49 protein-coding genes (1 of these 49 cut by a window edge) are annotated in these 57671 nt (G+C 64.9%); 15 read left to right on the top strand and 34 right to left on the bottom strand.

Annotation, left to right across the window (positions count from 1 at the left end; translation table 11 throughout):
* Nucleotides 1-174: 174 nt before the first annotated feature.
* Complete coding sequence (locus AWB79_RS24030; RefSeq protein ID WP_061169929.1) at nucleotides 175-552, top strand: DUF2917 domain-containing protein; 378 nt, start codon at nucleotides 175-177, stop codon at nucleotides 550-552.
* A gap of 40 nt (nucleotides 553-592) precedes the next feature.
* Here the strand turns inward: AWB79_RS24030 and AWB79_RS24025 are convergent, their stop codons facing one another.
* Together AWB79_RS24025 and AWB79_RS24020 are read right to left on the bottom strand one after the other, a co-directional pair.
* Nucleotides 593-2251 (bottom strand): tannase/feruloyl esterase family alpha/beta hydrolase, encoded by a 1659-nt coding sequence (locus tag AWB79_RS24025; RefSeq protein WP_061169928.1) that lies wholly within the window; start codon nucleotides 2249-2251, stop codon nucleotides 593-595.
* A 126-nt stretch (nucleotides 2252-2377) separates the two neighbouring features.
* On the bottom strand, nucleotides 2378-3238 hold the full coding sequence (locus AWB79_RS24020) for a LysR family transcriptional regulator (RefSeq protein ID WP_061169927.1): 861 nt from the start codon (nucleotides 3236-3238) through the stop codon (nucleotides 2378-2380).
* Nucleotides 3239-3322: 84 nt separating this feature from the next.
* On the opposite strand from AWB79_RS24020, the gene AWB79_RS24015 reads away from it, so the two are divergent.
* Nucleotides 3323-4777, top strand: a complete 1455-nt coding sequence (locus AWB79_RS24015) for a DHA2 family efflux MFS transporter permease subunit (RefSeq protein WP_374728562.1) — start codon at nucleotides 3323-3325, stop codon at nucleotides 4775-4777.
* Between the two features lie 54 nt (nucleotides 4778-4831).
* A complete protein-coding gene (locus tag AWB79_RS24010) occupies nucleotides 4832-5827 on the top strand; it encodes an aldo/keto reductase (RefSeq protein ID WP_061169925.1) in 996 nt (331 codons plus the stop codon).
* A gap of 22 nt (nucleotides 5828-5849) precedes the next feature.
* Here AWB79_RS24010 and rarD read toward each other — a convergent pair whose 3' ends face one another.
* A complete protein-coding gene (gene rarD, locus AWB79_RS24005; protein WP_061169924.1) occupies nucleotides 5850-6725 on the bottom strand; it encodes an EamA family transporter RarD in 876 nt (291 codons plus the stop codon).
* Between the two features lie 288 nt (nucleotides 6726-7013).
* Here rarD and AWB79_RS24000 point away from each other — a divergent pair, with 288 nt between their 5' ends.
* Nucleotides 7014-8075: an AI-2E family transporter gene (locus AWB79_RS24000; RefSeq protein WP_061169923.1), complete on the top strand. Its 1062-nt coding sequence runs from the start codon at nucleotides 7014-7016 to the stop codon at nucleotides 8073-8075.
* A gap of 48 nt (nucleotides 8076-8123) precedes the next feature.
* Here AWB79_RS24000 and AWB79_RS23995 read toward each other — a convergent pair whose 3' ends face one another.
* The 11 genes from AWB79_RS23995 to AWB79_RS23945 form a co-directional block, all read right to left on the bottom strand.
* Nucleotides 8124-9647 (bottom strand): SpoVR family protein, encoded by a 1524-nt coding sequence (locus tag AWB79_RS23995; RefSeq protein ID WP_061169922.1) that lies wholly within the window; start codon nucleotides 9645-9647, stop codon nucleotides 8124-8126.
* A gap of 135 nt (nucleotides 9648-9782) precedes the next feature.
* On the bottom strand, nucleotides 9783-11048 hold the full coding sequence (locus AWB79_RS23990; protein ID WP_008349643.1) for a YeaH/YhbH family protein: 1266 nt from the start codon (nucleotides 11046-11048) through the stop codon (nucleotides 9783-9785).
* Nucleotides 11049-11293: 245 nt separating this feature from the next.
* Entirely contained in the window at nucleotides 11294-13216 is a 1923-nt protein-coding gene (locus tag AWB79_RS23985; protein WP_061169921.1) for a PrkA family serine protein kinase, read from the bottom strand.
* 404 nt (nucleotides 13217-13620) lie between these two features.
* Entirely contained in the window at nucleotides 13621-14382 is a 762-nt protein-coding gene (locus AWB79_RS23980) for a 2-keto-4-pentenoate hydratase (RefSeq protein WP_061169920.1), read from the bottom strand.
* 145 nt (nucleotides 14383-14527) lie between these two features.
* On the bottom strand, nucleotides 14528-16258 hold the full coding sequence (locus tag AWB79_RS23975; protein WP_061169970.1) for a methyl-accepting chemotaxis protein: 1731 nt from the start codon (nucleotides 16256-16258) through the stop codon (nucleotides 14528-14530).
* Between the two features lie 225 nt (nucleotides 16259-16483).
* The gene (rbsK, locus tag AWB79_RS23970) at nucleotides 16484-17440 is read right to left on the bottom strand and encodes a ribokinase (protein WP_061169919.1); all 957 of its coding nucleotides are present in this window, start codon (nucleotides 17438-17440) and stop codon (nucleotides 16484-16486) included.
* Nucleotides 17441-17475: 35 nt separating this feature from the next.
* Entirely contained in the window at nucleotides 17476-18513 is a 1038-nt protein-coding gene (locus AWB79_RS23965; protein WP_061169918.1) for a LacI family DNA-binding transcriptional regulator, read from the bottom strand.
* Nucleotides 18514-18747: 234 nt separating this feature from the next.
* Nucleotides 18748-19737, bottom strand: coding sequence for an ABC transporter permease (locus AWB79_RS23960; protein WP_061169917.1), 990 nt, complete (start codon nucleotides 19735-19737; stop codon nucleotides 18748-18750).
* Complete coding sequence (locus AWB79_RS23955; protein WP_061169969.1) at nucleotides 19738-21342, bottom strand: sugar ABC transporter ATP-binding protein; 1605 nt, start codon at nucleotides 21340-21342, stop codon at nucleotides 19738-19740.
* Between the two features lie 230 nt (nucleotides 21343-21572).
* A complete protein-coding gene (locus tag AWB79_RS23950) occupies nucleotides 21573-22535 on the bottom strand; it encodes a sugar ABC transporter substrate-binding protein (RefSeq protein ID WP_061169916.1) in 963 nt (320 codons plus the stop codon).
* Nucleotides 22536-22820: 285 nt separating this feature from the next.
* Entirely contained in the window at nucleotides 22821-23102 is a 282-nt protein-coding gene (locus AWB79_RS23945) for a hypothetical protein (protein ID WP_061169915.1), read from the bottom strand.
* Between the two features lie 270 nt (nucleotides 23103-23372).
* On the opposite strand from AWB79_RS23945, the gene AWB79_RS23940 reads away from it, so the two are divergent.
* The 3 genes from AWB79_RS23940 to AWB79_RS23930 all read left to right on the top strand — a co-directional run bounded on the left by AWB79_RS23940 (nucleotide 23373) and on the right by AWB79_RS23930 (nucleotide 25369).
* Nucleotides 23373-23684 carry a PsiF family protein gene (locus AWB79_RS23940; RefSeq protein ID WP_061169914.1) on the top strand — a complete coding sequence of 104 codons (312 nt, stop codon included), beginning with the start codon at nucleotides 23373-23375 and terminating at the stop codon, nucleotides 23682-23684.
* A 220-nt stretch (nucleotides 23685-23904) separates the two neighbouring features.
* Nucleotides 23905-24354 (top strand): hypothetical protein, encoded by a 450-nt coding sequence (locus tag AWB79_RS23935; RefSeq protein WP_061169913.1) that lies wholly within the window; start codon nucleotides 23905-23907, stop codon nucleotides 24352-24354.
* 424 nt (nucleotides 24355-24778) lie between these two features.
* Nucleotides 24779-25369, top strand: a complete 591-nt coding sequence (locus tag AWB79_RS23930; protein WP_061169968.1) for a BPSL1445 family SYLF domain-containing lipoprotein — start codon at nucleotides 24779-24781, stop codon at nucleotides 25367-25369.
* Nucleotides 25370-25463: 94 nt separating this feature from the next.
* On the opposite strand, the gene AWB79_RS23925 is transcribed toward AWB79_RS23930, so the two are convergent.
* From AWB79_RS23925 to mltG, 9 genes are all read right to left on the bottom strand, one after another.
* Nucleotides 25464-26534, bottom strand: a complete 1071-nt coding sequence (locus AWB79_RS23925) for a glycosyltransferase family 4 protein (RefSeq protein WP_061169967.1) — start codon at nucleotides 26532-26534, stop codon at nucleotides 25464-25466.
* A gap of 279 nt (nucleotides 26535-26813) precedes the next feature.
* Nucleotides 26814-28199 (bottom strand): alpha,alpha-trehalose-phosphate synthase (UDP-forming), encoded by a 1386-nt coding sequence (gene otsA, locus AWB79_RS23920; RefSeq protein ID WP_061169912.1) that lies wholly within the window; start codon nucleotides 28197-28199, stop codon nucleotides 26814-26816.
* An 88-nt stretch (nucleotides 28200-28287) separates the two neighbouring features.
* Nucleotides 28288-29529: a mechanosensitive ion channel family protein gene (locus AWB79_RS23915; RefSeq protein ID WP_061169911.1), complete on the bottom strand. Its 1242-nt coding sequence runs from the start codon at nucleotides 29527-29529 to the stop codon at nucleotides 28288-28290.
* Nucleotides 29530-29711: 182 nt separating this feature from the next.
* A complete protein-coding gene (locus tag AWB79_RS23910; protein ID WP_061169910.1) occupies nucleotides 29712-30068 on the bottom strand; it encodes a Rap1a/Tai family immunity protein in 357 nt (118 codons plus the stop codon).
* A gap of 104 nt (nucleotides 30069-30172) precedes the next feature.
* Entirely contained in the window at nucleotides 30173-30946 is a 774-nt protein-coding gene (locus AWB79_RS23905; RefSeq protein ID WP_061169966.1) for an ankyrin repeat domain-containing protein, read from the bottom strand.
* 69 nt (nucleotides 30947-31015) lie between these two features.
* Complete coding sequence (locus AWB79_RS23900) at nucleotides 31016-31801, bottom strand: TatD family hydrolase (protein WP_061169909.1); 786 nt, start codon at nucleotides 31799-31801, stop codon at nucleotides 31016-31018.
* A 10-nt stretch (nucleotides 31802-31811) separates the two neighbouring features.
* Complete coding sequence (locus tag AWB79_RS23895) at nucleotides 31812-32885, bottom strand: DNA polymerase III subunit delta' (protein ID WP_061169908.1); 1074 nt, start codon at nucleotides 32883-32885, stop codon at nucleotides 31812-31814.
* Nucleotides 32886-32901: 16 nt separating this feature from the next.
* Nucleotides 32902-33522, bottom strand: coding sequence for a dTMP kinase (gene tmk, locus AWB79_RS23890; protein WP_061169907.1), 621 nt, complete (start codon nucleotides 33520-33522; stop codon nucleotides 32902-32904).
* A complete protein-coding gene (gene mltG, locus AWB79_RS23885; protein ID WP_061169906.1) occupies nucleotides 33523-34533 on the bottom strand; it encodes an endolytic transglycosylase MltG in 1011 nt (336 codons plus the stop codon).
* A 100-nt stretch (nucleotides 34534-34633) separates the two neighbouring features.
* Here mltG and ygfZ point away from each other — a divergent pair, with 100 nt between their 5' ends.
* Both ygfZ and AWB79_RS23875 read left to right on the top strand, forming a co-directional pair.
* A complete protein-coding gene (gene ygfZ / locus AWB79_RS23880; RefSeq protein ID WP_061169905.1) occupies nucleotides 34634-35620 on the top strand; it encodes a CAF17-like 4Fe-4S cluster assembly/insertion protein YgfZ in 987 nt (328 codons plus the stop codon).
* 12 nt (nucleotides 35621-35632) lie between these two features.
* On the top strand, nucleotides 35633-36454 hold the full coding sequence (locus AWB79_RS23875; protein WP_061169904.1) for an NRDE family protein: 822 nt from the start codon (nucleotides 35633-35635) through the stop codon (nucleotides 36452-36454).
* Nucleotides 36455-36459: 5 nt separating this feature from the next.
* Here AWB79_RS23875 and AWB79_RS23870 read toward each other — a convergent pair whose 3' ends face one another.
* From AWB79_RS23870 to AWB79_RS23830, 9 genes are all read right to left on the bottom strand, one after another.
* The gene (locus AWB79_RS23870) at nucleotides 36460-37413 is read right to left on the bottom strand and encodes an alpha/beta hydrolase (RefSeq protein WP_061169965.1); all 954 of its coding nucleotides are present in this window, start codon (nucleotides 37411-37413) and stop codon (nucleotides 36460-36462) included.
* 52 nt (nucleotides 37414-37465) lie between these two features.
* The gene (locus AWB79_RS23865; protein WP_061169903.1) at nucleotides 37466-38326 is read right to left on the bottom strand and encodes an SDR family oxidoreductase; all 861 of its coding nucleotides are present in this window, start codon (nucleotides 38324-38326) and stop codon (nucleotides 37466-37468) included.
* Nucleotides 38327-38338: 12 nt separating this feature from the next.
* A complete protein-coding gene (locus AWB79_RS23860) occupies nucleotides 38339-39343 on the bottom strand; it encodes an NADP-dependent oxidoreductase (protein ID WP_061169902.1) in 1005 nt (334 codons plus the stop codon).
* Between the two features lie 30 nt (nucleotides 39344-39373).
* The gene (locus tag AWB79_RS23855; protein WP_096031603.1) at nucleotides 39374-39829 is read right to left on the bottom strand and encodes a PaaI family thioesterase; all 456 of its coding nucleotides are present in this window, start codon (nucleotides 39827-39829) and stop codon (nucleotides 39374-39376) included.
* A gap of 5 nt (nucleotides 39830-39834) precedes the next feature.
* Nucleotides 39835-40137 carry a Dabb family protein gene (locus AWB79_RS23850; RefSeq protein ID WP_061169900.1) on the bottom strand — a complete coding sequence of 101 codons (303 nt, stop codon included), beginning with the start codon at nucleotides 40135-40137 and terminating at the stop codon, nucleotides 39835-39837.
* 65 nt (nucleotides 40138-40202) lie between these two features.
* On the bottom strand, nucleotides 40203-41381 hold the full coding sequence (locus AWB79_RS23845; RefSeq protein WP_061169899.1) for an acetyl-CoA C-acyltransferase: 1179 nt from the start codon (nucleotides 41379-41381) through the stop codon (nucleotides 40203-40205).
* Nucleotides 41378-42010 (bottom strand): bifunctional nicotinamidase/pyrazinamidase, encoded by a 633-nt coding sequence (pncA, locus tag AWB79_RS23840; protein WP_061169898.1) that lies wholly within the window; start codon nucleotides 42008-42010, stop codon nucleotides 41378-41380. The genes AWB79_RS23845 and pncA overlap by 4 nt, the downstream gene beginning before the upstream one ends.
* 16 nt (nucleotides 42011-42026) lie before the next feature.
* Nucleotides 42027-44111: a 3-hydroxyacyl-CoA dehydrogenase NAD-binding domain-containing protein gene (locus AWB79_RS23835; RefSeq protein ID WP_061169897.1), complete on the bottom strand. Its 2085-nt coding sequence runs from the start codon at nucleotides 44109-44111 to the stop codon at nucleotides 42027-42029.
* A 166-nt stretch (nucleotides 44112-44277) separates the two neighbouring features.
* Nucleotides 44278-45936 (bottom strand): 3-(methylthio)propionyl-CoA ligase, encoded by a 1659-nt coding sequence (locus AWB79_RS23830; RefSeq protein ID WP_061169896.1) that lies wholly within the window; start codon nucleotides 45934-45936, stop codon nucleotides 44278-44280.
* A gap of 121 nt (nucleotides 45937-46057) precedes the next feature.
* Between AWB79_RS23830 and AWB79_RS23825 the strand changes: the two genes are divergently transcribed.
* The 5 genes from AWB79_RS23825 (at nucleotide 46058) to AWB79_RS23805 (ending at nucleotide 49981) form a co-directional block, all read left to right on the top strand.
* Nucleotides 46058-47650: a protein adenylyltransferase SelO gene (locus tag AWB79_RS23825; protein ID WP_061169895.1), complete on the top strand. Its 1593-nt coding sequence runs from the start codon at nucleotides 46058-46060 to the stop codon at nucleotides 47648-47650.
* Nucleotides 47651-47699: 49 nt separating this feature from the next.
* On the top strand, nucleotides 47700-48116 hold the full coding sequence (msrB, locus tag AWB79_RS23820; protein WP_061169894.1) for a peptide-methionine (R)-S-oxide reductase MsrB: 417 nt from the start codon (nucleotides 47700-47702) through the stop codon (nucleotides 48114-48116).
* Nucleotides 48117-48246: 130 nt separating this feature from the next.
* A complete protein-coding gene (locus AWB79_RS23815) occupies nucleotides 48247-48783 on the top strand; it encodes a septation protein A (RefSeq protein ID WP_061169893.1) in 537 nt (178 codons plus the stop codon).
* On the top strand, nucleotides 48780-49094 hold the full coding sequence (locus AWB79_RS23810) for a BolA family protein (RefSeq protein WP_061169892.1): 315 nt from the start codon (nucleotides 48780-48782) through the stop codon (nucleotides 49092-49094). Before AWB79_RS23815 ends, AWB79_RS23810 begins: the two co-directional genes overlap by 4 nt.
* A 104-nt stretch (nucleotides 49095-49198) precedes the next feature.
* Nucleotides 49199-49981: a peptidylprolyl isomerase gene (locus tag AWB79_RS23805; protein WP_061169891.1), complete on the top strand. Its 783-nt coding sequence runs from the start codon at nucleotides 49199-49201 to the stop codon at nucleotides 49979-49981.
* A gap of 75 nt (nucleotides 49982-50056) precedes the next feature.
* On the opposite strand, the gene AWB79_RS23800 is transcribed toward AWB79_RS23805, so the two are convergent.
* Together AWB79_RS23800 and purL are read right to left on the bottom strand one after the other, a co-directional pair.
* Nucleotides 50057-52525, bottom strand: coding sequence for a family 20 glycosylhydrolase (locus tag AWB79_RS23800; RefSeq protein ID WP_061169890.1), 2469 nt, complete (start codon nucleotides 52523-52525; stop codon nucleotides 50057-50059).
* A 225-nt stretch (nucleotides 52526-52750) separates the two neighbouring features.
* Nucleotides 52751-56788 carry a phosphoribosylformylglycinamidine synthase gene (gene purL, locus AWB79_RS23795; RefSeq protein WP_061169889.1) on the bottom strand — a complete coding sequence of 1346 codons (4038 nt, stop codon included), beginning with the start codon at nucleotides 56786-56788 and terminating at the stop codon, nucleotides 52751-52753.
* 494 nt (nucleotides 56789-57282) lie between these two features.
* Here purL and AWB79_RS23790 point away from each other — a divergent pair, with 494 nt between their 5' ends.
* Nucleotides 57283-57671, top strand: the 5' end (the start) of a protein-coding gene (locus AWB79_RS23790; RefSeq protein WP_061169888.1) for an FAD-dependent oxidoreductase. 904 nt of this gene lie beyond the right edge of the window; 389 of the gene's 1293 nt are visible here — the first part of the coding sequence; it begins with the start codon at nucleotides 57283-57285; its stop codon lies off the right edge, out of view.

Genomic DNA, 57671 nt, shown 5'->3' with positions numbered 1-57671 from the left:
TCCATCGCCGCGATTAAAAACCGTATGAACGCCATCTGTGGCGGGTCATCGGAACAGCGTGTGCGCTAGCGAAACAGGCAAGCAAACAAATTCCGAAGGCCCCGCCGCAAGACGGGGCCTTCTTGTTTTTGCGTGCAAGGTTTCCGTCTTCGGCTCACATCATGGAGAGCAGAGATGGAAGAGGTATCGCAGGTTTTCGTGCGACATGGCGTCGGCCACGGCGTGGCATCCGGTCGCCGGAGCGGCGCGGGCGCGCGCGTCGTGGTCCATGTCGAGGTTCAGCCGCATCAGATGGTGTCGTGGCGGCTCACGCGCGACGCCGAGTTGCGCGCGGGCGATGCGTGCGTGTGGCTCACGCGGCATCGCGACCCGTACGACTACTGGATGAAGCCCGGCGACGTCGTGCGCCTGTCGCGCGGCGAGCGCGTGTGGCTCACGTCGGAAAGCGATCACGCGATCGAGGTGTCGCTCACTTCATATCGCGCGGCGAAGCGCGGGTTCGTATCGCGCTGGCTCGCGCGCTGCTGGCCGCAGCGCGCGAACGCGTTCTAGCGAACGGGCCACAGAGGGCTCAGGGCTCAGGGCTCAGGGCTCAGGGCTCAGCGCAACGAAAATTCGCCGCGACATTGATGTTGCCTTTTCCGACATAGCGCGGATAGTTCGGATAACGGCATATCGGCCGCGTGCGTCCGTTGGTGGCCGGCGCGATGTCGCTGCCGACGAGCGTCTCGGGCGCGACGCCCTTGCTCACCCACTCGTCGAGCGCGCCGAGTTCGTCCCACGCGGGAATGAACACGCCGTTGCCGTGCTGGAAGCCCGGCACCATGTAGAGCCGCATGAACGAATCGACGGTGTCGCGTCCGTATCGGTCGATGAGTCCCTGGAAGAACGCGATCGTCTGGTTCGGGCTGATGACTTCGTCGGCCAAGCCGTGCATCGCGATGAGCTTGCCGCCGTGCGCGATGAATGCGGAGAAATCCGGGTTCATCGCGCCGACGGTGTATGAGAGCGAAATCAGGCGCTGCCTGTAGCGGCCCGGATCGTTGAGATCGAAGGAAAGCGCGTTGTAGCCCAGATCGCGTGTGACGAAGTGACGGACGTACGCGTCGCCCTGCGCGAACAGATAGCCGTTCGCGGCGAAGGTCGGCGGATTGAGCGGCACGGGCGAATCGCCGAGGCCCAGCGTGCCGGAAAAGTCGACGCCCTGGAACACGTTGTAGCCCGGATAGGCGTCCACGCCATAGGCGAGCGCGTATGGCAGCTTGACGCCGTCGCGCAAGGTCTGCAGCGTGTCGATCTGCGCATCGGACAGGCAGCTGTCGCGCAGCGAAGGCCGCTGCCCGTATGCGCAGCGCAGCGACGCGATGATCTGCGGCTCCAGCTTCCGGCACGCCTCCACATTGCCGACGATGCCATCGGCCGCACCGTCCAGCCGGTCGCATTCGCGCATGACGGTCTCGAACACGCGGCGCTGCTGCGCGAGCCCGACGAAGCCGCCCGGTTTCGCATACGACGCCTGCCCGACCTGCACGCCCATCAGCCGCACGCCGGAGAAGTTGATCGCGGGCGCGTTGGCGATCACGCCGTCGTAGTCGTTCGGAAAGCGCTCGATCACCGTGAAGCCTTCGCGCCCGCCCGTCGAGCCGCCCGCGAAGTAGGTTTTCTCGGGCGCGCGTCCGTAGCCCATCTGGATGAGCGCGAGCGCGACGTCGCGGGTCTTTTTCAAATGCCCGAAACCAAAATTGACAATGGCTTCGTCGTTGATCGCGAAGTCCGCGCGCCCCGAATTGCCGACGTGGCCCGAATCCGAGCCGAAGGTCGCGTAGCCACGCGCGAGCGGCGTCGAATCGGGCGCGAAGGGCATCGGGTCGGTGCCGGACACGATCGTGCCGTTGTAGCCGCCGCCGCCCATCTGCAGCGCCCGGCCGTTCCAGCGGCTCGGCAGGTTCACTTCGAAGCGGATATCGGGCGTCGTGTCCTGCAGCGCCTTGATGAAGCCGGTGATGCGGCAATACTCGCCGTTGCGGTTGCCGGACGCGGTCGCCTTCACGACCGATGCGGAGACGATGGTCGCGCCGCGCGTCGGCAGTCCGATGATCGACGCGGGCACGGTCTTGCCTTCGAGATCGTCGCAGTGCTTGGTGACGTAGGCGGCGGCCTGCGCGTGCGCGCATGCGGCGAGCAGCAGCGCCGCGACGAAAGCCCGGACGCGGAACAGATCGGAGGAAAGGAGGCGGAAGCGGCGAAACACGTCTTTGGGAGTGGGTACTTCAAACGCCGCACAATATATAAGAACAGATTGCCGATCGCCATCGGATGACGACTGGCCGTTGCGGCGAAACAACCGGATGCCCTGCCCTCGTGCCCGCATCGGTCGTTATTCTCCGTCCCATTCGCCGCGCAGATCGCTGTTCCGCAAAAGCTGTAGCAAGGTTTCGGCCGGACGGCTCAGATGTTTCGCGCCGAACGCGATGAATTCCACTTCGGGCAACACCGGCAGATCCGCCCGGTTCACCGGGGGCGCGAGACCGCGCGCCGCCAGGAAGTGCGAGCGGACCGTGAGCCCGAGCCCGCCTCGCGCCGCCGCGATGCAGCCGGCGTGGCTGCTGCTCGTGCAGACCATTTGCCAGCTCGCGCCGGTCATGGCGAGCGAATCGAGCACGACTCCGCGCGTGACGCTCGGCTCGGCGACGAGAATGAGCGGCAGCGGTGCGCTCGTGTCGACCACGGTGCCGGGCTTGGCGAGCCATTCCAGCCGCCCGGAAAACAGCCGCATGCCGCGGGCGTCGCCCAGACGCCGCTTGCCGACGGCGAGATCGAGTTCGCCCGCATCGACCATTTGATACAGCCGCCCCGTCATGCCGATGGTGATCTCCAGTTCGACATCGGGATGGGTGTCGCGGAACGCCGCGAGCACGCTCGGCAGCGGCCCGAGCGCCAGATCGTCCGATGAACCCAGCCGCACGCGGCCGCGCAGGCGCGGCGAGCTGAACTGCGACTGCGCGTGGGCCATCGCTTCCAGAATCACGCGCGCGTGCACGAGCATGGCTTCGCCGTCGGCGGTGAGCGCGAGCGAATGTGTGTCGCGCACGAACAGACGCCGCCCGACGCTCTCCTCCAGTCGACGAATATGCTCGGAGACGCTCGACTGCCTGAGCCCGAGCTGCCGGCCCGCGTCGGTGAAGCTGTGCGACGCGGCCACGGTCGCGAAAGTGTTCAGCCAGACTGGATTGAGCATGCGTCATTGTGATCGGCAATGCCGATGACAGTCAATGTGGTTAGCGGTCTTCCCGATCACGCCATGAGTCACTAAGATTTCACAATGCGCGCGGGAAACCGGTTTCAACCGCCTTTCGACCGTGCGCGCCACCCCCGTCAGATCTCTCCTCACATGACCAGACAGTCCTCGCACACGGCGCTTCTATGGATCGTCGCCGTGGGCTTTTTCATGCAGGCGCTCGACACGACGATCGTCAACACGGCGCTGCCTTCCATCGCTCGCAGTCTGAACGCAGTGCCGCTCGCGATGCAGTCGATCGTCGTCGCCTACACGCTCACGATGGCGCTGCTCACGCCGGCCTCCGGCTGGCTCGCCGACCGCTTCGGCACGCGCCGCGTCTATACGGTGTCGATTTCGCTGTTCGTGATCGGCTCGCTCGCCTGCGCGAACGCGCACACGCTCAATCAGCTCGTGCTTGCGCGCGTGCTGCAGGGCGTGGGCGGCTCGATGCTGCTGCCGATCGGCCGCCTCGCCATTCTGCGCGCCGTGTCGGGAGAGGCCTACGTCTCCGCGCTTGCGATGATCTCGGTCGCCGGCCAGGTCGGCCCGATTCTCGGCCCGACGCTCGGCGGCTGGTTCGTCGAGTCGTTCTCGTGGCACTGGATTTTCCTGATCAACGTGCCGATCGGCGCGGTCGGCCTCTATGCGGTGCAGCGCTTCCTGCCGAACGACACGGTCCACGACGCGCCGCCGTTCGATTTCGTCGGCTGCGGCTTGCTCTCGATGTGCATGGTCTCGTTCTCCCTCGCGCTCGATTGCCCGGTGGAGACGCATCGCGGCGCGGTGTCGGCGGCGCTGTTCGCGCTCGCGGCGGCGTCGGCGTTCGCCTATGTCCCCTATGCGCGCCGCAAGAAGAATCCGCTGTTCCAGCTCGCGCTGTTTCGCGAGCCGAATTTCAGCGTCGGGCTCGTCGGCAATCTGCTGTGCCGCGTCGGCTCGAGCGCGGTGCCGTTCCTGCTGCCGCTCTTGATGCAGCTCGAACTCGGCTACAGCCCGCTACATTCGGGCCTGATGATGCTGCCCATCGCGATTGCCGGCACTATCAGCAAGCGCTGGATCGCGGGCCTCGTGAAGCGCTACGGCTACGACACTTTCCTGCTCGTGAACACGGCGCTGGTCGGCGCGTCGATCGTCGCGTTCGCGCTGTTCTCGCCGTCGTTGCCGCTCGCCGTGGAAATCGCGATTCTGGCCGTGTTCGGCGCATCCAACTCGATGCAGTTCGCCGCGATGAACAGCGTCACGCTCAAAGGGCTGTCGAGCAAGGACGCGGGCAGCGGCAACAGCCTCTTCTCGATGGTGCAGATGCTCGCGATCGGCCTGGGCGTGTCGATCGGCGGCTCGCTCGTGCAACTGTTCCAGGGACCGTTTTCGACCTCGACGGGCTTCAGGCTGAGCTTCGTCTGCATGGGCGTGGTGACGCTGCTGTCGGGCGTCGTGTTCCGCCGCCTCGACGACGCGCCGCGCGGCGCGGCGCCTGCCCGCGCGGGCACGTCCTAGGCGTTACGGCTATCCTGTCCGTCCCATCGAACCGTTTTCATCTGGAGCGCAACCGTGCAATACCGCAAATTCGGCAATACCGGTCTCACCGTTTCGCGACTCACGCTCGGCACGATGACCTTCGGCCTGCAGACCGAAGAAGACGTGTCGCGCAGCATCATGGACCACGCGGCGGACGCGGGCGTCAATTTCATCGATACGGCGAATGTCTATCCGCTCGGCGCCACCCACGATGTCGCGGGCCGCACGGAAGAGATCGTCGGACGCTGGCTGAAGGGTCGGCGCGACGACTTCATTCTCGCGACCAAGGCCGCCCACGAGATGGGGCCGCACGCGTGGCACAAGGGCACGTCGCGCAAGCATCTGCTCGATGCCATCGACGCGTCGCTCAAGCGGCTGGACACCGATTACGTCGATCTGTACCAGCTTCACAACGACGACCGCGACACTCCGCTCGACGAAATGCTCGAAGCGCTCGACATCATCGTGCGGCAAGGCAAGGCGCGTTATATCGGCGTGTCGAATTTTCTGGCTTACCGGCTGGCGCGCGCGCTCGGGCGCTCGGACGTGTTGCGAACGGCGCGCTTCGTGTCGCTGCAGCCGCGCTACAACTTGCTGTTTCGCCAGATCGAGCGCGAATTGTTGCCGCTCGCGACCGAGGAAGGTCTGGCCGTGATTCCGTACAATCCGCTCGCGGGCGGATTGCTCACCGGCAAGCACAGCTACGATGCGGCGCCGGCCGAAGGCCGCTTCACCGGCTCGGTCGGCAAGGCGGGCGCGATGTACACGCAGCGCTACTGGCACGAGCGCGAGTTTCACACCATCGAGGCGATCAACAAGATCGTCGCGCCCACCGGACGGTCGCTCGCGAGCACGGCGCTCGCGTGGGTGCTGGCGAATCCGGCGGTGACGTCGGCGATCATCGGAGCGAGCCGGCCCGATCAGCTGAACGAGACGCTCGCGGCGGTCGATCAGCCTATCGATCCGGAAGTCAAGACGAAGCTCGACGAAGCGACCACGGAATATCGCTTCGGCGACGCGTTGCGCTGATCCCGGCGTTCCAGGCCGGCGTTCAGACGCGGGCCGCGCGCGCCTTGTAAAAGCCTTCGAGCGAATAGAGCGCGAGAGCGGCCCAGATCGCGCCATAGCCGATCAGCTGATCGTGGCCGAAAAATTCGTGATAGATCACGACGCCGATCAGCAATTGCAGCGACGGCGTGATGTACTGGATCAGCCCGAGCATCGACAGCGGAATGCGGCGCGCGCCCGCCGCGAACAGCAGGAGCGGAACGGCGGTGATCGGGCCGGCCGCCGCGAGCAGCAGCTTGACGCCCAGCGACGCATGCAGGAAGCCGCTCTCGCCATGCGCGTTCATGAAAAACAGATAAAGCAGCGCGACGGGGCACAGCAGCATGGTCTCGAGCGTGAGCCCTTCGAGCGCGCCGAGCGACGCCGTCTTGCGCAGCAGGCCGTAGCCGCCGAAGGTCAGCGCGAGCGCCAGGCTGATCCACGGCGGCGCGCCGTTCACCCACGTGAGCCACACGACGCCCGCCGCGGCGATCGTCACCGCGATCCATTGCACGGGCCGCAGGCGTTCGTGCAGGAACGCCATGCCGAACAGCACGTTCACGAGCGGATTGATGAAGTAGCCGAGACTCGCCTCGACAATGCGCCCGGCGTTCACCGCCCAGATATAAATGCCCCAGTTGGCCGAGAGCAGCACGGCGCTCGCCGCGAAGCGCGCGAGCAGGCGTTTGTCGCGCAGCACGGGCCCGAGCCAGCGCCACTGACGGCGCGCGGTCATGACGATCAGCAGGAACAGCATCGACCAGGCCATGCGATGCGCCAGCATCTCGACCGCGCCGATCGAATGCAAGGCCTTGAAATAGATTGGAAAAAGGCCCCAGATGGCAAAGGCCGCGAATGCGTAGACGACGCCTGGATTCATTGTTCGATGCGTTGGGCGGAAGCGCCGCGCACGAACGATCGGATCGTTCCCGGGGCGTGCCCGGCCGTTCGGGCCGGAAGCGATCCGCAAGGATTGGAAGCCGGATTTTAGTCGACGCACGGGGTTGCGCTCCAGCGGCAATCCAACGTTCGCGCGAACCCTTCGACGAATTGGCGCTCGAACCCTCTACGGAATCCGGGCGCGACAGCCATTCAAAAGGCCGTGCTATCGTGGCCCGGGCCTCGAGATTGCTACTGTCTGCCCTTTCGCCTGTCCATTCGTTCACCAATGAATAACCACAACGTTCACCAGAATTTCTTCCACATCCTGCTGTTCGTCGTGACGCTCGCGCTCGGCTGGGTGCTGCTCCCGTTCTTCGGTGCGATCTTCTGGGGCGCGATTCTCGCCATCCTGTTCCAGCCGATGCAGCGCTATCTCGCCGCGCGCTTCGGCAAGCGCCGCAATCTCGCCGCGCTGACGACGCTGGCCGCCGCGATTCTCATCGTGATCATCCCGCTCGCTGTCGTCGCGGTGACGCTGGTGCAGGAAATCGCGCTCGTCTATGCGCGCATCAAGAGCGGCGAGCTGAACTTCGGGACCTACTTCCAGCACGTGCTGCATGCTCTGCCCGTCTCCGCGCAGCAACTGCTCGGACGCTACGGCCTCGACGACATCGCGGGCGTCCAGCGCAAGCTGATGGAAGGCGCGGCACAGATCAGCCAGTTCGCGGCGGCGCAGGCGCTAGCCATCGGGCAGAACACGTTCCAGTTCGTCGTGAGTTTCGGCGTGATGCTCTACCTCGTGTTCTTCCTGCTACGCGATGGCGGCGAGATCGGCCGGCGCATTCGCCGCGCGATTCCGCTCGATCCCGAGCCGAAGCAGCATCTGATCGCGAAGTTCACCACGGTGGTGCGCGCGACCGTCAAGGGGAATATCGCGGTCGCGGCGGTGCAAGGGTTCCTCGGCGGGCTGATCTTCTGGATTCTGGGCATCGGCGGTTCGCTGCTGTGGGGCGTGCTGATGGCCTTTTTGTCGCTGTTGCCGGCGGTCGGCGCGGCGATCATCTGGGTGCCCGCGGCGCTCTACTTCTTCATGACAGGCGCGATCGTCAAGGGGCTGATTCTGGTGGGGTTCTGCGTGGTGGTGATCGGCTTGGTCGATAACGTGCTGCGGCCGATTCTCGTCGGCAAGGACACGAAGATGCCGGACTGGGTCGTGCTCGTTTCCACGCTCGGCGGCATGGCGCTGTTCGGAATCAACGGGTTCGTGATCGGGCCGCTGGTCGCGGCGTTGTTCATGGCGAGCTGGGACTTGTTTTCGCAGGACGAGCAGGCCAATACGCGCAGATGAAAAAACCGGCTCTTTCGAGCCGGTTTTCGTCCGGAGCCTGGTCCACGCTTACCGCGAGTTCGGCGCCGTATATCTGCACTCGAAGCGCTTTCTCACCGTCCCGTTCTCGTCGACGCTTTCCAGATACACGTCGAATTGCCACAAGCGCGCCATGTGCTTGAGCACTTCGTCGCTGTCGTTCGCGAGATGACGATTATCGGTCATGAAGTGGCGCAGCGTCAGACTCCGGTCGCCACGCGTATTCACCGAATACACCTGAATGTTCGGCTCGCGATGATGAATGTCGTACTGTCGCGAGAGCGCCTGCCGCACATAGCGATAGCCGCTGCCGTCATGGATGGCGGACACCTCGAGCGCGTCGCGCATGTCGTCATCGAGAATCGAGAACAGGCGCATTTCCCGGATCAGATGCGGCGACAGGTACTGCGCAATGAAGCTCTCGTCCTTGAAATTGCGCATCGCGTAATGCAGGGACTCCAGCCAGTCGCTGCCCGCCAGATCCGGGAACCACTCGCGATCTTCTTCAGTCGGGCTTTCGCAGATGCGGCGAATGTCGCTCATCATCGAGAAGCCCAGCGCGTACGGATTGATGCCGCTGTAATACGGCTTCGTCACCGGCGGCTGATACACGACGTTCGAATGCGAGTGCAGGAACTCCATCATGAAGCCATCTTCCAGACGGCCTTCGTTGTAGAGCGTGTTGAGCAGCGTGTAGTGCCAGAACGTCGCCCAGCCTTCGTTCATGACCTGCGTCTGCCGCTGCGGATAGAAATACTGGCCGATCTTGCGCACGATGCGAATGACTTCGCGCTCCCACGGCTCCAGCAGCGGCGCGTTCTTTTCCGCGAAATACAGCAGATTTTCCTGCGGCTCCGGCGGATAACGGCTTTCGATTTCTTCCTGCGAATGCTCCTTTCCCTTCGGCAAGGTGCGCCACAACTCATTCACCTGCGACTGCAGATACGCCTCGCGCTCGCGGCGCATCGCGGCTTCTTTCGCGAGCGACAGCTTCTGCGGACGCTTGTAGCGATCCACGCCGTAATTCATCAGCGCATGGCACGAATCGAGCAGTTCCTCGACGCGATCCAGTCCGTATCGCTCCTCGCATTCCGCGATGTAATTCTTCGCGTACACGAGATAGTCGATGATCGCATGCGCGTCCGTCCAGAGCTTGAAGAGGTAATTGCCCTTGAAGAACGAGTTGTGCCCGTAAGCGGCGTGCGCGATCACGAGCGCCTGCATCGTCATGGTGTTCTCTTCCATGAGATACGCGATGCAGGGATTCGAATTGATGACGATTTCGTAGGCGAGACCCATCTGGCCGCGCCGATAACCTTTCTCCGTCGAGAGAAAGTGCTTGCCGAACGACCAGTGCCGGTAGTTCACCGGCATGCCGACGGAAGCATAAGCGTCCATCATCTGCTCGGAGCTGATGATTTCGAGTTGAATGGGATAGGTGTCGAGCCCGTAACGGTCGGCGACGCGCGAAATCTCGGCGTCGTACTCTTCGATCAGCTCGACGCTCCAGTCCGACGGGCACGGCAGCGGCCGCCGCTTCTCTGCAACATTCATTCTGACTTCCTCGTGCGCCTACTGCATTTTCGCGGACGCATTGCGTTGCCCGGCTTCAGGCCGCAGCGGAAGTAACACGATCGTCCGTGCCTTCCAGCTATTGCGCCCGCGTCTCGTTGTGCAAATGCCTCGTCGTCATGCGGCTGCCTGCTGCTTCTCGAACAGTTCGCGGAAAACCGGGTAGATATCCGCAGCCGAATCGACTTTCTTCATGGCCAGCTCGGGCGCGCCCATCGCAAGCTGAGCATACTCCAACCAGAGATTCTGCTCCTCCGGTGCAACTTGAATATAGGCAAAATACCGTACCTTCGGCAGGATGTCCTCCGCCAGCAGCTTGCGGCACTTCGGGGAATCGTCGGTCCAGTTATCGCCGTCCGATGCCTGCGCGCCGTAAATGTTCCATTCAGTCGGCGAGTAACGCTCGTCCATGATCTTCTTCATCAGTTCGAGCGCGCTCGACACCACCGTGCCGCCGCTTTCGGTCGAATGGAAGAAGGTGTCTTCGTCCACTTCCTCGGCGCGCGTGTGGTGACGGATGAACACGACTTCGATCTTCTCGTAGTTCCGCTGCAGGAACAGATACAGGAGGATGAAGAAGCGCTTCGACAGATCCTTGCGCTGCTCGTCCATCGAACCGGAGACGTCCATCAGACAGAACATCACCGCCTTGCTCGACGGCGTGGGCTGCTTCACGCGATTGATGTAGCGCAAGTCGAACGGATCGATGAACGGAATGCGTGTGATCCGGCCCTGCATGATGACGATATCCGCCTCGAGCCGCGCGATGTCTTCAGGGTCGCCGTTCTCCTCCTTCAACTGCTCGAGTTGCCGCTCCATCTCGCGCAACTGTGAGGCGAGCGGCCAGCCCAGCGCAATCCGGCGCCCGAGCGCGGAGCGCAACGATCTCACCACGTCGATGTTGTTCGGCGTGCCTTCCGCCGCCCAGCCCGCCCGCACGTTCTTCCAGGTCGGCACGGCGAGCAGTTGCGTCTTGACGAGGCGCGGCAGTTCGAGATCGTCGAAGAAGTACTGCATGAATTCTTCGCGCGAAAGCTCGAAGACGAAATCGTCCTGCCCTTCGCCCTCGTTGCTGGCGCTCTTGCCGCCGCCGCCCGCGCCGCCCGGCGGACGCGGAATCTTGTCGCCGCGTATGTAATCGGCATTGCCCGGATGGACGTACTCGCGCTTGCCGCCCGGCCCGTGACGGAACGAGGGCTCCGAAATGTCCTTCTTCGGGATGGTGATGCTCTGGGTGCTTTGGATATCCTTGATGCTGCGATCGCGCACCGCGTCGGAAACCGCGCGGCGAATGTAACTCTTGACGCGTCGCAGGAAGCGTTCGCGGTTCGCGATGCTCTTGTTCTTGCCGGCTAACCTGCGGTCGATGATTTGGTGCAGCACATCCAGTCTCCCGCGTTATTGGCGAGATGGCGAGGCGCTGCGTGAGCCAAGGTTCTGTCGCAGCGTCTCTGTCTCGCAAACTGTCCTCGTGCCGCCGGACGCAATCCGCACGCCCGCACGACCACGGACATCATAACTCCCGCGCTGCGCGGGACCGGAACGAAGCGCAACGAGTCGAAGCGCCGTTCCCGGTCATCGGATTCACGCCCGCAATCAGGCCGGGCGCGAACCCTTCACACATTACGTCACGACGACTTGCGCACGCGCAGATACCAGTCGCACAGGAGACGCACCTGCTTCGGCGTATAGCCCTTCGCGACCATGCGATTGACGAAGTCCTCGTGCTTGCGCTGCTCTTCGGCCGAGCCTTTCGCATTGAACGAAATCACCGGCAGAAGTTCTTCGGTGTTGGAGAACATCTTCTTCTCGATCACCACGCGCAGCTTCTCGTAGCTGATCCACGCCGGGTTCTTGCCGCCGTTGGCCGCACGAGCGCGCAACACGAAGTTCACTATCTCGTTGCGGAAGTCCTTCGGGTTGCTGATGCCCGCGGGCTTCTCGATCTTCTCCAGTTCGGCGTTCAGGGCCGCGCGGTCGAAGCTCTCGCCGGTGTCGTGATCGCGGAATTCCTGGTCCTGAATCCAGAAGTCCGCATACGTCACATAGCGGTCGAAGATGTTTTGTCCATACTCCGAATACGACTCCAGATAAGCAGTCTGAATTTCCTTGCCGATGAATTCGGCGTAGCGCGAGGCCAGAACGTCCTTGATGAACGAAAGATACTTCTGCTCCGTCTCCGGCGGGAACTGCTCGCGCTCGATCTGCTGTTCGAGCACATACATTAGATGCACCGGATTGGCTGCGACCTCGCTCGAATCGAAGTTGAAGACGCGCGACAGGATCTTGAACGCAAAGCGCGTGGAGACGCCGGTCATGCCTTCATCGACGCCCGCGTAATCGCGATACTCCTGATAGGACTTCGCCTTCGGGTCCGTGTCCTTCAGGTTCTCGCCGTCGTACACCTGCATCTTCGAGAACAGGCTCGAGTTCTCCGGTTCATGCAGACGTGTGAGCACGGCCATCTGCGCCATCATCTTGAGCGTGCCCGGTGCGCAGACCGCCTCGGCGAGGGACGAATTGCGCAGGAGCTTCTCGTAGATCTTGATCTCTTCGCCGTAACGCAGGCAGTACGGCACCTTCACAACGAAGATGCGGTCGAGCAGTGCTTCGTTGTTCTTGTTGTTGCGGAACGCCTTCCACTCAGACTCGTTCGAGTGCGCGAGGATGACGCCGTCGAACGGAATCGCACCGAAGCCTTCCGTGCCCTTGAAGTTGCCTTCCTGGGTGGCGGTCAACAACGGGTGCAGCACCTTGATCGGCGCCTTGAACATTTCGACGAATTCCAGCAAGCCCTGATTGGCGAGGCACAGGCCGCCGGAATAGCTGTACGCGTCCGCGTCGTCCTGCGAATAGGTTTCGAGCTTGCGGATATCCACCTTGCCGACGAGCGACGAGATGTCCTGGTTGTTCTCGTCGCCCGGCTCGGTCTTCGCGATGCCGATCTGACGCAGGATGGAAGGATAGCGGCGCACCACGCGGAACTTGCGGATGTCGCCGTTGTATTCGTGCAGGCGCTTCACAGCCCACGGCGAAAGAATGCTCTTCAGATAGCGGCGCGGAATGCCGTACTGCTCTTCCAGCACCGGACCGTCTTCGTCGTAATCGAAGAGACCGAGTGGCGATTCGTTGACGGGCGAGCCCTTGAGCGAATAGAACGGCACACGCTCCATGAGCTGCTTCAGTCGTTCGGCGATTGACGACTTCCCGCCGCCCACCGGACCCAGCAGATACAGGATCTGCTTCTTCTCTTCCAGACCCTGTGCCGCGTGCCGGAAGTACGACACGACATTCTCGATTACTTCTTCCATCCCGTAGAACTCACGGAATGCGGGATACACCTTGATGACCTTGTTTGCAAACACACGCGATAAACGCGGGTCGAGGCGAGTGTCGACCATCTCCGGTTCCCCGATGGCCGTCAACATGCGTTCGCCCGCTGTTGCATATGTGGCAGGATCATCCTTGCAGAGCGCGAGGTACTCTTCGAGCGAGAATTCCTCCTCGCGGGTTTTTTCGAAGCGGGTCGCGAAACTGCTGTAGATATCCATGCTACCTCCTCGCCGAAGTCAGAAAGCTATGCCGTGCGCAACGCGCGTAATCGAAACGACATCGCTTGAAATCATCCTAAACCCTTTCGAATTTTTTTTCACGCACTTGCTACGTGTAACCACATCGGGAGGAAGCTCTAGCTACACGAATTATTTTCGGTGACCTACAATCCTCTTCCCGATATCGGTATCGTGTTGCTCGATATCTTTCCTGCCTGTGCGCTTCCCCGCGCTCATCGCCACCAATCCACTGCTCCCTTCCGCCAACGCTGTGTCTCCGCGTCGGTTGCGTGCTCGCGCACTCAGAGTCGAGTCGTACATACATACATTCATGCAATGCAATGCATCGATGCGCGCATATCGAAATCAATAACCGTACCCGCTGCGCGGCGTTTCTCTTTTCGTCATGCAAGCACCAGTTCGAGTTCGCCGATGCGGTCGATTGCACCATGCAGCATCGCCGGCCCTTCGATGCGGTATGCGCCCGTGTAAGAGCCGGTCGTGATGGTCCAGAACGGCTCCACGGTCAGACCCATGCGCGAACAATGGTTAACGAGCCACGGCAGCAACTCGCGCGGGTCGCCCGCCGGATTGCCGAGCGCAGCCGGCGCGATCGACTCGCCATCCAGCGTGAATTCCAGGCGGGGCGCGAGAAAGTCGAAGCCGGGCGCGACCACGTCATAAGGCTCCATGCCCGAGACGACGAGCGCACCGTTGTTCTGCGAATCCGCGAGCTGGGCGAGCGGATCGAGATTGGGCCATTGCGCGAAACGGCTGTCGACCACTTCGAGCGCGACCGCGATACCGCCTATCGCATCGAACACTTCCTCGCGCGTGTAAGGTTCGATGCGCGCAGGTAGCGCATAGGCGAAGCGGAACGCGATTTCCAGCTCCACCAGTACGCGGAAGAAGCCATTGAAAGGAAGCCGCGCGGGCGATGCATACACGAGCGCGGCGTCGATGGGCGCGCCGGTGGCGAGCGCGTCCGGCGCGCGCGCTCCGATCTTCCAGGCGCCGATGCGCGCCTGCGACTCTTTAAGCATCTCGTGCTGAATGGCGTACGCGGTGGGCGCGTCGGCGGGAATGTCGCCATGTTCCAGCAGCTCGATCGGCTGATGCCGGCGGCGGGCCTCCGCGAGCTTCGCGGCGAGTGTCGATCCGGTCATGTCGGTATCCTCGTGTGGACTGTGCCTGCGAACACTCAGGCACGTGTCCATCAGTGTACGGGTTACCGGTTCGGCGTTGGTCGCGCGCGTGAAGTTTCGCGCGCGCGACCGCGCGTTCGCCGCGTCACCGCACCGCATGCAATGCTCAGAACGTCTCCCAGTCCCCGCCGGCGTCGGCCGTTGCAGTTTGTTTCGGTGCTGGCGCGGCTGGTGGCGCGGCGCGCCTGGCGGGTGTCGCGGCGACCGGTCTTTGCGCGACGCGCACGTTAACCGTTGCACGCGATGCAATGACGGGCGAACGTGCGGCCGCAGTCGCGGGCGCCTGCTCCTGCGCGCCGTCGCTGATCTGGAACACGGCCACCGCGTGCCGCAGGCGCGCAGCCTGATCTTCGAGCGATTGCGCGGCGGCTGCCGCCTCCTCGACCAGCGCGGCGTTCTGCTGCGTCACTTCGTCCATCTGAGTGACCGCGCGCGATACCTGCTCGATGCCGCTCGACTGCTCCTCCGATGCCGCCGCGATCTCGCCCATGATGTCGGTCACGCGCTGCACCGCGCCGATGATCTCGTTCATCGTCCGGCCGGCTTCGTCGACGAGCGTCGTACCGGTCTGCACGCGCGCCACCGACGTGTCGATCAGCTCCTTGATTTCCTTGGCCGCCGCCGACGAGCGTTGCGCGAGGCTGCGCACCTCGCCCGCGACGACCGCGAAGCCGCGCCCTTCCTCGCCGGCGCGCGCGGCTTCCACCGCCGCGTTGAGCGCGAGGATATTGGTCTGGAACGCAATGCCCTCGATGATCGAGATGATGTCCGCGATCTTCGACGAGCTGCCGTTGATCTCGCGCATCGTGTCGACGACCTGCGTGACGACCGCGCTTCCCTTGCCCGCGATCTCCGAGGCGTTCGCCGCGAGCGCGCTCGCCTGGCGGGCGTTGTCGGCGTTCTGTCGCACGGTGCCGGTCAGCTCTTCCATGCTCGATGCGGTTTCCTGCAGCGCGGAGGCCTGTTCCTCGGTGCGCGACGAAAGATCGGTGTTGCCCGCCGCGATCTGCTGCGTGGCCGAGGCGATCGATTCGGAGCCGGTGCGCACGGTGCGCACCGTCGCGAGCAGGCTGGCGCGCATTTTGGCAAGTCCCGCGAGCAGTTGACCCATTTCGTCGCGCGACGTGACCACGACTTCGCGACGCAGATCACCTGCCGCGATCGCCTCGAAATGGCCGAGCGCGTCTTCGAGCGGCCGCGCGATCGCGCGCCGCAGCGAGAACCACGCGAACGACGCCGCCAGAATGCCCAGCGCGATGGCGCCCATGCCGAGCCCGCGCAGCCATTCGAAGCTGCTCTGCGTCGCGTCGTAGCTCTGTTTCGATGCTTCCGTGAGGTACTTGCGCAGCGCGTCGTTCGCTTGCGCCAGCTCGTTGTAGGTGACCTGCATCGCCTTCGCGTTCTCGATGATGCCGTCATGATCGTTGGCGAGGATCGACGCGATGCCGCGATCGACGATGCCCTGCAGCGCGAGGCGCTTCTCCTGCGCCGCCTGCGCGAGACGCCTTTCCTCGGGCGCCTGCGCGAGCGCCATGTATTCCTTCCAGTAGCCGTCGGCGCGCTCGCGCATCATTCGCGAGCGCTCGACGGTGGCCGCCACTTCGGCGGTGCCGGCCAGCAGCGCGGCGCGGTCGAACACGAGACGCTCGCGCGCCGCGTACATCTCCGCGTTGCCGACCGCGATCGCCGCCGGCATCTGCACGGAATACGTGTTGAGGAACGCACCGTTCGAGTGACTCATGCCAGCCAGCCCCAGCGCGCCGATCGCGATGAGCAGCGCACCCAGAAACGCCATCGAGATTCCCAGGCGCGCCTTGATCGTCAAAGCCTTGTTCATTGAGTTGTCCCTGATGCCGCTTGAGCGCGGCTCTTCCGGCCGATCGAGCCAGCTGACGATCGCGCGGCCGATCCGCGTCGCCCTTTTCCATCGTCTCGGGACGCGCGACAGCGCGCACCCGTTATCGACGTAAACGGCGCGAAAGAGACAGGACTTGAGGAATCCGTTTCGTCTGAAGAGAAAACGGCGCATCAAGCGCGCCGTTTTTCAGCGAACATTGCAGACTTATGCGGAAATTTCGCTGCGGTGCGGAATGGATGGCTGCGCCCCTTCACGCGTCACGGCGATCGCCGCCGCGCGCTGGCCGAACGTGATTGCCTCGGTGACGGCGCTGCCGCGCGCGAGCTCCGCCGCGAAGCCGCCGACGAAGGTGTCCCCGGCCGCGGTCGTATCGACGGCTTCGACATTCGGCGACGGAAAGTGCACGCCGGCCTCGTCCGCGCCGTCCAGCAGCGCGAGCACGCCCTGCGAGCCGAGCGTCACGATCACGTTGCGTGCGCCTTTCGCCTTGAGTGTCTGCGCGGCGCGGCGCGCGTCGTCGGGCGTCTCGATCATCACGCCCGAGAGCGTCGCGGCTTCGAGCTCGTTCGGAATCAGATAGTCGATCAGCGGGAACCAGTCCGGCGGCAGCTTGCGCGCAGCCGGCGCGGGATTGAGGATGGTCGTGCGCTTGAGAACCCGCCCAGCGGCGAGCGCCGAGCGCACGGTGTCGAGCGGCGTTTCGAGCTGGCAGACGATCACGTCCGCCTGCGCGAGCAGCGCCTCGTGCGCCGCGATGTTCGCGGGCGTCACTTGCGCGTTGCTGCCGGCGACAATCACGATCGCGTTCTGACTGGCGTCGTCGACAACGATCAGCGCCACGCCCGTCGGCGCGCTGGCGCTGGTAGCGAGCGCCGTGCAGTCGATGCCTTCCGCCTCGAGACTGCCTCTGAGCGTCGCGCCGTTCGAATCGTCGCCGACGCAGCCGATCATCGCAACGTTCGCGCCCAGACGCGCCGCCGCGACCGCCTGATTGCCGCCCTTGCCGCCCGGGACCTGCGCGAAGGCGTGGCCGGCGAGCGTCTCGCCCGGCCGCGGCAGGCGCGGCGCGCGCGCGACAAGGTCCATGTTGAGGCTGCCGATCACGGTCACGCGGCCGATCCTGGCGCCGTTGGCCGCGTCAGCTTTGGCGCTATTGCCCATCTCGTTCGTTCCCTTCCAAAAACCGCTTTCGTCCTTTACGCCTGCGCGGCTTCGTCCGCGCCCAGGCGCGCCTCGGGCGCCACCGCCGTCGATTCGCGACGCACCAGACGCGGCGCCACCACGCGGCGGCGCGTCGTGCCTTCCAGCTTACCGGTAATGCGGTCGATCAGCGTCTGCGCGGCCATTTCGCCCAGCGCGCGCACCGACTGCCCGACCGTCGACAGCGCCGGATACGTGTAGCGCGACAGCTCGACATCGTCGAAGCCGATGATCGAGCAATCCTCGGGCACGCGGATATGGCGCTCGGCCGCCGCACGCAGCGCGCCGATGCCCATCATGTCGTTGCACGCGAAGATCGCCGTCGGCCGCATGGTGTCGAGCAATTGCGAGGCCGCGGCGTAACCGCCCGTCGCGGAAAAGTCGCTCTGCACGATCGCGTTCGGCGCGATCTCGATGCCGCGCTCGGCCATCGCGCGGATGAAGCCGTGCAGGCGCATGGCGGAGACGGCGGTCGCCACCGGCCCGGTGATGCAGCCGATCTGCGCATGCCCGAGCTGCAGCAGATGCCGGGTGGCGAGATAGGCACCCTTTTCGTGGTCGATCTGCACGAGATCGGATTGCAGCCCCTCGATATTGCGGTCGACGATCACGAGCGGCTCGCGCGCGCCGGCGAGGCACTGCGCGAGCACCGAATCCTCACCCGCCGATGCGATCACCAGCCCGTCGATGCGCTTCTCCTGCAACACGCGCAGATAGTTGCGCTGCTTGGCGGGATCGTCGTCGGAGTTGCAGAAGAACACGCAATAGCCGTTCTTCGCGCAGCCGTCTTCGACACCGCGCGCGAGCTCGGCGAAATACGGATTCGTCGCGTTCGGCACGAGCAGGCCGATCGTCGCGGTGGAGCGCGCCTTCAGCGAGCGCGCCACCGCCGACGGCACATAGTCGAGTTCGCGGATCGCCCGCTCGACTTTCGCCCGCACGTCGGCCGACACCGGCCGTGAATTGTTCACTACATGGGATACCGTCGTGAACGACACCCCGGCAATGGCTGCCACGTCTTTGATCGTCGCCATACATCGTCCTTCGCTTTGCTTAGGTCTTACTGCTCTTATTGGTCGTAAGGCATGCGGCGCGACCTGCATGACTGCGCCTTGCTGCTTTCCCCGCGCCCTGCTTGCTTCCTTGCTGTCGCGCCGGTCGGGCGTGCGCTTTCACTCGCGCGCACGTTTGCTCCCGCCGGTGCTCTTCACCACCGTCGCCGGCCGCCACTCCACCCCGTGCGGAGCCAGGCCAGCGCCGTCCCTCGATCAAACCCGCTTTCTCCTGCTTCGGTAAGTATCCAGCACCACCGCCACCACGATCACCGCACCCGTAATGATGCGCTTGGTGGGCTCGTTCGCACCGATCTGGGCCAGCCCCGCGGCCAGCACGGAAATGATCAACACGCCGAAAAACGTGCTGATGACCGAACCTCGCCCGCCCATCAGACTCGTGCCGCCGATCACCACCGCCGCGATCACCTGCAGTTCCGCGCCGGCGCCCGCGTTCGGATCGGCGGCTTCCAGACGCGAGATCTGGAACAGCGCGGCGAGTCCGGACAAGGCGCCCATCAGCGCGAAAACGATTACCTTGTACGGCCGCGGATTGACCCCGGCGAGCCGCACCGCTTCCTCGTTCGTGCCGATACCTACGAGATATCGGCCAAAAACCGTTCGGGTCAAGACCAGATGCGCAATTATCATCACCACGACCGCGATCAGGAACGCGGGCGAGATGCCGAAGGCGATCGGATTCGACAGGAAATCGAACGCGTCGCCGATATACGCGGTGCGCGAATTGGTCATCTGATACGCAAGCCCGCGCGCCGCTTCCAGCACGCCCAGCGACACGATGAACGACGGAATGCGCCACGCCACCGTCACGAGTCCGGTCACCGTGCCCGTGAGCGCGGCGGCCGCGAGCCCGATCAGCGCGGCCGGAAACGCCGGCCAGTGCCACTTGAGCGCGGCCACGCTCACCACCGAAGCGCCCAGCGCCAGCACCGAGCCCACCGACAGATCGATCCCCGCGATGATCAGCACGAAGGTCATGCCGACCGACATCACGACGAGATCCGGAATCTGGTTCGCGATCGTGCTGAACGTGTCGTACGTCAGGAAATGCGAACTCAGCACGGAAAACAGCGCGATCATCGCGGCGAGCGCGCCCGCCAGACCCAGGTAATTCGAAATGCCCAGACGCGTGCCGACGCCTTTCGTGCTCTTCGGCGCATCGGCGGGCAGATTGGCTTCGCTCATTCAATGCTCCACGTTGTCTTCGGGCGCCTCGGTGTCAGGCGCTTTCGCGTCCGGCGCGATCGGCTCGTGCATGATTGCCTCGCGTTTCGCGTATCCCGAGAACGCCGCCGCGAGCAGCGCGTCCTGCGTCCAGTTCGCGCGCTCGAACACGCCCGTCATGCGCCCCGCCGACATCACGCCGATGCGGTCGCAGATCAGCATCAGCTCGCGCAGATCGCTCGACACGACGACCAGCGCGCGCCCCTCGCGAGCGAGTGCGCCCATCAGCCCGTAGATGTCGAACTTCGCGCCGACGTCGATGCCGCGCGTCGGCTCGTCGAACAGCAGCACGGAGCAGTCGCGCGCGAGCCAGCGCCCGATCACGACCTTCTGCTGATTGCCGCCCGATAGTTCCGATACGGCCTGCGCCGGCCCCGACGTGCGGATGCGCATCGCCTCGATCTGACGTTGCGCGAGCGCCGCTTCCCGGCGCGTGTCGACCACGCCGTGACGCGCGACCGCCCCCAGGTTGCCGAGTGAAACGTTCGCGGCGATCGGCAGACTGAGCAACAGGCCTTCGCCCTTGCGGTCCTCCGTGATCAGCGCGATGCCTTCTTCCACCGCGTCGGTCGGCGACTGCACCTTCACCTGGCGCAGCGCTCCGCCGTGGCGCGCGACGCAAACCGTGCCCGCATCGGCGCGATCCGCGCCGTAGATGAGCCGCATGAGCTCGGTGCGGCCCGCGCCGATCAGTCCGCTCACGCCGAAGATCTCGCCCGCGCGCACTTCGAACGACACATCGCGCACCACGGTCCCGCGCGTCATGCCCTCCACCTTCAGCGCGACGCCGCCGATGCGCCGCTCGCCCAGATCGATGCGCTCGCCGATCTCGCGCCCCACCATCAGCGTGACGAGACGCTCGCTCGTCAGTTCATTCATCGGACCGATATGCACGAGACGCCCGTCGCGCAGCACGGCCGCGCGCTCCGCGATGCGCCGCAATTCCTCGAGCCGGTGCGAGATGTACACCAGCGCGACGCCGCGCGCCTTGAGCCGCTCGACCTGCTCGAACAGCAGGTCGACTTCGCGGGCGGTGAGCATCGCGGTCGGCTCGTCGAGGATCAGCACGCGGCAATCGCCGATCAGATTGCGCGCGATTTCCACCATCTGCTGATGCCCGATGCCGAGACTGCCGACGAGCGTCTCCGGGTCGATCGCGTCGAGCCCGACCTGCGCCATCGCGTGGCGCGCGTCCTGCGCGAGCCGCTTGCGGTCGATCCAGCCGAGCGTGCGTCGCGGCAGCCGGTTCAGAAACAGATTCTCCGCCACCGACAAGGTCGGCAGCAGATTGAGCTCCTGCATGACCATGCGCACGCCCAGCCCCTCGGCGTCCGAGCGCGTTTTCGGGGCGTACGGCTGGCCCGCGAGCGTCATCGAGCCGGTGGTCGGATCGGTGAGTCCGCCGATGATCTTCGACAGCGTGCTCTTGCCCGCGCCGTTTTCGCCGGTCAGCGCGAGCACCTCGCCCGCAACGAGGTCCAGCGACACGTCCGCCAGCACCGGCTCGACATAAGTCTTGCCGATGCCCGTCACCGTCAGCACGTTCGCATCGTTCGATCCGGTCATGGGGCGCTTCAAGGCTTCGCTGTACATCCTCGCGGGTGGTCCGGCGGGACATCGGAAAATACGCGCTTTCCGATGCTCGCGGAAGCTGTTCCGAAGGCGGCGCAATGTCCGCGCCGTCTGCCTTCCGCGCTCGTACGCATCTTATCGGCACGCGCGCCGGGAACTTGAGGGTCGATTTTTCAGGCGATATTGACCAGAGCGACGTCCGCAAACGCCGCCCCGGATGGCACTTACTTCGTCACGAGATCGACCGGCGTTTCGACGACCTGCGACAGCTCGGACTGCTTCTTGTGGCCGGAAATGGCCTTCAGCGCCACGTCGATGCCGAACACCGCCTGCTTCGCCGCGTATTGATCCGCGGTCGCGAGCACGCGGCCGTCCTTGAGCATCGGCTTGATCGCGCCGATGTTGTCGAAGCCGACGATCAGCACCTTGCCCGCCTTGCCCGCCGCGCGCACTGCCGAGACCGCGCCGATCGCCATGTTGTCGTTGTCGCAGAGCAGCGCCTTCACGTTCGGATTCGCGTTCAGGATCTGCGAGGCGACGGCGTTGCCCTTGTCGATTTCCCATTCGCCCGATTGCAGCGCCACGACCTTCATGCCGGCCGCGTCCATCGCTTCCTTGAAGCCCGCGCTGCGCGCCTGCGAATTCGTCGTGGTCGTCACGCCCTCGATGATCGCGACTTCATCGCCCTTCTTCAGATGCGGGGCGAGATAGTCGCCCACCTTGCGCGCGCCCTTCTTGTTGTCGGGGCCGACGAACGGCACGTTGAGGTCTTTCGACTTGAGCACGTCGGGATCGAGCCGGTTGTCAATGTTCACGACGATGATGCCCGCATCCGCCGCCTTCTTGAGCACCGGCACGAGCGCCTTCGAATCGGCCGGCGCGATCACGAGCGCGTCGACCTTCGAGACGATCATCTGCTCGACGATGCGGATCTGCGCGGCCGTGTCGGTCTCGTCCTTGATGCCGTTGGTGATCAGGTCGAACTGGTTCTTGTTGTGCGCCTGATAGTCCTTCGCGCCGGTTTCCATCGTCAGGAAGAACTCGTTGGCGAGCGACTTCATGACGAGCGCGACCTTGGGCTTGCCCGCGGCCTGCGCGAATGCGGATGTCGAGGCGAACGGCAAAGCGGTGCAGGCGGCAAGCGCGACGGCGGCCGAAAGGACGCGCCGGCGGATGGTTCGGTTCATGCGGATCTCCAGTGCCTTGTTTTGGTTTGTCTGGTGGTGCGAGATGCAGCGAACGCGAGCGTGGCGTCTTGATCCGCGCCGGGCGAACCGACCAAACGATCTCGGGCGCCCTGTCGCGCCCATCCTGGCGCGGTTTCAACGTTTGCTCGCCGTCGATTCTCGTTGGTGAGGGGGATGAGGTCAATCGGGCTAACGTGTAGAGCATGTGCAAAAACGCCGTCGAGCGGAGCATCGACGGCGTGATTCGCCTGGAGACGGCAGCACGAGGCTGCCGGCAGGACGGCTTCAGAGATCTTCGACCGAGTGCCCTTCCACCTTGTTGTCGATGATCTGGCGTGCGTAATCGATGCCCGCGCGCGTCGCGTCGATCGGACTCTCGAACGGCTCCTGTTCGGGCACGCCGAACATGATCGAGCGCCCGTTCTCGCCATGCGCGCTCTTCGCGATCGTCACGACGATGTCGAAATGGCGCGGGCCGTCTTCGGGCTCGTCGCGATCCTTCGCGCGCCGCAGCGCCTGAACATTGATTTCGTAGCCCTTGTAATGGTCGGACAGCGGCGTGGACATGAACGATCTCCTATGCGTCGAAAGTGCATCGCACGATCATACGTCGGTGCAGGCGTCACGGCGGGACACACGGGCTTACGAAAAAGCGCGTGAGTCACGGTCATGAAAGCGTCGTGCAAGCAGCGTTCCCGCGTGGCTGGGGGCCGCGCCTCCCGATTTAACCTGATCCTGCACACCGTTCAGATTCGGTTTGCCATAATGCCCGGGCGGCAATCCGCTAGAGAAACGCGCCGTCGAAGAACAACCGTCATTCAAATCAGGGAGCGTCACATGACAATTCGAGCCACCGCCCTCGCCGCATTTTGCGCCGCGCTGAGTCTCACGCTCGGCTCGCACGCGGCATTCGCTGCGAACAGCCAGCAAAGCAAGATGACCGACTGTAACAAGCAGGCGGGCGACAAGAAAGGCGACGACCGCAAGGCTTTCATGAAGAGCTGTCTGTCCGCCGCGTCCGCTCCCGCCGCCGCTTCCGCGCCGATGACGCAGCAGCAGAAGATGACCGCGTGCAACAGCCAGGCAGGCGACAAGAAAGGCGACGATCGCAAAGCCTTCATGAAAAGCTGCCTCAGCAACAAGGGCTGAGCGCCGGACGACCTTCCGCACACGCGCCGCGCTTCGTGCGCGGCACCTTGTCTTATTTACGCGGCCTACAGGCCGTTATTGCACTGCACCCAAGCTGGTGATTCGCACCGTCGTCTTTTTCTCATAAGATGGCGCGAAGGCGGCCCCTCGACAATACAAGCACCAGCCATCGGCCGCCGCCGCATCGAGCGAAGCAAACCGCTTCGCATGGAGGCATCGGATGGCATGGAGACACAAGAACCGCTGGTTCCGGCGCTGGCTCGTGATCATCACGTTCTGGTTCGTGCCGGTGCTGATCGTCGCGGTCAACGAAGTGCGCGAGGAGATGGCGTACAACAACGTCGATCTTCAGAAGGCGCTTTCCACCTGGGAGCTCACCGATGCGCAACGCGCGGCCGGCGCGGCTACCCGCTGTCACGGCGGACCCGACGAGGCGCGCGCCGCCGGCTGCCCCGCCGATGTACTCTCGGCCAACGCGGCCAGGCACCAGGAAGCGCTCGACGAATACGCGCATCGCAAGGCGACGCTCGCGGATTATTTGTGGCACGCCTTCGTTGGCTACTGGATCGTACCGGCGGCTTTTCTGCTGGTCGTCGGCATGTTGATCGGAGGAATCAGGCGCGCATTGCGCCGGCCGCCGCACGCCACCGCGCAACCTCGGCCGAAGTAAAAACGACGACTCATTCCTGAGGCCCGGGCCGGGTACGGTCGTTGCTACTTCCTGTTTCGGCTTACCAGTCAAGCGGGGGCCGTGTGGCGCGAAATTTGTGCTTGCCGACAGACGGACCTCGGGCGAAAACTCCGTTTCTGCTTCGATTTGGTCGAGCCTTCGTCTAACCTAGAATCTGGACGGAGCGTCTGAAGAAAGTTTCATGTAATTTTGCCGTTCGCGGTATCGGTTATGGGGCCGGATTCAGAGTAAGCTAGCGGGCAATCTTGCCGCATCGGGATACGGTCTGGACAGAATGTCCAAGCGCGACCGAGTCTTCGAGCGCGCAGGGTCGAGGCTCCGTTTTCTTGTTGCTGTGCTATAACTTGGCGTGCCACACCCTCCGCTCTATGGGGTTTCCCAAATTCCACGATGGAGAACAATGATGCAAAGACGAAACTTCATGCTCAAGTCGACCGCCGTTCTCGCGCTGGGCGGCCTCGCGCTTGCCGGCTGCACGGCCAATCGGAACGCCGGCGCTGAAGCGCAGGCGGGCGCGGCCGACGACCGTCGCGCCATCGACGCCGACGTCGACAGCACCATCCAGCGCCTGTATGCCACGGTGGGCGGCTCGCGCGAGCTGGTCGCAAAGGCGCGTGGCGTGCTGGTGTTCCCCTCGGTGATCCAGGCAGGCTTCATCGTCGGCGCTCAGTATGGCAAGGGCGCGCTGCGAGTGGGCGGCAGTTCCGTCGGCTACTACAGCACGACTTCGGGCTCGTTCGGTCTGCAGGCGGGCGCGCAGTCGAAAGCGCTGATCTTCCTGTTCATGACGCAGGATGCGCTCGACAAATTCCGCAATTCGGACGGCTGGTCGGCTGGCGCGGATGCATCGGTTGCGCTCGTCAAGATGGGTGCGAACGGCGTCATCGACACGACCACCGCAACCAAACCGGTCGAGGCCATCGTGCTGACCAACGCGGGCCTCATGGCGGATGTCTCGCTGCAGGGCACCAAGGTGTCGCGCATCAAGGACTAAAGCGCTCTCCTGCTCTCACGGCAACGCAAAACCGCCGTGTGACGCGACCTTCGGGTCGCGCCACACGGCGGTTTTTTTATCGCGTTTCAGGCGTTCAGGTCGTCGTTGCGCGGTCGATCAGCTTGAAGCGCGCACGCTTTTGCGCGCGTACGACGGCCTGATATGCGTCGAGGTACTGCCGCGCCATGCGGTGCGAGGTGAAGCGCTCCTCGAAGCGCTTGCGCACGCGTTCGCGCGGCAGCGTGTGCAGGCGGTTCACCGCGGCCACCGCGCCGATTTCATCCTCGACGATGAATCCCGACACGCCCTCGTCCACCACTTCGGGCACCGCGCCGCGGTTGAACGCGATGACCGGCGTGCCGCAGGCCATCGCCTCGATCATGACGAGGCCGAACGGCTCCGGCCAGTCGATCGGAAACACGAGCGCATGCGCACCGGAGAGGAACTCCGCCTTCTGGCTGTCGTTGATCTCGCCGATATATTCGACGTAAGGCAACTCCAGCAGCGGCGCGATCTCGCGCTCGAAGTATTCGTGATCGGCGGCGTCGACCTTGGCGGCGATCTTGATCGGCAAACCGCAGCGCCCCGCGATGCGAATCGCCGTATCGACGCGCTTTTCCGGCGAAATGCGGCCGAGAAACGCCAGATATTTCTGCTCCACCGGCTGCGGCACGTAGAGTTTCTCAGGCAGGCCGTGATACACCGTGGTGACCCATTTGGCCTGCGGCAGCGGATGACGCTGTGCATCGGAAATCGAAACGACGGGCGCGGTGTTGAACGTATCGAATACCGGCTGCTGTTCGGGCAGATCGAGCCGCCCGTGCAAGGTCGTGAGGAACGGCGTTTCCTGACGCTTGAAGAGCGAGAACGAGTAGTAGTCCATGTGGAAATGGAGGACGTCGAACTCCTCCGCGCGACGCCGCACCAGTTCCATCAGCAGCATGTGCGGCGCGATGCGGTCGCGGATCGACACGTCGAGCCGCAGCGCGCGCGGCCACACGGCCTCCAGGTTGGCCGTGGTCTGCGAATCGCCGGTTGCGAATAGCGTCACGTCCTGGCCGAGTTCGACGAGCGCCTCGGTGAGGTACGACACGACGCGCTCAGTGCCGCCGTAGAGCTTCGGCGGGACCGATTCCGTCAGCGGGGCAATCTGGGCAATTCTCATCGTTCTCGTCTCCATGCGGATATCGACATGCGGCGGGGACTTCTCGCGCGAAGGCGCGGCGCGTATCGAGGGCTGCGTCCGAGTATGACAGCCGGCCGTAAGCCCGGACAACGAGGTTTGCCCTTACGCGTTTGACCTTCTGGCGCGACTCAGCCTGCCGTGCGCGGCGCGGCCAGCCAGCACGATGTCCGCATTATCGGGGCGGCGCGGGCCACCACACGCGTTTCTTGCACTTTCATCGCTCTGTTACAGGGCCGAAACAATCGTTTCCCGGCGCCGTTACGCCTCGCGGTCGCCGCGCAGATCCGCGAGAAAGTCGTCGCGCCACACGCCCAGATCGTGCTTGCGCAGCGCCGCCATGTTGGTCGCGTAACGCTCCTTCCGCTCGGCGAGCGGCATCGCGAGCGCGCGCCCGATGGCGTCGCTGGTGCCGACGATATCGTGCGGATTGACCATGACCGCGCCGGTCATCTCGTCGGCCGCGCCGGCGAATTGCGACAGCACGAGCACGCCCGGATCGTCCGGATTCTGCGCGGCGACGTATTCCTTCGCGACGAGATTCATGCCGTCGCGCAACGGCGTGACGAGGCCGATCTGCGATTCGCGAAACAGCGACATCAGCTTCCACCGGTCGTAACGCTGGTTCAGATAGCGGATCGGCGTGTAGTCGAGACCGGAGTAGCGGCCGTTGATGCGCCCTGCTTCGTATTCCAGGTTCTGGCGGATCTGCTGATACGTTTCGACATCGGAGCGCGTCGGCGGCGCGATCTGCACGAGCGTGACGTTGCCGCGCCACTCCGGCGATTTTTCGAGGAAATGCTCGAACGCGCGAAAACGCTCGACCAGCCCTTTCGAGTAATCGAGCCGGTCCACGCTCATGATGAGCTTGCGGCCTTCGAGACTCTGTTTCAGATCCATCACGTCCTGACGCGCTTCGCCGCGCTCGGCCTGCTCGGCGATTTCGTCGGGGAACACGCCGATCCGGTACACGTTCGTCCGGAGCTTGCGTCCGAACGCCTCGACGTGACCATCGGGCGTCGCGGTGCCATGCGCATGGCGGATGATGTAATCGTGGAACGCGGTCCGGTCGCCTTCGGTCTGAAAGCCGACGACGTCGTAGCAGCACAACGATTTCACCAGTTCTTCGTGCGGCGGAATGTTCAACAGAATCTGCGGCGACGGAAACGGAATGTGGAGAAAGAAGCCGATGCGATTGGTGATGCCCGCCGAACGCAACGCCTCGGCGAACGGAATCATGTGGTAATCGTGCACCCAGATGATGTCGTCCGGCTCCAGCAGCTTGATGAGCTTGTGCGCGAGCCAAGCGTTCACCCGCCGGTAGCCGGCATATTCGTCGCGATCGTAGACCGCCAGATCGTTGCGATAGTGAAAGACCGGCCACAGCATCGCGTTGGAAAAGCCGCGGTAATACTGGTCGTAGTCCTTCTTCGGCAGACCGACGGTCGCGAAGGTCACCGCGCCGTCCTGTTCGAGCTTCGGCCCCTGATTCGCCACGGTTTCGCTCACCACGTCCCCGCTCCAGCCGAACCAGACGCCGCCGCTGTCCTTCAGCGCCCCGAAGACCCCGACGGCGAGCCCGCCCGCGGAGCCCTTGGTTTCGGTCGGCGTGGCGACCCGGTTGGATACGACGACGAGACGAGTCATGTGTTCCTTTTCCTCTTCGAACTTTATATTTTCAGGATAGCCCGAAATTTTCGACCGGAAACCGCCGCAGGGGTTTCCTTCGCGTCCGTCACCCCTTCGAGCCCGGCGAGGGAGCCGTCGACGCCGCCGCGTGCGCGCGCGGGTCCGGCCCGCTCGGTTCGCCGCGGCTCGCGACCGGATCGGCGGCCGTATTCGCGGTGCTCGCGGCCTGCGGCGCGCCCGAACGTTCGAGCGACGGCGCGAAATCGACGTGATGGTGGTCCTTGTCCGTCGACAGGTCCGCCCGCGCGCGCGGCAGATATTGCGGATACGCCGCCTGCACGAAATTCACGAGCCCTTCGCGCACGCGGCAACGCAAATCCCAGTTGAGCGCCGAATCGAAGGAGCTGACGAGCACGCGCAACTGCATCGCGCGATCCGTGGCGTCGGTGACTTGCAGCACCTGCACGCGGCCGTCCCACTCCGGCGCGTGCGCGAGGATCCGCTCGAGTTCCTCACGCAACGGCGCGATCGGCATGCGGTAATCGACGTAGAGGAACACCGTGCCGATGATCTGCGAGCTGTTGCGCGTCCAGTTCGTGAACGGATTCTCGATGAACCACTGCAACGGCACGATCAGCCTGCGCTGGTCCCAGATGCGGATCGACACATACGTGCCGGTGATTTCCTCGACGCGCCCCCATTCGCCCTGAATCACCACGACGTCGTCGAGGCGGATCGGCTGCGACAGCGCGATCTGCAAGCCCGCGATCAGGTTGCCGAGCACCGGCCGCGCCGCGATACCGGCGACGAGCCCGGCGACGCCCGCCGAGGCCAGCAGGCTTGCGCCGATCTGGCGCACGCTCGGAAACGCCATCAGCGCGGCGCCGAAGCCGATGATCACGATCACGACCATCACCGAGCGCGCGAGCACGCGGGCCTGCGTGTGGATGCGGCGCGCGTTGAGATTGTCGTCGGTGTCGAGCGGATGCGCCTGCACGATCGCCTCGCCCACCGCACCCGCCGAGCGCGCCGCGAGGAAGGTGAGCGCGACGATCAGCGCGACGGTTTCGACATCGCGCAGCACGCCGATGAACGGCAGCGTGTCGGGCGCCTCGAAGATCATGAAACCGATCCCGAGGATGATGAGGAGAATCAGCGCGGGCGTGTCGATGTAGCGCAGCACGACGCTCATCAGCGGATACGGCCGCGCGATACGTGTCAGAATGCGCGCGCCGATGCGATGCACGCCGACCGCGAACAGTACTGCGATGACGGCGACCACGAACGCGCCCGGCCAGGTGCCGAGCGGCCGTTCGGCCAGGTCCAGGAAGTGATCGAGTGAAAGCATGAGCGTCGCGGGATCAGCCTCGTGAGTGAATGCGCCGAGGTGGATACGGCGGTCGCATCCATCGATGCGTGATGCTGCGCTGGTGGCGGCGGCAATTGCCGTCCGGGCGCGGTCATCGCGCTTGCCGCGTCAGCAAGCGCAAAGCCCGGGAGCACGGAGCGCCCGGGCGCAAAGCGACGCGTTCAGCGTTCCGCCTTGCAGGGAAACGCCTTGCCGAGGCCGAGCGAGACCATCGTGGTCGCGTTGAATTCGGCCTTGTCGGGATTGTTGGCGATGTACTTGCGCACCGCGTCCGTGAGCTGCTGCGGTTTCACGTCCGCCGGCAGGCAGAAGTACTGGCCGACCTGCGGCCCCGAGGTTCCGCCGATCGCCTCGATCGTGTTGTAGATGCCGTCTGCCGCGCCTTCGATATAGGCCGCGCAGGCGGTACGCGAGTTGGTGTCCGTTTTGGTGCAGAGCTTGTTCAGATCGTTGCCGGTGAACGCGAACGCGCATACGGGCGTTGCGAGTGCACAGGCGATGACGAATTCCCGCAGCATGATCTTCCTTTTCTGTTGGGCGGCGGCTTGGTTGAAGCGCGGGGTCGGGGCGTGCGGCGGTCGCGCTCTACCGCCGGCGCCCCTCGCCTGAAAACCGCGCTGCGCTATTTTGCACCGTTTGAGCCGCTTTGCGCAGCGCCGCCGCCTTGTGAGCCTTGTGGCGCCGAACCTTGCGGCATCGAATCCAGACGCGCCTTCAGACCTTCGGCGACATCCTTCTCGTTGTACTTCTGCGCGAAATCCACCGCCGTCATGCCGATCTGATTCTTGATCCGCAGGTCCGCGCCTTCGTCGAGCAGCAGCTTGCAGGTGGAAAGATGGCCGCCGCGCGCCGCCATCATGAGCGGCGTCGTGCCGTTGGGCGAGCCGGCGTCGATATAGGCCGAATGGTCGATCAGGATCTTTACGATATCGTCGTGGCCGTTGGTCGCCGCGTAATGCAGCGGCGTCCAGCCCTTCTTGTTCACTTCGGCGTCCTTGGCGATCAGCAGATTCACGAAGGTGGCGTCGCCGTTGAGCGCGGCGAGCATCATCGCGTTTTCTCCGGCCGGGTCGAGCTTTTCGAGGTCGGTCTTCGGGTTGTCGGCGAGCAACTGGCCGACCTTGTCGGACTTCTCGCGCGCGGCGATCACGAGGATCGGCGTGCCCGTGTTGTCGATCGTGTTCGGATCAGCGCCCTGCGCGAGCTGCTTCTTGACCGCCGAAACGTCGTCGAACTTGACCGCCTTGATAAGCGAGTCCACCGAAGCGGCCCAGACCGGCTGCGCGATCGCGCATGCGGCGAGCAGTGCCCCGGCGACCAGACGGCGCACCGTCGAGCCCTTCGCGTTCGCGGCGGAAACGTTTGGCGCGCTTGCCAGTGAGAAAGTGGAAATCATCGACGAATTGTTCATGTTTGCCCTTCGGATTGCCTTGAAACGGGTTTCGTGCGCGCGGTCCGGCCGCCCTCAGACAGGCCGCGCGATCTTGAAGAGCCGGAAGAAGTTGTCGGTGGTCGCCTGTGCGACGGCTTCCTCCGGCTGCTCGCGCAACTGCGCGATGAAACGTCCGACATAGCTCACGTATGCAGGTTCATTCGGCTTGCCGCGATACGGCACCGGCGCGAGATACGGTGAATCGGTTTCGATCAGCAGGCGCTCGATCGGCACGCGCCGCGCGACCTCCTGCACATCTTTCGCATTCTTGAACGTGACGATGCCCGACAGCGAAATATGAAAGTCCTGCGCGAGCGCCCGTTCAGCGACGTCCCACGGCTCGGTGAAGCAATGCATCACGCCGCCCGGCACGCCCGCGCGCTCTTCCTCCATGATGCGCAGCGTGTCGTCCGCCGACGAGCGCGTATGAATGATGAGCGGCTTGCCCGTCTCGTGCGCGGCGCGGATATGCGTGCGAAAACGTTCGCGCTGCCATTCCATGTCGGCGATGCTGCGCCCTTCCAGCCGATAATAGTCGAGCCCGGTCTCGCCGATCGCGCAGACTTTCGGATGCTTCGCCAGTTCGACGAGATCGGCCACGCTCGGCTCCTTCGCGTCCTCGTGATCGGGATGCACGCCTACCGATGCGTACACGTTCTCGTGCTGCTCGGCGATCGCGAGCACGGAAGGCAGCGTTTCCAGATCGACCGAGACGCACAGCGCGTGCGTGACCGAATGCGAGCGCATCTTGTCGAGCACGTCGGGGAGACGGTCGGCCAGGCCTTCGAAGTTGATGTGGCAGTGTGAATCGACGAACATCCGGTGCTCCCTAATGCGTTTGCTGCTGTTCGGCCCGCTGCGCGTCGCGCGCGGTGAAGACGCCGCGATACGCGATGAACAGCTCCTCGAACACGAGGCGCGCGTTGAGCGGATGATTTTCCACCGCGCGCTGCCGCGTGACGGTTTTCATGTAGCGCGCGAGCGCGGCCGAATCGGCGCTCTGCGCGCAACGGGCGAGCGCTTTGGCCGCTCCCGGGAAATAGCGCGGACGGCCCGCCGTTCGCTGCGCGAGCAGATCGTAGAGCCAGCGCTGCAGCCAGCCGAGCACGAGCGGCACGGGCAGTTTCTGCAGATTCTCGCCGCAGGCGAAGGCGTCGCAGTTCGGGCCGGCGGCGAGTTGCGCGAGCGTGAAATCGCGCAACGCGCGGTTCTCGTCGTTCGCCAGTGCAAGCGCCGCAAGCGGCGCGCCACCGGCCTGAGCGAGCAGTCCGGCGGGATCGTCGACCCCTTGCACAGCGAGCCATGCGCCCGCTTCCTTCGGTTGCGGCACGCCCATCGGCCACTGGCGGCAGCGGCTGATGATGGTCGGCAACAGCCGGTCCACGCGCGCCGAAACCAGCAGGAAAACGACGCTCGCGGGCGGCTCCTCCAGCGTTTTCAGCAGTGCGTTCGACGCCGCGACGTTCAGCGCTTCGGCCGGATAGATCAGCACCACGCGCTTGCCGCCCCGGTGAGAACCGAGCGCGCAAAAATCGAGCAGCGCCCGTACCTGCTCGATCTTGATCTCTTTGCTGGGAGCGCGCGATTTCTTGCCTTCGTCGCCGTCGGATTTGTCGGCGGCGGCATCCGTGGAATCGGCACCGATCGCGAGCCCGGCTAGCGCCTCGGGCAGCACCGCGCGGTAATCGGGATGATTGCCCTGGGAAAACCACAGGCACGCCGGACAGTTGCCGCACGGCTCGCCATTGGCGGCGGGCGTTTCGCACAGCAGACCTTGCGCGAGATGCTGCGCGAACTGGAGCTTGCCGATGCCGGCTTCTCCGTACAGCAACAGCGCATGCGGCCAGTGCGCGCGCAATTGCTGGAGACGCTGCCAGTCGTCGGTTTGCCAAGGATAAATCATCTAAATATTATTTGAATCAAAGGGTTGCGATCGCTTCTTCGAGTTTTACGCGAATTTCGTCGATGGGCCGGGTCGAATCGACAATGAAGAAGCGCTGCGGCGACTCCGCCGCGCGACGGAGATATTCGTGGCGCGTGCGCTCGAAGAACGACTCGGACTCGCTCTCGAACTTGTCCGGCGCGCGCGCGGCCGAGCGGCGTTCGCTCGCCGTGTCGGTCGGCACGTCGAACAGCACGGTCAGATCCGGCTGAAAACCGCCCTGCACCCAGCGCTCCAGCGCTTCCAGCTTGTCGCGCGGCAAACCGCGCCCGCCGCCCTGATACGCGAACGTGGCGTCCGAAAAGCGGTCCGACAGCACCCAGTCGCCGCGTGCCAGCGCCGGCTCGATCACCTGCGCGAGATGCTCGCGGCGCGCGGCGAACATCAGCAAGGCCTCGGTTTCGAGGTCCATCGGCTGATTCAGCAGGATGCCGCGCAGCGTCTCGCCGAGCGGCGTGCCGCCGGGCTCGCGCGTCATGACCACCGCGCGCGCGTGGCTCGTGAGCTTGTCCTGCAGACGGGTCCGGAACCAGTCGAGATGCGTGGTCTTGCCCGCGCCGTCGATGCCTTCGAACGTGATGAACTTGCCGCGCGCCATTCATTGACCCCGGATGTATTTGTCGACGGCCTTGTTGTGGTCGCCCAGATTGTCGGAAAAGATGCTGCTGCCGTCGCCGCGCGACACGAAATACAGCGCGTTGCTCGCGGCGGGATTCAGCGTGGCGTTCAGCGCGGCCACGCCGGGCAGCGCGATCGGAGTCGGCGGGAGGCCCATGCGCGTATAGGTATTGTACGGAGTGTCGGTCTGCAGGTCCTTTTTCTTCAGCTTGCCGCCGTACGCGGGACCCAGGCCGTAGATCACGCTCGGATCGGTTTGTAGCGGCATGCCGATGCGCAGCCGGTTCGCGAACACCGCCGCGACCAGCGGCCGGTCCTGCGCGCGCCCCGTTTCCTTCTCGACGATCGAGGCCATCACGAGCGCCTCGTAAGGCGTCTTGTAGGGCAGGTTCTGCGCGCGCGTATTCCAGGCTTCGGTCAGGCGCGCCTGCATCGTGCGATAGGCGCGCTTGTATACGGCGAGATCGCTCGTGCCTTTATCGAAGAGATAGGTGTCGGGGAAGAACAGGCCTTCGGCGGAGGCCTTGTCTACTTCGGGCGCGCCGATCGCCCGCAGCAGATCGATGTCGGTCATGCCGACGGTGTCGTGCCTCAGCGCCGGATTGCTGTCCAGCTCGTTGCGCATTTTCGCGAGCGTCCACCCTTCGATGACCGTCGCGACATATTCGTTCACGTCGCCGCGCGCGATCTTCTCCAGCACTTCGTAAGGCGTGACACCGGTCTTGAACGCGTAATTGCCGGACTTGAGCTGCGCCGAGAGCCCGAGCGCGCGCGTCATCAGCACGAAAAGCTCCGGTTCGACCGGCACGCCGCCGCGGTTCAACTGGGCGCTCACGCTGCGCAGGCTGCTGTGCGGCTTGATGGTGACGTCGAGCTCGGGCGTCGCGAGTTCGAGCGGCCGGTTGGCCCACCACCAGACGCCGCCGGCGACGGCCGCCGCGAGCGTCGCGGCGAGCATGGCCGCCACGACGCATTTCTTGAAGAGGGACATGAAAACACGCTAGGAATAAGACCAATATAATAACTTGCCCGGCCAGGCCCCGGTCAGAATGACCGGCGGGAGGCCGACAGGATTGACCGCTCTCCACGACATGAATTCCCAGATGACAACGCTCGCCGCTTCCGACTTCGATACCGTCAAAACCGCCGGCGCGTACATGCCGCTCACGCAATTCGGGGTGATCGACGTCAGGGGCGAGGACGCCGCCGCCTTCCTGCACAATCAGATCACCAACGACGTCCAGCATCTCGACGCCTCCACGGCGCGCCTAGCGGGCTACTGCTCGCCGAAAGGCCGTCTGCTCGGCTCGTTCCTGATGTGGCGCACGGCCGACGCGGTGCGCCTGCTGATCGCGCGGGACGTGCAGGCCGCCGTGCAAAAGCGCCTGTCGATGTTCGTGCTGCGCTCGAAGGCGAAACTCACCGACGCGACGCCCGAAATCGCGGCCGTGGGCTTCGCCGGCGACGTGCGCGCGGCGCTGTCCGGCATCTTCGATGCGCTGCCCGACGGCGTCCACGTGAAGGTCGAAGGCCCGCATGGCGCGCTGATCCGCGTGCCGGACGCGGCGCATCGGCCGCGCTTTCTGTGGGTCGGACCGAAAGCCGATGTCGAGGCGCAGCTCGCGAGACTCGACGAAAAACTCAAACGCCTGCCCGAGCAGATGTGGGACTGGCTCGACATCCACGCGGGCGAGCCGCGCATCACGCACGCGACGGTCGAGCAGTTCGTCCCGCAGATGGTGAACTTCGACGTGCTCGGCGCGGTGAACTTCAAGAAAGGCTGCTATCCGGGACAGGAGATCGTCGCGCGCAGCCAGTATCGCGGCACGATCAAGCGGCGCACGGCGCTCGCGCACGTCGAAACCGCCGCGCCCGGCGCCGAGCTGTTTCATTCGGGCGATCCCGGCCAGCCGTGCGGGCTCGTCGTCAACGTGGCGCCCGCGCAAGGCGGCGGCGTGGACTGTCTCGTCGAGATCAAGCTCGCCGCGCTCGATGACGGCTCGGTGCACGTCGGCGCAGCCGATGGTCCCGCGCTGACCTTCGTGCCGCTGCCGTATGCCTTCCCGGCCGACGCCTGAACGCGAGCGACCATGTGCCTGATCGTCTTCGACTGGCAGCCCGACGCCACGCCGCACACCGGCCGCGCACTGCTCACGCTTTCCGCCAATCGCGATGAGTTCTTCCGCCGCGATGCGGAGCCGATGCACTGGTGGACCGACGCGCCCGGCGTTCTGGCGGGCCGCGATCTGACGGGCGGCGGCACCTGGCTCGGGGTATCGCGCGACGGCCGCTTCGCCGCGCTGACGAACTATCGCGCGCCGGCCGAAGTGCGTCCGGATGCGCCGACGCGCGGCACGCTCGTGAGCGCGTTTCTTGGCGGCGAACGCAGCGCGCCGCTCGACTATCTCGAACGCGTCGCGGCCGAAGGACATCGCTACAACGGTTTCAATCTGCTGTGCGGGGATTTCACGCGCCGCGAACTCGGCTGGTACGGCAATCGCGCCGACGCGCCGCCGGCCCTGCTGGACGCCGGCGTGCATGGCTTGTCGAACAGTCTTCTGAATACGCCGTGGCCGAAGCTCGTCGCGCAACGCGAGGCGCTGTGCGACCTGATTCACGCCGACGAACGCCCCTCGCTCGATGTACTGATCGAGACCTTGCGCGATCCGCGCATCGCGAATGACGAGCATTTGCCTTCTACGGGCCTCTCGATCGAGCGCGAGCGCGTGCTGTCCGCGGCGTTCATCGAAACGCCGGAGTATGGGACGCGCAGCACGACCGCGCTGCGCGTGAAGCCCGGTGCGCGTGGGTTATCGCTTGAAATCAGGGAACGCAGCGACGATGACGGCTCGCATCGGATCGTGCGGCCGGGAGCGTTCCAGCGGGGATTTGCGTTCGAGATCGAAAGCTGAGGGCGTTATGCGAACGCCGCGCGCAACGCCCTCACCGCGTCCGCGTGCGCCTCGGCCACTTCCGGCACGAAGCCGCCCATCTTGAAGAACTCGTGGACCATGCCTTCATAGCGCATGAGCGTGACCGGCACGCCCGCGTCTTCCAGTTTGGCGGCGAACGCGATGTCCTCGTCGTAGAGCGGGTCGTGATCCGCCGCCGCGATCCACGCTGGCGCCACGCCCTTATAGTCCGGCACGCCGCCCGCCGCGTCGAGCGGGGCGAAACGCCAGTCGTCGCGATCGCGCTCGTCGCGCAGATACTGCTCGAAGAACCATTGAATGGTCTCGCCCGACAGCAGATAACCCTCCGCGAGCCGCGCATGCGACGCGCTCTTCTGCCACGCGCTCGTGCCCGGATAGATCAGCAATTGCAACCGCAAGTCGATGCCCGAATCGCGCGCGAGCACCGCGCACGCGATTGCGAGCGTGCCGCCCGCGCTGTCGCCGCCGATCGCCAGGCGCGCCGGATCGAGCCCATAGGTCGGCGCTTCGCGCGCGAGCCATTGCAGCGCGTCGAACGCATCGTTGATCGCGACGGGAAACCGGTGCTCCGGCGCGAGCCGGTAATCGACGGAGACGACCGCGCAACCCGCATCGTGCGCGAGCTTGCGGCACAGCGCGTCATGCGTCGACACGCTGCCGACCGTGAAGCCGCCGCCATGCAGATACAGCAACGCGGGCATCGGTTCGGCCCAGCTCGGCTCGGCGGGCTGATACACGCGCACGCCGATGGTCTCGCCATCGCGCGCCGGAATGCGCACGTCCTCGACGCCGAACATCGGCAGCGGCGCGATATCGAGAATCTGCGCGCTCATTTCGTAAGCGGCGCGCGCCTGCTGCGGCGTGAGCGTGTGAAACGGCGGGCGATTGGCGCGCGCAACCATCTCCAGAATTTGCGCGATCTTGGGATTGAGCGGCATCGGCGGAAAAAGCGTCAAAGGGACACGATGATGCCACGAACCGCGCGCCCCGCTAACGCGGGCGCTTCAGCGACATCGGATCGGTGGGGCTGCGCAGTTGGGCGATATCGTCGAGCCGCAATTGCACCGACGGCATGATGGCCGGATGCGTGATGACGTAGAAGCGTCCTTCGCGCACCGCGTCGAACGTCAGTTCGGCGACCTCGCGCGCCGAAAGCTTGCCGCCTTCAACAGCCCTCGTCAGTTGCCGGGCCGCGAGCTTCTGCGAAGCCGACAGCGGCGCTTCGTTGGCGAGCGTGCCGGGCCGCGCGCGCTCGGCATCCGCGATGCCGGTCGGCACGAACGCCGGACAGAGCAGCGACACGCCGATCGTCGACGCGCCCGCGAGCCGGAGGTCGTTATATAGCGTCTCGGTCAGCGCGACGACCGCGTGCTTCGACGCGTTGTAGACGCCCATCGCCGGCGCGGCGAGCAGCCCCGCCACCGACGCGGTATTGACGATATGCGCCGGCTCGCGCTGTTCGAGCATGATCGGCACGAACGCGCGCAGGCCGTGGGCGACGCCCATCACGTTCACGCCGAAGACCCATTGCCAGTCGTTCGCGCTGTTCTCCCAGACGAAGCCGCCCGCGCCGACACCCGCGTTGTTGAAAAGCAGATGCACACCGCCGAAGGCATCGAGCGCGGCGCGTGCGAGTGCGTCGACCTGAACGTGATCCGATACATCCGTCGTCACGCCGATCGCATCGCAGCCCTGCGCGCGCACTGCATCGACGGTTGTGGCGAGCGCGGCGGCGTCGAGATCGGCGAGCACGAGCTTCGTGCCGAGCGCCGCGCCCTTCAGCGCGAATTCACGGCCGAAGCCGCTGCCCGCGCCGGTGATGACGGCGACCTTCCCTTCGAAGCGATCCACGTATTGGTCTTCCTAGATGAGCTTCACGAGCTGCTTGCCGAAGTTCTTCCCGTGCAACATGCCGAGCAACGCCTCGGGCGCGCTCTCCAGACCTTCCGCGATGCTCTCGCGAAAATGAAGTTGCCCGGCCGCGATACGCTCGCCGAGTTCCTTGAGCGCCTGCGGCCAGACATCGAGATGCTCGTAGACGATGAAACCCTGCAGCTTGAGCCGCTGCGTGAGGATGAACCGGGGCGCGTCCATCGGCTGCGGATTGCCGTCGTAGCCCGAAATCATGCCGCACACCGCGATGCGCCCGAACGCGTTCATGCGCGCGAGCACCGCATTGAGCACTTCGCCGCCCACATTCTCGAAATAACCGTCGATACCCTTCGGCGCCGCGGCCTTCAAATCTTCGCGCAGCTTGCCCGCCTTGTAGTCGACGCACGCATCGAAGCCGAGCGTCTCGACGACATAGCGGCACTTGTCCGCGCCGCCCGCGATGCCCACGACGCGGCAGCCCGCCGCCTTCGCCAGTTGCCCGACGACGCTGCCCACCGCGCCGCTCGCCGCCGACACGACGACCGTCTCGCCCGCCTTCGGCTCGATGATGCAGTTGAGCCCGTACCACGCGGTTACGCCCGGCATGCCGACTGCGCCGAGATACGCGGAAATCGGCACGCGCGAGGTGTCGATCTTGTTGAGGCTTTTGCCGTCAGACGTGCCGTATTCCTGCCAGCCGAGCATGCCGACCACGCTGTCGCCCGCCTTGAACGCTGCATTGCGCGATTCGCTGACGACGCCCACGGTGCCGCCGATCATCACTTCGTTCAGCGGCTGCGGCGGAGCGTACGACTTGGCGTCGTCCATGCGGCCGCGCATGTACGGGTCGAGCGACAGATAGTGATTGCGTACCCGCACTTCACCTTCGGCGAGCGGCTCGAGCGGCGTTTCGACCAGCTTGAAGTTGGATGCGGTCGCCTCGCCTTGCGGGCGTGAGACGAGCAAAATCTGGCGATTGATCTGTGCGTCTGCCATGCGGATTCTCCTTCGCTTCGGTATGCGGGTTCAGGCGTCGCTGGGTCCCGGCGTCGCCTGCGGATCGGAACGCATTTTCTGCCGGACGATGTCGCGCCCGACCGCGAGCCGCTTCATGTACTTGAACGTGCCGAGCGCCTTGGCGACGAAATGCCCTTCGCTGTCGCGGATCTCGCCTTCGCAATACGCCATCGTGGTCGAGCGATGCAGTACGCGGCCGTAGCCGCGCAACTCGCCGCGTCCCGGCTGCATGAAATTGACTTTCATCTCGACGGTGACGACGCCGATGCCATCGCCCGCGACGCTGCGCGCGGCCATCGCCAGCGCGGCGTCGAGCAGCGTCATGGTAACGCCGCCGTGCGCGATGCCCCAGGTGTTCAGATGCGCGTCGGAAAGCGGCATGAGGACTTCGCTTTCGCCGTCGACGGCCTTGACGAGCTGCACGCCGAGCATGTCGATAAACGGACTTTCGAGAGTGTTCGACATCGCGCTCACACTTCGTAATCGACGCATTGACGTTCTTCGCGAACCGCCGCGACGAAGTCCTTCAGCGCCAGATGCTTCGGGTGGACCTGATACGCGTCGAGCGCCGAGCGGTCGTCGAAATCGGAGACCAGCACGACGTCATATGTGCAGTCGTAACCGGGCTGCGCGGTGCCGACCTCGAAATGCCCTTGTCCCTTCACGATGCTGCGGCAGGTCTCGAGCTTCGCCTTGAGCTTCTGCGCGTTTTCCGCGCGGCTCGCGCCCTCGGCGTTTTCCTTCAGCTTCCACATGACGATGTGACGTAGCACGGCGACTCCTGACTTTCGTTTCGGTGAAGCTGGAAGCGTATCAAAAAAGCATCCGGCGTTATCCGTCACACGATTTCGAACAGCCCCGCCGCGCCCTGCCCGCCGCCGATGCACATGGTCACCACGACGAATTTCGCGCCGCGCCGCTTGCCTTCGATGAGCGCATGTCCCGCGAGCCGCGCGCCCGACACGCCGTACGGATGCCCGACCGCGATCGCGCCGCCGTTCACGTTCAGGCGCTCGTCGGGAATGCCGAGCCGGTCGCGGCAATAGAGCACCTGCACGGCGAACGCCTCGTTCAGCTCCCAGAGATCGACGTCCTCGACCGACAGGCCTGCGCGCGCAAGCAGCTTCGGCACCGCGAACACCGGGCCGATGCCCATTTCATCCGGCTCGCAGCCCGCGACCGCAAAACCGCGAAAGATGCCGAGCGGCTGCAGCCCTTCCTTCTCCGCGAGCGTCGCGTTCATCACGACGCAGGCCGAAGCGCCATCGGAGAACTGGCTCGCGTTACCGGCCGTGATGACGCCGCCCGGCAGCGCCGTGCGAATCTTCGACACGCCTTCGAGCGTCGTGTCGGCTCGGATGCCTTCGTCGGCGGAGAGCGTCACTTCCTGCGTGAAGAGGCGTCCGCTCGCCTTGTCGGCCATGCCCGCGAGCACGGTGATCGGCACGATTTCGGCGTCGAAGCGGCCGGCGGCCTGCGCCGCGGCCGCGCGCTGCTGCGAGCGCGCGCCGTATTCGTCCTGCCGCTCCTTCGATATCTCGTAGCGCTTCGCGACGTTCTCCGCGGTCTGCAGCATCGACCAGTAGATTTCGGGCTTGTGCTGCGCGAGCCAGCCTTCGGTCAGCATGTGGCGGTTCATCTCGTTCTGCACGCACGAGATGGATTCGACGCCGCCCGCGACGAACACATCGCCCTCGCCCGAGATCACGCGCTGGGCCGCGAGCGCGATGGTCTGCAGGCCCGAAGAGCAGAAGCGGTTCACCGTCATGCCCGGCACGGAAACGGGCAGTCCCGCGCGCAACGCGATCTGCCGCGCGATGTTCGCGCCCGTTGCGCCTTCCGGATTCGCGCAGCCCATGATGACGTCCTCGACGCGCGCCGGATCGATGCCCGCGCGCTCGACCACGGCCTTCGTCACGTGGCCGCCGAGCGTCGCGCCGTGCGTCATGTTGAGCGCGCCGCGCCACGATTTGGCGAGCGCGGTGCGCGCCGTCGATACGATCACTGCATCGGTCATGCTGTCTCCTTGATGTCGTTGGCGCGAACGCGTGCGACGCCGGCGGCGCTCATCTCTTCCCACGCGCGCCCGAGCGAGCCGTTCAGATCGATCGCGCGGCAGGCGTCTTCGATCACGCTCACCTCGAAGCCCGCCGCGCGGGCATCGAGCGCCGACCACGCGACGCAATAGTCGGTCGCCAGACCCGCGATCCAGACGTGCTTCGCGCCGACATCCCGCAGGTAGCCTGCGAGACCCGTGGGCGTCGCGCGATCCGCTTCGAGAAACGCGGAGTAACTGTCGACGTGCCCGTGATGCCCCTTGCGGACCACGAGCCGCGCATGCGGCACATGCAGATCGCGATGCAGCGCCGCGCCCGGCGTGTCCTGCACGCAGTGCACCGGCCACAGCACCTGCTCGCCGTAGGGCAGCGTCATCATCTCGAACGGCTCCCGGCCGGCGTGATTCGCCGCGAACGACACATGCGAGCGCGGATGCCAGTCCTGCGTCAGCACGACATGCGAGAACGCGCGCGCAAGGCGGTTGATGACCGGCACGACTTCGTCGCCGTTCGCGACCGCAAGCGCGCCGCCCGGCATGAAGTCGTATTGAACGTCCACCACGAGAAGTACATCTTCGACGGGTTTCATCTTGGGCAAGGGATCGTTACGCATTGAAGCGTCCGTCGGCGGCGGCGAGCCGGGTCACGCGCGCCGCGGGCTCCCACGCTTCGCCGTTGGCCTGCTTCGCGTACTTGCGCATCGTGCGCTCGACGTTATAGAGGCCGACGGTGTCCGCATAGAGCATCGGTCCGCCGCGCCAGAGCGGAAAGCCGTAGCCGGTCAGATAGACCATGTCGATGTCCGACGCCTTCGCGGCGATGCCTTCCTCGAGAATCTTCGCGCCTTCGTTCACGAGCGACAGCACGAGCCGCTCGACGATTTCCTCGTCGCCGATCCGGCGCCGCTCGATGTTCTGCTCCTTCGAATACGCGACGATCAAGTCGTCGACCAGCTTCGAGGGTTGCGCGTCGCGCTTGCCGCTTTGGTAGTCGTACCAGCCCGAGCCGGTTTTTTGCCCGAAGCGGCCCAGCTCGCACAGGCGGTCGGCCACGCGCGAATAGTGCAGCTCCGGCTGCTCCTGATAGCGGCGTTTGCGAATCGCCCAGCCGATGTCGTTGCCCGCGAGATCGCTCATGCGAAACGGGCCCATGGCGAAGCCGAACTGCTCGATCGCGCGATCGATCTGCGCGGGCAGCGCGCCTTCCTCCAGCATGAAGAGCGCCTGACGAATGTATTGCTCGATCATGCGATTGCCGATGAAGCCGTCGCACACGCCCGACACCACGGCGGTCTTCTTGATCTTCTTCGCGAGCTGCATGACGGTCGCGAGCACGCCCTTGTCCGTGTGGCTGCCGCGCACGACTTCGAGCAGCTTCATCACGTTCGCGGGGCTGAAGAAGTGCATGCCGATCACGTCGCCGGGACGCTGCGTGAACGACGCGATGCGATCGAGATCGAGCGTCGAGGTGTTCGATGCGAGGATCGCGCCGGGCTTCGCGATCGCGTCGAGCTTGCGGAACACCTGCTCCTTCACGCCCAGTTCCTCGAACACGGCTTCGATGATCAGATCCGCGTGGGCGAGATCGTCGTAGGCGAGCGTCGGATGGATGAGCGCCATACGCGCTTCGACCTTGTCCTGCGTGAGCCTGCCTTTCCGGACCTGCGCCTCGTAGTTGCCACGGATCGTGGCCAGGCCGCGATCGAGCGCGTCCTGCTTCGTCTCCAGCAGCACGACGGGCAGACCCGCATTGAGAAAGTTCATCGCGATGCCGCCGCCCATCGTGCCCGCGCCGATCACGCCAATGCGCTCGACCTTTCTGACGGGCGTGCCGGAGCTCACATCGGCGATCTTGCTCGCGGCGCGCTCGCCGAAGAAGGCATGTCGCAAGGCGCGGCTCTCGGGCGTCTGCACGAGAGCAAGAAAGCATTCGCGCTCGAACGCGAGACCGCGCTCGAAGCCTTCCGTCACGCCCTTCTCGATCGCGTCGATGCACTTGTGCGGCGCCGGGAAATGTTTCGCGACAGCGGCGACGCTATTGCGCGCGAACTGAATGAAGCCCTGGGCGTTCGGATGTTCGATCTTGCGATCGCGTACTTTCGGATGCGCGCCGCCGCGGTCGGCGGCCTGCTTCGCGAAGGACAGCGCGGCGTTCAGCAGATCGCCTTCCGTGAGCTCGTCGAACAGCGCGGTTTGCGCGAGTTTCTCCGACGGCACGGGCGTGCCCGTCACGATCATGTTGAGCGCGGTCTCGAGGCCGACCACGCGCGGCAGCCGCTGCGTGCCGCCTGCGCCGGGCAACAGGCCGAGCTTCACTTCCGGCAGTGCGATCTGCGCGCCGGGCCCGGCGACGCGGTAATGCGCGCCGAGCGCGAGCTCCAGACCGCCGCCCATCGCCACTGCGTGAATCGCCGCGACGACCGGTTTCGTGCTGCCTTCCAGCACCTTGATGACGGTGCCGAGCGTCGGTTCCTGCGTGGCTTTCGGCGTATTGAATTCGGTGATGTCGGCACCGCCCGAGAACGCGCGGCCGGCGCCGATGATGACGATCGCGCGCACGATCGCGTCGTCATTGGCGCGCCCTATGCCTTCGACGATGCCCAGGCGCGTTGCATGGCCGAGCCCGTTGACGGGCGGATTGTCGAGCGTCAAGACGGCGACGCCGTCGCGGATCGCGTAGTCCACTGCCATGAAGATGTCTCCTGTCGATCGGAACTATCTGAATTATGGAGGGTGATCGGTGCAGGATACACAAAAAAGAACGATCGTTCAAATGTGAATTTTTTGCGTAAGGCGTGCATGCAAAAACGCCCCGGCGCTGCGCGCGGCCGGGGCGTTTCAGGATCGGAAGAATGGCTTACGTCGTGCTTTCCGCCGCGCCAGGCAGCACGTAATCGCGATACTGCTCGCGCAGCCGCACCTTTTGCAGCTTGCCGGTCGCGGTGTGCGGCAGGTCTTCGGCGAACACGACATCATCCGGAATCCACCACTTCGCGACCTTGCCTTCGAAATGCGCGAGCAGTTCCTCGCGTGAAAGCGTCGCGCCAGGCTTGAGCACCGCGACGATCAGCGGCCGCTCGGTCCACTTCGGATGCGAACACGCGATGCACGCCGCCTCCGCTACCTGCGGATGCGACACCGCGATGTTCTCCAGATCGATCGAGCTGATCCACTCGCCGCCGGACTTGATCACGTCCTTGCTGCGGTCTGTGATCTGCATGAAGCCGTCTCGATCGATGGTCGCGACATCGCCCGTCGGAAACCAGCCGTCGATCAGCGGCGATTCGTCACGACGGAAATACCGGTCGATGACCCACGGGCCGCGCACATGCAGATCGCCGAAGGATTTCCCGTCCCACGGCAGTTCGCGGCCGTCGTCGCCGACCACTTTCATATCGACGCCGAAGAGCGCGTGGCCCTGCTTCTCCAGCGAGTGGCGCTGCTCCTCGAGCGGACGCTGCTTCTGCCGATAGTTCAGCCGCGACAGCGTGCCGAGCGGCGACATTTCCGTCATGCCCCACGCGTGGATCACCTGCACGCCGTACTCTTCCTCGAAAACGCGCAGCATTGCGGGCGGGCACGCGCTGCCGCCGATCACCGTTCGCTTCAGGCTCGAGAAGCGCGCGTTCTGCTGCTTCATGTGCGTGAGCAGGCTCATCCAGACGGTCGGCACGCCCGCCGAATAGGTGACGCCCTCGGCTTCCATCAATTCGTAGAGCGACTTGCCGTCGAGGTCCTTGCCGGGCAACACGAGCTTCGCGCCGACCAGCGGCGCCGCGTGCGGAATGCCCCACGCGTTGACATGGAACATCGGCACGACGGGCAGGATCGCATCGCCCGACGACGCGCCCATCGCATCGGGCAGCGCCGCGGCGTACGCGTGCAGCACCGTCGAACGATTCGAGTACAGCGCGCCCTTCGGATTGCCGGTCGTGCCCGACGTGTAGCAGAGGAACGAAGCCTGGCGCTCGTCGAGCATCGGCCAGTCGAAGTCGCCGTCGTGCTCCGCGATGAGACTCTCGTAGCCCATTACCGGCACGCTCATGCCGGAGAGATGCTCCGCGATGCACGCGGCGTCGCCAAGGGCGATCCAGCCTTTCACGCCCGGACACTGCGGCGCGATGATCTCGACCAGCGGGCCGAAGGTCATGTCGAAGCAGACGTATTCGTCGTCCGCATGATCGATGATGAACGCGATCTGATCGGGAAAGAGCCGCGGGTTGATCGTGTGGCACACCGCGCCCATGCCGGACACGCCGTAATAGCACTCCAGATGCCGGTAACCGTTCCACGCGAGCGTGCCGACGCGCTCGCCCTGCTGCACGCCGAGCGCGATGAGCGCCTGGGCGAGCTGCTTCGCGCGCTTCTCGCAATCGCGCCAGGTATAACGATGGATATCGCCTTCGATGCGGCGCGACACGATCTCGGTGTCGCCGAAGTGGCGTGAGGCATGGGACAAGAGGGACGACGCGAGCAGCGGTATTTCCATCATCTGGCCGTGGAGCGGCGACGTCATAGGCGAAGTCCTTTGATGATGAGTCGAATGTCTGGTTGGCTTGACCGCCCCGCTGACAGCCCGGCTCCTGCAGGCCCGCGGGCGCGGAATTACAATATCGTTTAACTCAGAGGCGCTCAATATGTCGTTTTCCCCAAGCAATGCCGTGCGCGCGGCACGCGACGAAACGCCCGCCAGCGCGCATTCCATGAGCGAAATCGCCAGTGCGATCAAGGTCGGCGAGCCCGGTTCCTTCGCCGCGCTCGGCACCGCTTTCCTGACTCGTCTGCCGGCGGCTCCGGTTCCCGATCCGTATTTCATCGCCTTGTCGAACGAGATGGCCGAGACGCTCGGTTTCGATCCCGATGTCGTAACGGGCGCGGAGAAGAACGAATTCGCCGCGTACTTCGCGGGCAATCCCACGCGCGACTGGCCCGCCGGTTCCCTGCCCTACGCCGCCGTGTATTCCGGCCATCAGTTCGGCGTGTGGGCCGGACAGCTGGGCGATGGCCGCGCGCTCACGCTGGGCGAAGTCGAGCACGACGGCGCGCGCCTCGAAGTGCAGCTGAAGGGCGCGGGCCGCACGCCCTATTCGCGCATGGGCGACGGCCGCGCCGTGTTGCGCTCGTCGATCCGCGAATTCCTGTGCTCGGAGGCGATGCATCATCTCGGCATTCCGACGACGCGCGCGCTCGCCGTCATCGGCTCGGATCTGCCGGTGCGGCGCGAGACCATCGAAACGGCGGCCATCGTCACGCGCGTGTCGCCGAGCTTCGTGCGCTTCGGGCACTTCGAGCATTTCTATTCCAACGACCGCATCGACGAATTGCGTGCGCTCGCCGATCACGTCATCGACCGTTCCTATCCGCATTGCCGGGAAGCGGATGATCCGTATCTCGCGCTGCTCGACGAAGCCGTGCGCACGACCGCGGACCTGATGGCGCGGTGGCAAGGCGTCGGCTTCTGCCACGGCGTGATGAACACCGACAACATGTCGATTCTCGGCCTCACGATCGACTACGGCCCGTTCGGTTTCATGGACGCGTTCAATGCGCATCACATCTGCAATCACTCGGACACGCAGGGGCGCTATTCGTACAGCCGCCAGCCGCAGGTCGGGTACTGGAATCTTTTCTGTCTCGCGCAGGCGCTCGTGCCGCTGTTCGGCGCGAACCTGCCGGAAGAAGGCCGCGCCGAGCGCGTGGTCGAAGCAGCGCAGAAGGTGCTGGAGCGCTACAAGGATCGCTTCGGGCCGGCGCTCGTCGCGACGATGCGTGCGAAGCTCGGCCTCGAAACCGAACGCGAAGGCGACGACAAGCTCGCCAACGGCCTGTTCGAAATCATGCATGCGAATCGCACGGACTTCACGCTCACGTTCCGCAACCTGTCGAAGCTCGCAAAAGCCGATTCGAGCCAGGATGCGCCCGTGCGCGACCTGTTTCTCGACCGCGCCGCGTTCGACGCGTGGGCCGCGCAATATCGCGAGCGCCTCGCCCACGAACCGCGCGACGACGCCGCGCGCGCGGCGGCGATGAATCGCGTGAATCCGAAATACGTGCTGCGCAATCATCTGGCGGAACAGGCGATCCGCCGCGCGAGCGAGAAAGACTTTTCGGAAGTGGCGCGTCTGCTGGACGTGCTGCGCCGCCCCTACGACGAGCAACCGGAGAACGAGGCTTACGCCGGCCTGCCGCCCGACTGGGCGAGCGGCCTGGAGGTGAGTTGTTCTTCGTAGCGGCGCCCCCATATACGTGGCCTTCCCGGCCAGAACCAAGGAACGACAGATGAGTCACGACGACACCCCGACGAGCTATCCGCTGCAAAAGGACGACGCCACCTATCGCCGCGAACTCGACGACATGCAATATCAGGTTACACGCCACGCGGTGACCGAGCGTCCGTTCACCGGCAAATACTGGGATCACGACGCGCGCGGCGTCTACGACTGCGTATGCTGCGGCACGCCGCTGTTCGAATCCGACACGAAGTTCGACGCCGGCTGCGGCTGGCCGAGCTACTTCAAGCCGATCAACGGCGAAGTGATCCAGGAGAAAACGGACCGCTCGCACGGCATGCTGCGCATCGAGGTGCTGTGCAAGAGCTGCGGCGCGCATCTCGGCCACGTGTTCGAGGATGGCCCAGCGCCGACCGGTTTGCGGTATTGCATCAACTCGGCTGCGCTACAATTCGAACCCAAGTAAGCGCGAGCCAGGCACGGGGCGCTCGGTAGCGCCCCTGCAAGTCAGCCGTATCGACGCCCGCTCCGTCCGAGCGGGCGCGCATCTCGCGCGCGCCGCGCCTTCTTCCGATGCCCATCACGTCCGGACACCAATGAAATTCCTGTTCGATCTGTTTCCGATCATTCTCTTTTTCGTCGCATTCAAGGTCTGGGGCATCTACACCGCAACCGCGGTGGCGATCGCGGCGACGCTCGTGCAGATCGCATGGGTCGCGTTCCGCCACCGCAAGGTCGACCCGATGCTGTGGGTGAGTCTCGGCGTGGTCGTCGTGTTCGGCGGCGCGACCCTCGTGCTGCACAACGACACCTTCATCAAATGGAAGCCCACGGCGCTCTACTGGCTGTTCGCGTTCGCGCTGATCGTCGCGCAAATCGGCTTCAGAAAGAACCTCATCGAAGCGATGATGGGCAAGCAGATCGTGCTGCCGCATCGCGTGTGGGGACAGTTGAATGTCGCGTGGGCGGTATTCTTCGCGATTCTCGGCATCGTGAACCTGTTCGTCGCGTATCACTTCACCACGGATCAATGGGTGAACTTCAAGCTGTTCGGCGCGACAGGGTGTCTCGTGGTGTTCATCGTCGCGCAGAGCTTCTGGCTCGCGAAATACATGAAGGAGGACGGGCAATGACCGCGAATTTCGACTTCATGGCGGCGAGCGCGCAGGAAAAGATCGCGCATCTCGAAGCGCGCCTGAACGCGGCGCTCGAACCGCAGTCCGTGCATATCGATGATGACAGCGCGGCGCACGCGGGCCACGCCGGCGCTGCTTCCGGCAGCCACTACACCGTGACGATCGTCGCGGACTGCTTCGCCGGCCGCGCGCGCGTGGCGCGGCATCGGCTGGTGTATGATGCGCTGGCCGGGGAAATGCGGCGCGGCGTGCACGCGCTTGCCATCCGGGCCTATACGCCGCAGGAGTTCGCAGAGCAATTCCAATAATCGCGGGCCGGCCGTATCGAGTCCTCGCATCAACGCTTTTGTCTCGCGTTTGTCTTTTAATCTCGCCTGCCAAGGCGCCAGTTTGCTCAGTTTAGGATCTTCCGATGATTTTGAAAAAAACCCGCCTCTGGGTGTTGCTGGCTGCGTTCGCGGCGGCTCCCGCGTTTGCACAAAACATCGCCGTCGTGAACGGCACGCCGATCCCGAAGGCGCGCGCCGATGCGCTCATCAAGCAACTCGTCGCGCAGGGTCAGCCGGATTCGCCGGAAATGCAGCAGCAGGTTCGCGCTGAACTCGTGCGCCGCGAAATCCTGATGCAGGAAGCGATCCGCGAAGGCATTCCGTCGCAACCGGACGTCAAGCAGCAAGCGGCCTTCGCCCAGCAAACCGTCGTGCTGCGCGCGATGCTCGAAAGCGTGATGAACAAGAGCAAGCCGACCGATGCCGAAGTCAAGGCGCGCTACGACCAGCTCGTCAAGGAACACGGCGAAACCAAGGAACTGCATCTGCATCACATCCTCGTGGACAACGAAGCGCAGGCGAAGGATCTGATCGCGAAGATCAAGGGCGGCGCGAGCTTCGAAGACCTCGCGAAGCAATATTCGAAGGACCCGGGATCGGGCAAGAACGGCGGTGATCTCGACTGGTCGTCGCCGTCGGCTTACGTGCCGGAATTCGGCGCGGCCGCGGAGAAGCTCAAGAAGGGCGAGGTGACGCCCGAGCCTGTCAAGACGCAATTCGGCTGGCACGTCATTCGTCTGGACGACAGCCGCGACACGCCGCCGCCGCCGTTCGAGCAGGTGAAGGCGCAAATCGCGCAACAGATGCAGCAGGAAAAGGTGCAGGCTTTCGAAGAGTCCCTGCAGAAGAAGGCGGTGATCAAGTAATTCCGCACTCGCCGTTTCCAGCGCAAAACAAAGCCGCCCTTGGGCGGCTTTGTGCTTTTCACGTCATCGACCCCATCAACCGCCGAGCTTCGAACGCATGACCGCCCCTGAGCGCGTCAGTTTCGGCATTTCGCGGTTCTGCGCCACGCTCAGGAAGCCGGCCCAGTCCTCCGCGAGCGCGACCTTGTCAACCTTGTCCGTCTCGCCGAGCTTGTAGCGCTCCCCTTCGCGATACGGCCGCTCCCACGCCGCCTTGTGCCATGCGCGTTCCGCGAGCGCGAGCAGGCGCGGATGCACCATGTATTCGAACTGCTGGTCCGTGCGCATGACTTCGGCCCACGCCTGTCCCTGAATGCCTTCGATGCGCGGAGCCGGTCCGGTGCTCGTCACCTCGAAGGCGTGGCCGTCGCGGTCCGGCATGATCTCGGCGTTCTGCGGCAGGTTGTCCGGCGCGAGCGAGAACGTCTTGAAGCCGTCCGTGGCGTGCGATCCCCAGTAGTAGCCGCGCTCGTGCTGGTCGAACGAGTACGGGAAGTCGAAGTACAGATAGTCCGGCAGCGCGAGCACGGTCTTGTAGCCCTGGCGGCTGAAGGTCTGCACGGTATCGGCGGCGCCCCAGAAGAGCGTGTCCCACATCGTCACCATCATGTTCGATGTCGCGAAGTCCTGCGGGCCATTCGCATGCTTGATGCCGTCCTGCCACGCCGCCATCGTGCCGATGCCGCCGTTGTTCACGATCTGGCTCACCTGGCGCGCGAACAGCGAGGGCAGCTCGTCGAAGGATGCCGCCTTGCCGGACGCGATCAGCGCCGCGCATTGCGGCGAGCGTCCCCACGGCTTGTCCTGCGCCGCGAGATTCACGCGGCCCTTGCCGGCATTGGCGCCGTCGAGCGGTTGAAAGCCCGCGCCGAGCATGATGTTCTTCGCTTCGTCGCCGCCGAAGTGCCACGTGGCGAGCGGCGCGCCGGCCTCGCGATGCATCGATGCGATTTCGCCGATCACCTTCGATGCGAAGCGCTGCGCGCCATCCGAGCACGGGTTGATGAAGCTGCGCCGATCGTAGAACTGGATCGTGGTCACGTTCGAGGTGTCCGCCGGATCGAGCAGCCGATACGCGCTCGCACCCGCCGTGTCGCCTTGCGCGGCGAGACGCCGGTAGCGCGCTTCCATCGATACGACCGCTGCGCGCGCATGCCCCGGCATGTCGATCTCGGGAATGATCTCGACGAAGCGATCCGCCGCGTAACGCACCAGCGCGACATACTCCGAGCGGCTCAGATAGCCGCCGCCCGAGCGGTTGTCCGGGCCCGAGCCGAGTTGCGGCACGAGACAGCGCGTCTCGGTGAGATCGTGACAGCGTCTCGCGCCGATGTCGGTGAGCTCCGGCAGGCCCGGAATCTCGATGCGCCAGCCTTCGTCGTCGGTCAGATGCAGATGCAGGCGATTGAGCTTGTACGCGCCCATCTGGTCGATGAGGCGGCGCAGCGTGGCGGGCTGACGGAAGTTGCGCGCAACATCGACGTGCATGCCGCGATGCGTGTAGCGCGGCGCATCTTCGATGGTCATCGCGGGAACGCTTCCGCCGCCCGCGGGCGTCAGCGACAGGAGCGTCTGCACGCCGTAGTAGAGCCCGGCGGCGTCGAAGGCGTCGATGCTCACGCCGCCCTGTGCGATCGTCAGGCGATATCCGCCGGAACGCGCGATATCCACGGGCAACGCGCCGCCGACGATCTGGCCGCTCACACGCACGCCCGGGCCGCTCAGGCCGAGCGTGTTGGCACGCGCGTTTAGCGCCGCCACCTGCGATGAACTCAACCCCGCCAGCGACAAATCGATACCGCCGACCTGCGTCGCGCCCTCACCCGCCGTTGCGCGCAGCACGGCGGGCAATGCACGCGCCGCGCTCTGTTGTGTCGAAGGCAGCGCGGCCTCGGCCTTCGCGCGCTGCACCTGCGCGGGCGTCGCGGCAAACGCGGCTGCGTCATCCGCCACGGGCGGAATGCGGTCGACGTAACGCGTTTCGTCGTCAGTGTCGTTGTGTGCGAGGATCGCGGGCGTCGCGTTGCCGTCGACCACGACATACGCGCGCGGCAACAGGTCGCTATAACGCTGATACCAGTATTCGCCGACGAACGGCACTTCAATGCGCGCGCCCGCGACGAGCGTGAACGCGCCCGCGCGCGGCGTGAGCGCGTAGAGATCGCCGGTAATGTGCTTCCACGCGAAGTCGGGATGCTCGACCATCAGAATGCGCCGGATGCTGTGCACGTAAAGCGTCCAGCCGCCCGCGACGAGATTGCGTCCGCCTGTGTTCTGGAGAACCAGCTTGCCGCGCGCGCAACTCGCCCAGTCCGCGCCCAGGCTCGCGCAGTCGGTGCCGGACTGCGCGGCGTCGTTGTTGTCGATCTCGACGCGCACCATCAGGCTCTCGCCGAGCGCCGCGGCGCGCGCCGTGGGCGTGAGACTGGCCAGGCCCGAATCCGAACTGTCGCCGCACCCCGACAACAGGCTCGCAGCCGCGATGACCAGCGCACCCGCGCCCATCGATACGTATCGCAATAAATTAAGCTTTTCTAAGTAATTATCTCGAAACTGACTCATATCTCCTCCGGAAAACCGCCGCGCAGCGCGGCGTGCCGGAGACTATACGCGCAACTTACAGCCGGATTATTTTGGGATACGTATCAATTTTCAGTTTAGAAGCGGGCGGCAAAAGCAAAAACACCCCGAAGTTTCAGCTTCGGGGTGTTTTGCGGGAGGTCGAAACGATCAGCCGAGGAAGCGTCGCGCGTTCTGGAACACGCGCAGCCACGGGCTGCCGTCGGTGGTCCAGTCGTCGGGCGTCCAGCTCATCTGCACGTTGCGATGCACGCGCTCCATGTGCGGCATCAGCACGGTGAAGCGGCCATCGGGCGTCGTGACGGACGTGATGCCTCGCGGCGAGCCGTTCGGGTTGAACGGATACTGCTCCGTTGCCTGGCCGCGATGATCGACATAACGCATCGCCACCAGCGCCTTGTCCTGATCGCCCTGCTGTGAGAAGTCCGCGAAGCCTTCGCCGTGCGCCACCGCCACCGGAATGCGCGAGCCTTCCATGCCGGCGAAGAAGATCGACGGCGAACTCTGCACTTCGACCAGCGAAAAGCGCGCCTCGAACTGCTCCGACTTGTTGCGCGTGAACTTCGGCCAGTTGTCCGCGCCGGGGATGATCGACGCCAGACTCGACATCATCTGGCAGCCGTTGCAGATGCCGAGCGCGAAGGTGTCGGGACGGCCGAAGAACGCGGCGAACATGTCCGCCAGTTGCGCGTTGAAGCGGATGGTCTTGGCCCAGCCCTCGCCCGCGCCCAGCACGTCGCCGTACGAGAAGCCGCCGCACGCGACCGCGCCCGCAAAATCGGCGAGCGTGGCGCGCCCTTCGAGCAGATCGCTCATGTGGACGTCGTGGGCGTCGAAACCGGCGCGGTCGAACGCGTAGGCCGTTTCCAGATGCGAGTTCACGCCCTGCTCACGCAGGATCGCGACGCGCGGGCGCTTGTTCGTCGCAATGAACGGCGCGGCCACGTCTTCAGCCGGATCGAACGTGAGCACCGGCGAAATGCCCGGATCGGCGGCGTCGAGCAGCGCGTCGTACTCGGCGTCGGCGCAGGCCGGGTTGTCACGCAGACGCGCGATGCGCCAGCTCACCTCGCTCCACGCGCGATGCAGCTCGACGCGCGGCGCATCGAAAATCTTCTTCGCATCGCGATAGATTTCGATCGCGCCCGTGTTGTTCGGCTTGCCGATCACGTGCGCGCACGCCGACAAACCGTGCTCGCGCAGCGCGCCCAGCACCGCGTCGCGATCCGCTGCGCGCACCTGTACCACCGCGCCCAGTTCCTCCGAGAACAGCGCGCGGATCGTGCGGTCCTCGCGGCGGCCGCTCGTCTGCTTGGCCCAGTCCTTGGCGTCGCCGTAATCGGATTCGTGCTCGGCGTCGAGCGCCAGCATGTCGACGTTCAGCGACACGCCCACGTGACCCGCGAACGCCATCTCGCAGACCGTCGCCCACAGGCCGCCGTCGGAGCGGTCGTGGTAGGCGAGCAGCTTGTCATCGGCGTTGAGCGCCTGGATCGCGTTGAAGAAGCGCTTGAGGTCTTCCGGATCGTCCACGTCCGGCACCGCGTCGCCGACCTGCTGCGTCACCTGCGCGAGAATGCTGCCGCCCATGCGATTGCGGCCACGGCCGAGATCGATCGCGATCAGCACGGTGTTGGTGTCGTCGACGAGTTGCGGCGTCAGATGACCGCGCACGTCCTCGACCGGCGCGAACGCGGAAATGATCAGCGACACCGGCGACACGACTTCGCGCGCGCCGCCGCGTGCGTCCTGCCACTTGGTGCGCATCGACAGCGAGTCCTTGCCCACCGGAATGCTGATGCCGAGCGCCGGGCACAGTTCCATGCCGATGGCCTTCACGGTGTCGTAAAGCGCGGCGTCTTCGCCGGCGCTGCCGCACGCGGCCATCCAGTTGGCCGACAGCTTCAGCTTGTTCAGCGATTCGATCGGCGCGGCCGCGATGTTGGTCACCGCCTCGCCCACCGCCATGCGGCCCGACGCCGGCGCGTCGATGACGGCGAGCGGCGTGCGCTCGGCCATCGTCATCGCTTCTCCGCGATAGCCCACGTAATCCATCGTCGTCACGGCGCAATCCGCGACCGGCACCTGCCACGGACCCACGAACTGGTCGCGCGCGGTCGTGCCGCCCACTGAACGGTCGCCGATGGTGATGAGGAACGACTTGCTCGCGACTGTCGGATGCTTGAGCACATCGACCGCGACTTCGGACAACGGCAGGCCGGTGACGTCGACCGGCGTGAACTGCGCGCTTTCGCGCTTCACGTCGCGATGCATCTTGGGCGGCTTGCCGAGCAGCACGTCCATCGGCATGTCGACGGGTTCCTGGCCGTCGTTGGCGTCGTCGATCAGCTTCAACTGGCGTTCTTCGGTCGCCACGCCGACCACCGCCACCGGGCAGCGCTCGCGCTCGCAGATCGCCTGGAACGCGGGCAGCGCTTCCGGCGCGATCGCCAGCACATAGCGCTCTTGCGCTTCGTTCGACCAGATCTCGCGCGGCGACAGACCGCTTTCCTCGAGCTGCACCTTGCGCAGTTCGAAGCGCGCGCCCTTGCCTGCGCCATCGACGAGTTCGGGGAATGCGTTCGAAATGCCCCCCGCGCCGACGTCGTGGATCGACAGGATCGGATTGTTCTCGCCCAGTTGCCAGCACGAATTGATGACTTCCTGCGCGCGGCGCTGGATTTCCGGATTGCCGCGCTGCACGGAGTCGAAGTCGAGCTCGGCGGTGTTCGCGCCCGTCGCCATCGACGACGCCGCGCCGCCGCCCATGCCGATGCGCATGCCCGGCCCGCCGATCTGGATCAGCAGCGTGCCCGCCGGCAGATCGTTCTTGTGCGTGTGCTGGTCCGAGATATTGCCGATTCCGCCCGCGATCATGATCGGCTTGTGATAGCCGCGCACGCGCCCGTCGACGTTCTGCTCGTAAGTGCGGAAATAGCCGCCGAGGTTCGGACGGCCGAATTCGTTGTTGAACGCGGCGGCGCCGATCGGGCCGTCGATCATGATCTGCAGCGGCGACGCGATGCGGTCTGGTCGGCCATACGGCTCATGCGTCTCCGACGGATTACGCGAGCCGAGCGGCACAGCGGAATCACGCGCGTTTTCCCATTTCGCGCGCGCGTCCGGCAGATCGAGATTCGACACTGTGAAGCCCGCGAGACCCGCCTTCGGACGCGCGCCGCGGCCGGTCGCGCCTTCGTCGCGGATTTCGCCGCCGGAGCCCGTCGCCGCGCCCGCGAACGGGGAAATCGCGGTCGGGTGATTGTGCGTCTCGACCTTCATCAGCGTGTGCGTCATTTCCACGTGTCGCTGATATTGCTCGTCGGCGCCGCGCGGGAACCAGCGCTCCGCCATGCCGCCCTGCATGATCGCCGAATTGTCCGAATACGCGACGATCGTGCCTGCGTGATTCAGCTTTTCCGTGTTGCGGATCATCTGAAACAGCGACATGTCCTGCTTCTCGCCGTCGATGGTCCATTCGCCGTTGAAGATCTTGTGGCGGCAATGCTCGCTGTTGGCCTGCGCGAACATCATCAGTTCGACGTCGCTCGGATTGCGCGCGAGGTCCTCGAACGCATTCACCAGATAGTCGATCTCGTCGTCCGCGAGCGCGAGGCCGAGTTCCGCGTTGGCGGCTTCGAGCGCGCCGCGTCCCTGTCCGATGATGTCGACGGTCTGCAACGGCTTGGCGGGGAGTTCGTCGAACAGATGCAGCGCCTGGTCGCGCGAGGCGGCCACGCTTTCCGTCATGCGGTCGTGCAGCGCATCCGCGACGGCCGCGCGCGCCTCGTCCGACAGCGCCTTCTTGCCGCCGAGAAAGCCGCTTTTCATGACCACCGAGTACTCGACGCCGCGCTCGATGCGCCGCACCTTCGTGAGGCCGCAATGATGCGCGATGTCGGAGGCCTTGCTCGCCCACGGCGAGACCGTGCCGAAGCGCGGCACGACCATGAACGTCTCGACGTGGCCGCGCTCCTTCGGTTCCTCGAACGGCGCGCCGTAATGCATCAGCGCTTCGATGCGGCCGTTGTCCTCATCCGTGAGCGGCTCGGACGAGTTGACGAAGTGCAGGAACTGGCCGCGCACGCCGACGATGTTCGCGTCGATGCGGACGAGCGTTTCGAGGAGGCGGGTCTGACGGAAATCGGAGAGGGCCGAAGCGCCGGGGAAACACGAGAAGTGGGCCATTGTGACGGTGCGTCGATGACGTCTGTGTGCCGCTCGCGCGACGCTCGCCGATTTTGCAGATCGCTTTGCAGAATCTTTGCAAACCCAAAACGTTGCAAAACTTTTGCAAATCCAGAAATCCGCAAATTCGGATTCGAGCACGCAATGCGGCGTGAGGCGAAAGGAAGACCGCGATTATAACCCGGAAGCGTCTCGAAATCGGCCTGAGCGCCCCGCTTCAACCGCCCCGCCGCTGCGGCCCGGGATCGCGCAACCTTGGGTTGCGTATCCTGAAATCGTGGCGGTGGAGGCCCGCGGCCGCGGCGCCAGCGGGCGTGAGGCCGTCGGCAGGCCGCCGCGAGCGGTCCCCCGCAAACGATTTTGGCGCTATCATGGCGCGCTTTCTTCGGGTCCGGCACCCGTCCGTTTTACCACCGACACGCGTGGCGCCGGGCGCATCCGCCCGCGCTGCGCCGTGCAGCATCGCAATCTCGCGCCTTCTGGCACAAATAGTCATGGATGTCATCGTCATCGGCGGAGGAATCGCCGGCATCGCCACCGCTCATCAACTGCACGCGGCGGGCCACAGCGTCTGTGTGGTCGAACGCCACGCGACCGTCGCCCAGGGCGCCACGTACGGCCAGGGCGGCGCGCTGCTGCCCTCTTCGCTCGATGTCTGGTTTGGCCCGACCTTCATGGCGTCGAACCGCGCGAAGCAAAGCGGCATGCTGGTCAAGACCGGCTTCGATTCCGTCGCGCGCGATTTCCTGAAGCAACTGGCGACGCTGCGCGATCCCGAGGCCTTCGCGGCGCGTTACGCGCTGCTGCAGCCGCTCGTCGAGATGTCACGCCAGGTGCTCGCCGACATCGAAACCGCGCTGGAGCTGGAATTCGAGCAGCGGCG

Origin of the sequence: Caballeronia hypogeia, assembly GCF_001544875.2 — a bacterium.
Lineage (GTDB): Bacteria > Pseudomonadota > Gammaproteobacteria > Burkholderiales > Burkholderiaceae > Caballeronia > Caballeronia hypogeia.
Note: the sequence above shows the minus strand (reverse complement) of the source record. Positions and strands in the feature narration are given on the sequence as shown.

Coding starts and splice junctions, on each gene's coding strand:
- AWB79_RS24030 (WP_061169929.1), top strand. CDS start 175: ATGGAAGAGGTATCGCAGGTTTTCGTGCGACATGGCGTCGGCCACGGC.
- AWB79_RS24020 (WP_061169927.1), bottom strand. CDS start 3,238: ATGCTCAATCCAGTCTGGCTGAACACTTTCGCGACCGTGGCCGCGTCG.
- AWB79_RS24015 (WP_374728562.1), top strand. CDS start 3,323: ATGCGCGCGGGAAACCGGTTTCAACCGCCTTTCGACCGTGCGCGCCAC.
- rarD (WP_061169924.1), bottom strand. CDS start 6,725: ATGAATCCAGGCGTCGTCTACGCATTCGCGGCCTTTGCCATCTGGGGC.
- AWB79_RS24000 (WP_061169923.1), top strand. CDS start 7,014: ATGAATAACCACAACGTTCACCAGAATTTCTTCCACATCCTGCTGTTC.
- AWB79_RS23995 (WP_061169922.1), bottom strand. CDS start 9,647: ATGAATGTTGCAGAGAAGCGGCGGCCGCTGCCGTGCCCGTCGGACTGG.
- AWB79_RS23985 (WP_061169921.1), bottom strand. CDS start 13,216: ATGGATATCTACAGCAGTTTCGCGACCCGCTTCGAAAAAACCCGCGAG.
- AWB79_RS23980 (WP_061169920.1), bottom strand. CDS start 14,382: ATGACCGGATCGACACTCGCCGCGAAGCTCGCGGAGGCCCGCCGCCGG.
- AWB79_RS23975 (WP_061169970.1), bottom strand. CDS start 16,258: ATGAACAAGGCTTTGACGATCAAGGCGCGCCTGGGAATCTCGATGGCG.
- rbsK (WP_061169919.1), bottom strand. CDS start 17,440: ATGGGCAATAGCGCCAAAGCTGACGCGGCCAACGGCGCCAGGATCGGC.
- AWB79_RS23965 (WP_061169918.1), bottom strand. CDS start 18,513: ATGGCGACGATCAAAGACGTGGCAGCCATTGCCGGGGTGTCGTTCACG.
- AWB79_RS23960 (WP_061169917.1), bottom strand. CDS start 19,737: ATGAGCGAAGCCAATCTGCCCGCCGATGCGCCGAAGAGCACGAAAGGC.
- AWB79_RS23955 (WP_061169969.1), bottom strand. CDS start 21,342: ATGACCGGATCGAACGATGCGAACGTGCTGACGGTGACGGGCATCGGC.
- AWB79_RS23950 (WP_061169916.1), bottom strand. CDS start 22,535: ATGAACCGAACCATCCGCCGGCGCGTCCTTTCGGCCGCCGTCGCGCTT.
- AWB79_RS23945 (WP_061169915.1), bottom strand. CDS start 23,102: ATGTCCACGCCGCTGTCCGACCATTACAAGGGCTACGAAATCAATGTT.
- AWB79_RS23940 (WP_061169914.1), top strand. CDS start 23,373: ATGACAATTCGAGCCACCGCCCTCGCCGCATTTTGCGCCGCGCTGAGT.
- AWB79_RS23935 (WP_061169913.1), top strand. CDS start 23,905: ATGGCATGGAGACACAAGAACCGCTGGTTCCGGCGCTGGCTCGTGATC.
- AWB79_RS23930 (WP_061169968.1), top strand. CDS start 24,779: ATGCAAAGACGAAACTTCATGCTCAAGTCGACCGCCGTTCTCGCGCTG.
- AWB79_RS23925 (WP_061169967.1), bottom strand. CDS start 26,534: ATGAGAATTGCCCAGATTGCCCCGCTGACGGAATCGGTCCCGCCGAAG.
- otsA (WP_061169912.1), bottom strand. CDS start 28,199: ATGACTCGTCTCGTCGTCGTATCCAACCGGGTCGCCACGCCGACCGAA.
- AWB79_RS23915 (WP_061169911.1), bottom strand. CDS start 29,529: ATGCTTTCACTCGATCACTTCCTGGACCTGGCCGAACGGCCGCTCGGC.
- AWB79_RS23910 (WP_061169910.1), bottom strand. CDS start 30,068: ATGCTGCGGGAATTCGTCATCGCCTGTGCACTCGCAACGCCCGTATGC.
- AWB79_RS23905 (WP_061169966.1), bottom strand. CDS start 30,946: ATGATTTCCACTTTCTCACTGGCAAGCGCGCCAAACGTTTCCGCCGCG.
- AWB79_RS23900 (WP_061169909.1), bottom strand. CDS start 31,801: ATGTTCGTCGATTCACACTGCCACATCAACTTCGAAGGCCTGGCCGAC.
- AWB79_RS23895 (WP_061169908.1), bottom strand. CDS start 32,885: ATGATTTATCCTTGGCAAACCGACGACTGGCAGCGTCTCCAGCAATTG.
- tmk (WP_061169907.1), bottom strand. CDS start 33,522: ATGGCGCGCGGCAAGTTCATCACGTTCGAAGGCATCGACGGCGCGGGC.
- mltG (WP_061169906.1), bottom strand. CDS start 34,533: ATGTCCCTCTTCAAGAAATGCGTCGTGGCGGCCATGCTCGCCGCGACG.
- ygfZ (WP_061169905.1), top strand. CDS start 34,634: ATGAATTCCCAGATGACAACGCTCGCCGCTTCCGACTTCGATACCGTC.
- AWB79_RS23875 (WP_061169904.1), top strand. CDS start 35,633: ATGTGCCTGATCGTCTTCGACTGGCAGCCCGACGCCACGCCGCACACC.
- AWB79_RS23870 (WP_061169965.1), bottom strand. CDS start 37,413: ATGCCGCTCAATCCCAAGATCGCGCAAATTCTGGAGATGGTTGCGCGC.
- AWB79_RS23860 (WP_061169902.1), bottom strand. CDS start 39,343: ATGGCAGACGCACAGATCAATCGCCAGATTTTGCTCGTCTCACGCCCG.
- AWB79_RS23855 (WP_096031603.1), bottom strand. CDS start 39,829: ATGTCGAACACTCTCGAAAGTCCGTTTATCGACATGCTCGGCGTGCAG.
- AWB79_RS23845 (WP_061169899.1), bottom strand. CDS start 41,381: ATGACCGATGCAGTGATCGTATCGACGGCGCGCACCGCGCTCGCCAAA.
- pncA (WP_061169898.1), bottom strand. CDS start 42,010: ATGAAACCCGTCGAAGATGTACTTCTCGTGGTGGACGTTCAATACGAC.
- AWB79_RS23835 (WP_061169897.1), bottom strand. CDS start 44,111: ATGGCAGTGGACTACGCGATCCGCGACGGCGTCGCCGTCTTGACGCTC.
- AWB79_RS23830 (WP_061169896.1), bottom strand. CDS start 45,936: ATGACGTCGCCGCTCCACGGCCAGATGATGGAAATACCGCTGCTCGCG.
- AWB79_RS23825 (WP_061169895.1), top strand. CDS start 46,058: ATGTCGTTTTCCCCAAGCAATGCCGTGCGCGCGGCACGCGACGAAACG.
- msrB (WP_061169894.1), top strand. CDS start 47,700: ATGAGTCACGACGACACCCCGACGAGCTATCCGCTGCAAAAGGACGAC.
- AWB79_RS23815 (WP_061169893.1), top strand. CDS start 48,247: ATGAAATTCCTGTTCGATCTGTTTCCGATCATTCTCTTTTTCGTCGCA.
- AWB79_RS23810 (WP_061169892.1), top strand. CDS start 48,780: ATGACCGCGAATTTCGACTTCATGGCGGCGAGCGCGCAGGAAAAGATC.
- AWB79_RS23805 (WP_061169891.1), top strand. CDS start 49,199: ATGATTTTGAAAAAAACCCGCCTCTGGGTGTTGCTGGCTGCGTTCGCG.
- AWB79_RS23800 (WP_061169890.1), bottom strand. CDS start 52,525: ATGGGCGCGGGTGCGCTGGTCATCGCGGCTGCGAGCCTGTTGTCGGGG.
- purL (WP_061169889.1), bottom strand. CDS start 56,788: ATGGCCCACTTCTCGTGTTTCCCCGGCGCTTCGGCCCTCTCCGATTTC.